The following is a 56,117-nucleotide window of genomic DNA, read 5'->3' as shown; positions in this document are numbered from 1 at the left end:
AGAAGGCGCCGCACACGCTTTATGTGCTCGATGAACCGACGGTGGGACTTCATATGGCCGACGTCGCACGGCTTATCCGCGTGCTGCATCGGCTGACCGACGGCGGCCACAGCGTGGTCGTGATCGAGCACGATCTCGACGTGATCGCCGAAGCGGACTGGATTCTCGATCTCGGTCCCGAAGGCGGCGCGCAGGGGGGGACGATCGTCGGTGCGGCCGATCCGGAGGCGTTGGCGCGGGTCCCGGCCAGCCATACCGGCGCGGCGCTGGTGCCGGTGCTGGCGCGCACAGCACCGGATGCGGTGCGCGCGGCGGGCTGATCAGCGCGTCGCGGGCGGCTTCGTCTTGCGCGGCGGCCTTGGGCCTGCCAGGGCCGCCGCGCAGAAATCCACCAGTTCTTCAATGGGCGGATCGAGTCGCGCGCGCTTGCCGCGCTCGCGCACCCAATGCGCCATCGAGTACACCACGGTGTCCATGAACCAGATCATGCGCAGCTTCATGACATCGCGCGGCACATCGGGCAACAAGGTGTAAATATGCGCGCGCACACGGTACAGCGCGCTCATCGCGGTCTTGTCGACCAGCCCTGTGTTCAACAGCCCGGGGCTGAAGGTGGTCTGCGCCAGCACCTGCAAATAATTGACGCCCCAATCTGTGTGCAGCACGACGTCGACCAGCGGAAATATCGTGGCGTACACCACGCTGTGAATGTCGATCGGCTTGTCGCTTGCTTCGAGTTCATCGAGGCAGCGGTTGCGGATCCGGTTGACCTGGTGCAGCCGCCTGTTCAGCAAATGACTGACCAGCGCTTCGCGCGAACCAAAGTGGTAGTGCAGGGCAGAGCGATTACGCTGCCCGCTTTCCACCACGATCTGGCGTAGCGGCACCTGCTCCACACCCTGTTCGGCGAACAGGCGTTCAGCAATCTCCAGAATCCTCCGCGCCGTGTCGGTCAGCTCGCCGTCCGCCTCCGGGTCGTCGTCCCGGGTGCTGCCGCGGGTTTTGCCCATGGCGTTTGCTGACGGTTCGGCGGCAATCATGGCGCGCGCTTGCTTGAGCTTCATGGCGTGTCTTTGCCGGGCCTTGGGGGCTGTCGTTATCAGAATGAAAGCCTCGCAAGGATACGGAAAAATCCGATGTCCTACATCTGGTGTGCATCGGATTTCCTTCAGATTTTGCCGGTACCTCGGGAAAGTCCTAGGTAACTGAACGCGCGGATGTCGTTAGCCTGCGTCCATGCCGATTTAATACGAGAGATTAATTTGGCATGCATCGCGCGGTCGATGGAGGAAAGATCGCACTGCGGGCGCTGGTGGGAGACAACCGGCGCCATGGCCACCACACCAGAAGACGGAACCATCCAACATGAAGAAGACGCTGTTCGCCGCAATGGCTGGCGCGCTGCTGGCACCAGCCGCCTGGGCACAATCGTCCGTGACGCTCTACGGGGTAGTTACCACGAGCATCCAGTACGTCAACCACGTACAGAACACCAACAACGGAGTGCTGACGCCGGGCAGCGGCTCGGCGGTGTTCATGAACTCCTCGGGCATCGCACAGTCTCGGTTCGGCTTGCGCGGCGTGGAAGACCTCGGCGGCGGCCTCAAGAGCATCTTCGTGCTGGAAAACCAGTTCAATACCGATGATGGCAAGCTTGGCAACGGCGGTCTGCTGTTTGGACGCCAGGCCTTTGTCGGCCTGCAGAACGATTGGGGCAAGCTGACGTTCGGCCGTCAGTACACGTCGTCGTTCCTGACCATCGGCAGCTTCACACCGGTGGCCTATGCACCGGAATTCGAGCCCGTGGTGGGCATCGCCGGACCGAATTTCCGCGAAAACAACGTGGTGCAGTACCAGGGCACGTTCGGCCCGCTCACCGCCATCGCGCACTGGTCGTTCGGCGAGCGTTCCGGCACGTTCGCGGCCGGATCCGCCTACGGCGCCGGCGTCGCCTATGCGACAGGCCCGTTCGGGCTGGCTGCAGCCTATGACGAAGTCAAGACGCTCAACGCCGCGCAGGCGACCGGCGCATCGGGATCCAACGACTATGGCCGCGACATGCGCGCCACCGTTGCCGGCAGCTATCGCCTCGGGCCGGTCAAGATGGTGGCGGGCTTCCGCTGGGGCAACTCGGTGGCGCCGGCCACCGGCACGCCCACACTGCTGCCGCATCGCGACAACATGTACTGGGCCGGGGTGAACTGGGACGCTACGGCGGCGCTGCGCCTGACGCTGGCCTATTACTACGACGACATCAAGTCGGCGACGATCGGTGGCGTGCAGACCAATCCGAAGAATCCGCAGCAATACCTGGCAGTTGCGGATTACCAGTTCTCCAAGCGCACCGACGTGTTCTTTGCCGTGAACTATGCGCGCAACGCGTCGCTGAACTGGGACAACATCGCGTATCTGCCCAATGGGCAGTCGGTCGGCTATCTGCCGTCGACTTCGCAGGTTTACTACAAGACGCCCGATGCCAGCGGCCAGCTTGGCGTGTCGCTGGGCCTGCGTCACGTGTTCTGATTTCTGATCGAAGCGGGGTACCTGGTCCGAGAAACCGGAAGACAAGCGAGGCGCCGGCGCGGCACTCCACAACGCGCGCAGGCATTCTGGCGTCGCGGCCATCGCAGGCCGCGGCGCCTTTTCTTTTTCCGGTCTTTGTCTGTCTCTGGTCGATTGCTTGCCGCAAAACCCGCAAGCCGTTACCAGCCACCGCCCAACGCGCGGAACGTGGCCACAGCGGCGCGCGCGTTGTCGGCTACTACGCGCGCCTGCTGGTCGCGCGCGGTAAGCAGTTGGCGATCCTCGTCCAGCACTTCATAAAGACTGACTGCGCCGCCCTTGTAGGCGTCCTCGGACGCATCGCGCGCGCGCCGGTGGGCGTCGACTTCGACGCGCAATTCGTCCGATTGCTGTTCCAGTTCGGTGAGCGTGACGATGGCGTTTTCGACGTCTTCGGTCGCGCGCAACATTGACAGGCGATATTGCGCCAACGCCTCGGCATTGGCGCCGCGCGCCTGCTGGATTTCGGCGTCGACCCGGCCGAAGTCGAACAGGCGCCAGCGTAGACCGGCGGCGGCCGTCGGCTGGAACGCGCGTGCGGTGAACAGCTTGCCCGCGGACAGGCTTTCGAATCCAAGTAGCCCCGACAGCGACAGCTTTGGGTAGTACTCGGCCGTGGCAACCCCGATTCGCGCGTTACTGGCTGCGACACGGCGCTCGGCGGCCAGCACGTCGGGCCGGCGACGCAGCAGGTCGGCGGGGCCTTGCGCGGCCGAAATCGCCGGGACGATCTGCGTGGCCGGCCATTGCGCCAGTTCATTGGCATAGGTGCCGGGTTGGGCGCCCATCAGCACATCGAGTCGATTGAGCTGCGTCTGCAATTCGATCCGCAACGGCGGCACCGTGGTGCGGGCCTGCGCCACCAGCGCCTCGGCCTGTGCCACTTCGCGGCGGGCGGCAAGTCCGTCCTGCTGTCGCGTCCGCACCAGGTCCAGCAGCCGGATGTTGGTGCGGATCTGGTCCTCGGCGATGGCGATGCGCCGTTGCGCACCGCGCACGCGGAAGTAGGCGTCGGCAGCCTCGGCGGCAATCGTCACGCGCACGCCCAGATGGTCGGCCTCGGCTGCCTGCGCCTCCGCGCTGGCGGCTTCGGCGCCACGCCGCAAACCACCAGCCAGATCGATTTCCCAGCTTGCGCCGACGCCGACGTCATAGACGGTGCGATTGCGGTCGTAGCCGGGAAATGCGCTTCCCAACTTGCCGAGCGGGCTTTCCACCGATTGGCGCTGCCGGGTGACGCTGCCGCCGACGTTGCCTTCGGGATACAACGCCGCGCCGGCCTCCTGCGCGGCCGCACGCGCCTGGGCAACGCGCGCCAGCGACGCCGCCAGATCGAGGTTCTGGTCCAGCGCGCGCTGCACGATGCGCGTCAGTTGCGGATCGTCGAATCCGGTCCACCACTGATCCAGCGCCGGTGCGGGAGCGTCGGTCTGGCGCGCGTGCAAGGTTTCGGCGTGCGGATAGGCGTCGGGCGTGGCAACCGTGGGTCGCTGGTAGTCGGGGCCGACCGCCGAGCAAGCGGCCAGCGCCACAGTGGCGAACAAGACGGAAAGGGGGCGTAGAACGGGGTGAAACGGCAGGGCGGGCATCGTCGATCAGGTTACTTGCATAACAATAGTTACACAACTATACTCACTTGCATTATGAAAGCAAGTCGAATCGACGCGGCCTCGCGGCATGTGAGGCTGGCTTGGCTCTGATTCGCGCCCTGTCTCTCCCGTCGCCCCACAAGGAACAGCCGTCATGTCCAGCAGCAGCACCGTCGCCGAGCGCGTCCCATCGGAATCTTCCCCCGCCACGCGTCCCGGCCTGGGCCGCAAACGTCTGGCATCTCTGATCGCCCTGGCGATAGTTGGCGGTGGCCTGATCACCTACGCGACGTCCTGGTGGAACAACGGACGCTATTTGCAGGAGACCGACGACGCCTACGTGGGCGGCGACGTCACCGTGATCGGGTCGAAAGTGTCCGGCTATATCACTGAAGTGCTGGTGACCGACAACCAGGCCGTACGCGCCGGCGACGTGCTGGCGCGCATCGACGACCGCGACTACCGCGCGGTGCTGGCCAAGGCCGAAGGGGCGATTGCCGCGCAGCAGGCGTTGCTGGCCAACCTGGAGGCCACCCAGCGCCTGCAGGAAGCCGTGATCGGACAGGCGCGCGCCAGTGTGGCTGCCACCGATGCGGAAACCCGGCGCGCGCACGACGACCAGGTGCGCTACGCAAGCCTGGTCGCCAAGGAAGCGGTGTCGGTGCAGAGTTCGCAGAAGGCCGATGCCGACTACAAGCAGTCGCGCGCCAATGGCGACAAGGCGCAGGCCGCGCTGATCGCGGCGCAGCGGCAGATCGACGTGATCGCCACACAGAAGCAACAGGCGCAGGCCGCGCTTGCGCAGGCCACCGCGGAGCGCGATCTGGCGCGGCTGAACGTTGGCTATACGGAATTGCGTGCGCCCGTGGACGGCACCATCGGTAACCGGCGCGCCCGCGTGGGCGCCTATGCGTCCAGTGGCGCGGCGTTGATGTCGATCGTGCCGGCCAGCGGCTTGTGGGTCGATGCCAATTTCAAGGAAAGCCAGCTCGCGCGCATGAATCCGGGCATGCGCGCCACGATCGTCGCCGATGTGATGCCGGGTCGCGAATTCCATGGTCGGGTCGAAAGCCTGGCGCCGGCCACCGGTGCGCAGTTCAGCGTTCTGCCGCCCGAGAATGCCACCGGCAACTTCACGAAGATCGTGCAGCGCGTGCCGGTGCGGATCGTGCTCGACGAAAAGGATGCGCGGCTCGGGCTGCTGCGGCCCGGCCTGTCGGTGACCGCTGAAGTCGACGGGCGCCCCGGCGCGGCAGCGCAGACCGCAACGGCGGCCAGTGGCGCAGGATCGGCGAATTCGTCGACATTGTCGACGTTGTCGACGTTGCCCACTTCGGCGACATCCGCGACTCCGGCGATCTCCGCCACACCGGCCAATAGCCGGCAGGCCGTCGCGCAGGTGACCAAATGAGCGCCGCGGGTACGGCCGCAGCCGCCGTGACGCCGGCCGCGCCGATTGCGCCGGTAGGCCAGGGCGGATTGCTGACGCCGCCCGGCGAGCTGTCCACCGGCGCAAAGATTTTCGCCTTCGCCACAATGTGCGTGGGCATGTTCATCGCGCTGCTCGACATCCAGATCGTCTCGGCGTCGCTAAACGATATCGGCGGCGGGTTGTCGGCCGGGGCCGACGAGACGACGTGGGTGCAGACCGCGTATCTGATCGCTGAAATCGTCGTGATTCCACTGTCCGGCTGGCTGGCGCGCGTGATGTCCACGCGCTGGCTGTTCGCCGCGTCGGCCGCCGGGTTCACGATCACCAGCATGCTGTGCGGGCTGGCGTGGAATATCCAGAGCATGATCGCGTTCCGCGCCGCACAGGGCTTTCTGGGTGGATCGATGATCCCGATGGTGTTCACCACGGCGTTCGTGTTTTTTGCCGGGCCGCAGCGCGTGATTGCCGCGGCGACGGTCGGCGGCCTGTCGTCGCTGGCGCCAACGCTGGGCCCGACGGTGGGCGGCTGGATCACCGACAATTATTCGTGGCACTGGCTGTTCTTCATCAATCTTGTGCCGGGCCTGTTCGTCACGATTGCCGTGCCGCTGCTGGTCAAGATCGACAAGCCCAATCTGTCGCTGCTGCGTGGCGCCGACTATGTCGGCATGGTGTTGATGGCCGCGTTTCTCGGTTGCCTGGAATACACGCTGGAGGAAGGCCCGCGCTGGGACTGGTTCGGCGATCCGGTGATCCTGACCACCGCGTGGATTGCCGGGCTGTCCGGCGTGGCGTTCATCTGGCGCAGCCTCACGTACGCGCAGCCGGTGGTCGATCTGCGCGCCCTCACGCAGCGCAATTTTGCGCTGGGCTGCCTGTTCTCGTTTATCACCGGCATCGGGATTTTTGCCACCGTTTACCTGACGCCGCTGTTTCTCGGTCGCGTGCGTGGCTTCAGCGCCTGGGAAATCGGACTCGCGGTGTTATCGACCGGCCTGTTCCAGATCGCCTCGATTCCGATCTATGCCTACCTGGGCAATCGCGTTGACCTGCGCTGGCTCCTGATGTTCGGTCTGGCGTTGTTCGCGTTGTCGATGTGGCACTTCTCGCCGATCACGCACGATTGGGGTTGGAAGGAATTGCTGCTGCCGCAGGCCTTGCGCGGCGCGGGGCAGCAGTTTGCGGTGGCGCCCGTGGTCACGCTGACGCTGGGCAGCCTCGCGCCAGAGCGCCTCAAGCAGGCGTCCGGCCTGTTCAACCTGATGCGCAACCTGGGCGGTGCGATCGGCATCGCTGCTTGCGCCACGATCCTCAACGATCGGACCAACCAGCATTTTCTGCATCTGGCGGAACATCTGAATGCCGGCAACGAGGCGATGGGCGCACTGATCGACAACGTGACGCAGCAGTTCCTGGCGGCCGGCTACAGTGCCGTGGAGGCTCACGCGGCCGCGCTCAAGCGGTTGTCGCTGCTGGCACTGCGCGAGGCACAGACGCAGACCTTCAGCGATGCCTTCCTGGTCATCATGGTCTGCTTTCTCGCGGCGCTGGTGCTGGTGCCGCTGATGAAAAAGGTCGCGCCGCCCAAGGCGCCGTCGGCCGATGCGCATTGAAAGATGGGTATCATCGACGCTGAATTGAAAAGGGTCTGACGACATGCAACGCAAGACTTTCCGAAACCTGCAATGCCCCATCGCCCGCAGCCTCGAGCGCGTGGGCGAGTGGTGGAGCATTCTGATTCTGCGCGATGCGTTCTATGGCACGAAACGCTTCGACGAATTCCAGCGCAATCTCGATATTGCGCCGAATATGCTGACGCGCCGGCTCAACGGCCTGGTCCAGGAAGGGCTGCTGGAAAAACGGCAGTATTCGGAACGTCCGCCGCGCTACGAGTACGTGCTGACCGAATGCGGCCGCGATTTTCGTCCGGTGCTGCTGGCGCTGCTGGCATGGGGCAATCGCAATTTCGCGCCGGAAGGGCCCAGCGTGCAGATCGTCGACCGTGAAACCGGTGAGGTCGTCGAACCGCTGCTGGTCGACGCGCATAGCCGCGAGCCGCTGCAGATGGGCAAGCGCCACGTGATGCGCGCCGGGCCCGCCGCTGACGACAACACGCGCGCGCGGCTGTCGTCGGCGGCGTCGCATATGACCAATCCGAAGCCGACCGCGCAGACGGCCTGATCGCTTCGCGGCGCGGCTTGCTATTGGCTTGCCGCGCATCCTACTCTGGCTTCTTTGGGCCCATTCCCGCGTCGCCCATCCCAAGGAGCCTGCCATGCCCGATTTCCGCTTGCCGCTGTCCGGCGACGTGAGCCAGTCGATCAATCCGTGGACATGGTTCGTACACGCCGTCGGCAACCAGTTTGGCGTGGTCAATATCAACCTTGGACGCAGCACCAATCCCGACATGGAGGCCCGCATCCTCGATGAAGTGGGGTCCTATGGCAACCAGTTGGGCAAGATCGGCGACGCGCTGGGTGTGCTGCTCGCGCATGTCGATCGCAGCAAGCTGAGCGAATCCGAATCCTGCAAGATCAGTGAATTCGAGGCGCAACTGGCGGAAATCGCGCGCGTCAAGGCGAAGCGGGCGGCCATCGCCACCCGGCCCTGATCGCGCACATTCGCATCCTGTCCCACATCGCGCGACGCGCCGTCAGGTTGCTCTGAAAGCATTTCTGACATAGAGTCCATGCGATTGCACCCCGTCTTCCGGCGGTTTTCCGCCGACTCCGGATACGACCCGATGCCACGTTTTTCCTTGCTGTACTCCGCCGCCGCAGCCGTGCTGGCTGCCGCGCTTGCCGGTTGCGCCAGCACGCCGCTGCCCCCTGCGCCGCCCCCGCAGCGCCTGCCGCCGGCCCCCGTCACCACGATCTCGCCGCCTGCCGCCGGCATCAGCCGCGCCCAGCTCGAAGCCGCCGGCAATGCTTGCGAGAAGGTGGTCGCCAATGCGGTCAAGACTCGCTATCCGGAACCGGGAAGCGTGATGCTGATGCCCGACCGCGAACGCATTCTTCAGCACACCGCATCTCAAACGGCCGTTAGTGGCGAGGGCACTTTCGAACCCGATGCCAGCGCCTCGGCGATGTCCTTCCAATTCACCTGCGTGTACAACTTCCGCACCCAGCGTGTGGATGACGTGCAGATGAAGTACGGCGCCTACTAAACCACGCAGCACGCCTGCGGCCAAGCTGCCGATACGTTCCCTAGCCGCCGTGCGGGGGGCACTTTCCCCGATGTTCGGCCCCGATCGCGTTCAGATCGATGGCGGAAGCGCGTGATTGCCACGATATCCGCCACGACAGCCCGCCGTTGTGGGCAAACGGCTGCCAGCGCGCGTCCGCGTTTTGTCGTATTGTCTCGATCTGGCGATGATTGACGTTGCAACGAATGACGCCGCAACGATCGCGCCGCAGCCCCTCCGTTCCAGTCCGCCCCCGGATCGACATCGTGCAGAACAACGCCAGCCAGCCGCAACCGGCCAGTGGCCCGACCCCGTCGGCCACGCCATCGAGCATGCCCGACTCCCCGATGACCTCGCGCGAAAAGCGCGGCATGGCCGCCATCATGATTGCGGTGTCGCTGGCCACGCTCGATACCGCGATTGCCAATACGGCGCTGCCGAATATCGCCGCCGACCTGCACAGCACCCCGGCGGCCTCGGTTTGGATCATCAATGCCTATCAGCTGGCGATGGTGGCCACCTTGCTGCCTTTCGCGGCGCTGGGCGGCATCGTCGGGCACCGGCGCATCTATCTCGGCGGCGTGATGGTCTTCATCGTGTCGTCCGTGATCTGCGCGATGGCCTGGTCGCTGCCCTCGCTGGCGGCGGCGCGCGTGCTACAGGGCATCGGCGCGGCGGCGATCATGAGTGTCAATACCGCGTTGATCAGCGCGATCTTTCCGATACATCGGTTGGGACGCGGGCTCGGCTTCAACGCGCTGGTGGTAGGCGTGTCGTTTGCCGTGGGGCCCACCGTGGCGTCGATCATTCTGTCGTTCGGGACCTGGCCGTGGCTGTTTGCGGTGAATCTGCCGATCGGCCTGTTGGCGCTGTCCATCGGCTGGCATTCGCTGCCGCAGACCAAGCGCAGCGAACACGGTTTCGATCCGGTCGCGGCCATCCTGAATGTGATCACGTTTGCGGCGCTGATCTTCGCGCTCGGCGAAGGCGTGCAGCGCGAACCCGCGCAATACGTGGTGGCGGCCGTGGTGGTGTTCGCAATCGCGTTTGCATTGCTGCTGCGCCGCGAGCGCGGGCATCCGGCGCCGATGCTGCCGGTGGATTTGTTCAGGCGCCCGATGTTTGCGTTGTCGACCGTGACGGCAATCTGTTCGTTCGCCGCGCAGGGGCTGGCGTTTGTGTCGCTGCCGTTCTATTTCGAACATGTGCTGGGCCGCAATCCGGTCGAGACCGGTTTTCTGCTGACGCCGTGGTCGGCCGTGGTGGCGTTGATGGCGCCTATCGCCGGGCGGCTTTCGGACCGCTATCCGCCTGGGCTGCTGGGCGGTATCGGCCTTGCTGTGATGGCCGCCGGCATGGCGTCGTTGGCGATCATGCCGGCCGACGCCAGCGTGCTCAATATCGGCATCCGCATGGCCGTGTGCGGCGCGGGCTTCGGGTTCTTCCAGTCGCCCAACCTGAAGGCACTGATGGCCAGCGCACCGCGCGAACGCGCTGGCGGCGCCAGCGGGGTGGTGGCGACGGCGCGGCTGCTGGGCCAGGCCACCGGAGCCGCACTCGTGGCGCTGTCGTTCGGCATTGCCGGCGCACATGGACCGACGTTGGCGCTGGCGCTGGGCGCGGGCTTTGCCGCCGCCGCGGCGGTGGCCAGCTGGCTGCGGCTGATTACGCCGCACAGCGCCGACAGTGCGGCGATGCAGGCCATCGGCAAATAACCGTGGCGCGCAAGAGCTGCGCGCAGGGTTTGTAGAATCTGCACGAAGCGCGTGGCGGCCAGGCCATATTCTCCCGCGTCGCCGTCCGGTACGAAACTTGCCCCGATATGCGTATCGGGGCCGCTGCGCCCCATCTCCACGGAGGCAAGGCAATGAAGCGATCAGACGACTATGGCCGTCGCCGTTGGCCCGATCAGCAGTACGGAGGCACGGAAGAAGGCTATGGCTATGTGCCTGGCGGCGACCGGGACTGGCGGCGACGCGACCTTTCTGCAGGCCGCTATGGCAACGGTCGCGAACGCGCGCCATACGATGCCCAGGACTTTTCCGACTCGCGCGGCTGGAACGGTCCGCGCCGCGACGACAGCGCATGGCGAGGCAATCCACGCCGAGGCGGACAGCGGCCGCGCGGGGCGCCGGTCTATTACCCGGGCCGCACCACGTATGACGACGACGCGCGCGACGAAAGCTCTCCACATAGCCACGGCTATGTCAGCGCATACAGCAGCGGCTACGAAGACGGCTATCAGGCCGGCACGCGCACTTCGCGTGAACCGATGCCGGGGCGCAATGATGTGCGCAGCCGCTGGCCTGGCACGGGTGCGAGCGATGCAGCCAGCGGTGCGCGCCGCCACGACCCCGCGTACGACAGCCGTTGGGGCGCCGAAGACGATTCACGCTACGGCCGCACCGGGTACGAAGACTATGGCGTGGAAGCGGGCCGCAATTTCCGCCAGCGCCCGCACATGAGCCGCTATGCGGCCACGGCAAGTTCAGCGGCCTATGGACGTGAGCGCCCGGCCGGACCGAAGAACTACACGCGCTCCGACGAGCGCGTGCGCGAAGAGGTGTGCGAGCGGCTGGCCCATGCGCCTGGCATCGATGTGAGCGACGTCACAGTCGCGGTTGCGGCCGGGGTGGTGACGCTGACCGGCAGCGTCGATAACCGTCGCATCAAATACGAGGTCGAAGATATCGTCGACGATACCTATGGTGTGTCGGATGTGGTCAATCAGATCCATGTGCGTCCGTATGGCGTGCTGGCGTCCGAATAGCCCGCCCGCAACGGCATGCGCCAAGGGCGCGTGCTGACGAGCGCGCAAAGCGCCAGACCCCGGCCAAGGCCGGGGTTTTTCATGCATAGCCGGCGCGGCGGCAGCCCTAGAGGTCCTTGCCGCTTGGCGGATTCTCCATGCGCTTGTCGGTCTGGTCGGCGCGGTCCACCGGGGTGTCGGCGGGCAGTCCTTCGGCCGCGCGAATGACTTCGTCCGAAATTTCTTCCTCTGGAATTTCATCCTCGGGCGGTTGATGGCTTTCACGCTCCACGTTGCCCAGTTCGCGTTCGATGTCCGCGGCGTCGGGATCGAGGTTCGGGTCGAGCGTGCTGGGGATGCTCTCGGGATCGCTGGCGCCCGTATCGTCCACCGGGGATGGCGTCGGACGCCCTATGGTCTTGCTCATCATGACTCCTTGAAGTGAGGGATACCGAAACAGAAAGCGGCAAATTGCGTGCCAATCGCCGCCAGCGCGCGCCGTTGTCGCTGTGCTTCTCCTATCTGAGTTCGCGCGCGCCTATATTGGTCAGAAGGGGACCATCGGGAATTCCGCAAAAAGCGCCGACGTGACCGCCCGCCAGCCTGGCCTCCATGGGCCGGACGGGTCTGGAACGCCAATTGCTGCCACATCACGGGCTTCGACGCCGACGTCGAGGGCCGTGCATCGTGCGAGGGAGATGGCGATGAATCTATCCGGCCTGCTGGTCACGCTGAGTCTGGCTGCATCCTCCGTAGCCGTATCGTCAACGCCCGTGGAAAAGCAGCTTCTTGGCATCAGTCCGCGCGATTTTGCTCAGCAGTTCAACGCGGTGGCGAACGAAGTAGGCGCCAAGCTTGCGCTTCCCGATTTTCACGCCAAGCCGGGCTGGCATCGCGGCAATACCAGCAAGGGCGTTTCCGTGCTGGTTCGTGGCGCACCGACCGGTTATGCGCTCAATGAGGTGATCGTCGTCTGCCGCACCGCCGAGCAATGCATGATGACCATCTGCACCGCGGCGCGCGCCATCGACGCGACGGTCGATTCCGACCTGCTGCAGTACTTCGTGGCGGCGCGCATGGCTGCGCAGATTGGCGAAGTGGCGCTGGTGATGTCTGGTCTCGTGTATGTGGTGGTATCGGGGCCGCATGATGACTACGTCGCGCTGGTGATCCGGCCCTATCTCCCGCAGGAAGAACTCACCGCGCGCACGCAGGCGTCAGTGCCGTCGCGGTCATCGTTGCTGCGCGGCGGCGTGGATATCGCACATGCCATGCGTGCCGCGGATCGCCTCATCGATAGCGCGATGCGCCCCAGCGATTCCGTATAGCTCGGCGCAGGTGGTTGCAGCGATCGATCGACAACGACCGCAGTCAGTGCACGGGCGGCGCGCTGCGTCGTGCGCCGGTGGCCGCGCTCCGTGCGGGGTTGAATTCCATGGCACGCTGTTCGAGCAGGCGTTGGAGTTCGGTCGCGCCGCGATAGTAGTGGGCCAGCAGCAAACGGATGTCGGGGTCTTCCAGCGGCTCTCGCAGAAGTGCACCATACGCGGCAGCGGCACGGGACGCCTGTTGTGCGGCGTGACGCAGCAGGGACAACTCGTTGCTATCGGCGGGCGGCGCTGCGTGGACCGTGCGACGCTGGGCAATCGGTGTATCGGATTGGTTGATGGCGCCGGCACGCGCTGCCAGTTCGGTCGCGGCACATCGCTGGACATTGGCGCGATGCGCCAGCACTGCGCGAAACTGCGGATCCGATGCCGCGGCGCCTACCGCGGATAACGATTCCGCACATTGCATGGCAAGCCGGCTCAAGTGGGCCAGCGAGGCGTTCAACGCATCCATGTACGTCTCCTGTGTATGGCTTTACTGTAGGTGACGCACGCAGCAAGACTAAAACACCGATTTCGCGCGCGTGGTTACTTCGTTCAAGAAGCTCTGCGCATCCTTGGGATGCCGCAGGTTCGCATTCGCGCGCACCACCATATCGTTGCGGATTGCGGACGGCTTCAGCCAGTCCAACCCCTAAGCAAAAATCGCGCCGCACGTCTGCCCTAATGGCAAGCCGTGCGGCGCGGGCCGCCGGTCTCAAGGCGCGATCGCGAGAACCTCGCCAGGGGAAAGGCGGATCGGCGGCAGTACCAGTCCCGGCTTTATTGCTTAGGCGCCGGGTCCGGCGAGTCGCCCTTCGGACCCGAAGGTGCGTCAGGCGTGGAGTAGGCCGGGGCGTTTTGTTCGCGGGGCTTCTTGGCGCGCGCGCCGGTGTTCTTGTGCTTCGTGGTCGTGTCCTTGTGCATGGTGCTGTCGCTGCTCATCGAAGAACTGCTGCCAGACATGCTGCTACCGGACATGCTGTTGCCGCGCGCGGTCGATGGACCCTCCGGCGCCGGCGGCGCACTCGGATTCGGCGCGTTTGGCGAAACTGGCGCCTGTTGAGCCATGACGGGTGCGCAAATCATGGTGCTCAGCGCAAGTGCGGTGGTAGCGAGAATTCGTTTCATCGTATATCTCCCAGAAGGTTGTGGCGGTGCTTTCACGATATGTGCCGCGTATGCGCGCCTCAGCGGGGCGATGCCTGAAAGGCATGTAGGACGTTGACTACAGCGGTGCCGTCGCTCGCTTGCAGCCTGCGCGGACGTGTGCGGCGCTTGGCAGGATTTCGTTGGCAGATTTATATGGCGATGTAATTCGGGTGGTTGCACGCGGGCGTGGTTAAGGGCGCACGACTGCCATGACGGGCCTGATGCGCGCTGTGGGCCACGTGGATGCCGTTGTCTCGAAGCGGTACGGAATTTGCGTTCTCTGGTGTCCGTATGTGCTAACTGGAGACGCTCATGAATCAGGGAAACAGCAGGCCGGGCGATGAACGCTATGGCGCGTTCGGCGGCGACCGCGACGATCAGCGCGAAGGCCGGGATAGCCGCCGCACCGAACAGCAATCGGATCAATCATGGCAACGCCAGCAACAGGCCGACAGCGGCGGTTGGCTCGGGCATCGACAGCAGGGCGGCGGCAGCGACTGGCAGGGCCAGGGCAATATGCAGCAAGGCGGGTCCGGCGCCGATTGGCGCGGCGCTCGTCAGCAGGGGGGCAGCGCGTCCCAGTCGTCTTCGTCGGTGTCGGACAACGGCGGCGGTTATGGCGGATATGAAGGCCGCGCGCGCCGCTATGACGAAGGGTATGGCGAAGGCCGCTACGGCGAATACGGCGAAGGCCGTGGCGGTTCACGCGGCGACGCTGGGTCGCAGCGCCGGTCCGATCGCGAACGCTGGGGCGCATGGCATCAGGAAAACGGCGGCCGCGGCAGCGAGTGGACCAGCCAGCAAGGCAGTCAGCGCGACGAATGGGCGCAGGGTCGGCCGTCCTGGGACTCGCCCGCCAATCGCCCCGGTGGCAGCATGCAGGGCCGGCGCGGCGGGTGGGAGCGCGGCTCGCAGCAGCACAACCCCTGGGCCGAGGGTTCGCAGTCATCTTCGCAGGGCGCGCCCGACATGCGCACGCACTATCGCTCCGGCTACGGGGTGTCCGATTACGAACAGCCTGGTGGCGAAAGCTATCGGTCGCAACGCTCTGCGGCCGGCGACTGGCTGGACGAGCGCGAGCGTCGCGATCTTTGGGGCGGCGGCCGTCAGGGCATGGACGAACGCGCCTATGACCAGTTCACCGGCGCCAACGAGCGCAGCAGCCTGAATCGCGGATACGGCGGCGCTGGCGGATCGGCGGCGGCGCGGCGGGCTCGCGCAGTGGGCCCGAAGGGATACCAGCGATCCGATGAACGGATTCGCGAAGACCTCTGCGAACGGCTGGCGCTTAGTAGCCGGCTGGACGTGCGCGATGTCGAGGTCAACGTCAGTGGAGGCGTCGTGACCCTGAGCGGCACGGTGCGAGACCGCCAACAGAAATATCGCATCGAGGACATGGCCGATGAGGTGTTTGGCGTGAAGGACGTTCACAACCAGATCCGCGTAGCCCGGGACGATAGTGATAGTGCCGGCCGCCAACGTTACGGCAGCCAGGACTTCGGCGGGCAGTCCGGAGCGTCGGGCGGTGCGGCCGCGAGCGGCACGAGTCGGGGCAGCACATCGGGCAGCAGCGCTGGTAGCACATTGGGCAGCACTTCGGGCAGCGCATCTTCCGCTGCGGGGAGCAGCGGCAGCGCCGGCGGCGGATTAGGCAGCGCAGGCTTCGGCAAGTCCGACCAGTAGCCCGCAACGCCATTGATCGGTGGCGTCACAGCCTGATCTACGGCTGCGGCGCCACCGAAGGCAACGTTGGAAGTCCGTTCATTCATACGAATAACAAGGAGATGTCCATGCCCTTTGCCTATGCCGGAACCCGCCGCCGACGCCAGCGAGATCGTCGTCGGGCGCACGATGAGTTGGACAAGAATGGATCGCAAGGTAGTGCCGAGACGGCAGGCAACGAAGGCTCGCGGGCCGACGCGGGCGCTCAGCCCGCAGCGGCGGCGCAGCGCGAGTCACGCGATGACGCGCGGGCTTCGCAAGGCGGCAAGGCAGCGAGCGTCGCAGGCGATTCGCCCGAGACCGATGATCTAGAACGATCGTAGCGGCAAGCAGGCCTTACAAACCGGCGATCAAGCAGCCCCTTTCAGGAGACGCACGATGCGAATGACATGGCAACACACGATGGCCGCGATGGCGGCGCTGGCGCTGGGCTCGGTGGCATGGGCGCAGATGCCTTCGCAGACACCCAAGGTGGACAATCGCGCGCCCGGCACGGCCGCCTCCGATGTGTCACCCGGCGCGCCGAGTACTGGCGTGCGCAAGGACGGCAGCCGTGTCCACGGCAGCGGCCCTGCGGTCAACCAGGGCGCGTCGGCGGCGCAGACTTACGACTATCCGGCGTCCGCGCCAAAGACGGCGCCCTCCAAACGTCCTTGAACCGATCGTGCCGTGCGCTATTCCGGCAGCACGGCAATCGCTTCGATTTCAAACAGCATCCCGTCCAGCGCCAGACGCGGCACGGGAATCAGCGTGCACGCCGGCGTAGGCCAGTCGCCCAGCAGCGCTTGCCATGCGCGGCTGAAAATCGCCAGACGCTCCATTGAATGATCGACCACTAGCACGGTGACTTTGGCGATGTCAGGGATATCGGCGCCTGCCGCTTGCAGCGCAATGCGCAGGTTGGCAAGCGCCTGATTGACCTGCGCGACAAAGTCCGCGCGCAATCCGCCCGCCATGTCTTCGCCGCCCTGGCCCGCGGCAAACACGATGCGGACCGGCCGATGGGCCACCGCCACATGCGAATAGCCGTTCAGGCGCGGGTCGTAAAGATCGGGCGGATTGATGAATTCAAGATACGGCGCGCGGGGCGATTGCAGTTGCATGGCAAAGATCCTCGGTAAGAAGAGGCGCAGTATCAAACCTCAAGTGCACTTGAGGTCAATCATTCCTGCGCTACCATGCGGGGCATTACCAGACACAGTGGGAAGCCTCGATGACAAGCAAGCGCGCCGCGCCGGTCAACCACGCTCGCAATCCGGCCGAAAACAACCAGGCGTCCACCGCGGACCACAGAAACGCCGCGCCCGCGCGCATCCTGCGGCCGCGCGATCCGCTAAGCATTGGCGAAGTAGTCGAGCGCAGCGGCGTGGCAGCGTCGGCGCTCCACTTCTATGAATCGAAAGGATTGATTTCCAGTTCACGCAGTGCCGGCAACCAGCGGCGCTATCCGCGCGCCATGCTGCGCCGGCTGGCCGTGATCCGCGTGGCGCAGCGCATGGGGTTGCCACTGGCGGTGATTGCCGATGCGTTTGCGCGGCTGCCCGCTGGGAAGGCCCCGACGGTGGCCGATTGGCGCCGTCTGTCCGCGGCATGGCGCGAGGACCTCGACGCCCGCATCCGCATGCTGACGATGCTGCGTGACCAGCTCGACGGCTGCATTGGCTGCGGATGCCTCTCGCTGAAAGCGTGTCCATTGCGCAATCCGCAGGACATGCTGGCGGGAGAAGGGCCGGGCGCCCATCTGGACGAAGGAGCGTCCCGGCCGAAGAAAGGCGGGACGGCGTAGCGGCGAGGCTGCACCCGCCGCTACGTCAGATCGCTCAGTGGCCCGCGCTCAGTTGCCTGCAATAACGCGCGTGCGGATGAACGCATCGTCCTGCATCAGCGCCTCGGCCCAGCCTGCGGGCGGCACCAGGCTGATGTCGGTGATCGCATAGCCGATGTCGCCTTCGGTCTGAAGTTGCTGGGCGACGATATTGGCGCCGATTTCGGCCAGCGCCTGATTGAAGTGCGACAGCGTTCCGGGCCGGTTGTAATGGATATTGAGCACGCGCGCCGGCGCGGCCAGCGGCGCGGGCTGGATCTGCGGCAGGTTCACGGCGCCGATGGTCGCGCCGGTCTCCAGGAAGTTGGCCAGCTTGGTGGCCACTTCCACGCCGATGTTCTCCTGCGCCTCTTCGGTGCTGCCACCGACATGCGGCGTCAGGATGACGTTGGGCTTGCCCTGCAGCGGCGAGACGAACGGATCCGCATTGCTGCGCGGCTCTTCGGGAAACACGTCGATTGCGGCGCCGGCGAGGTGGCCGCTGTCCAGCAGCGCTGCCAGCGCGTCGATGTCCACCACGGTGCCGCGCGACGCATTGATCAGGATGCCGCCGCGCCGCATCGCGCCCAGCGCTTTCGCATCGAGCAGATTGCGCGTCTGGGGCGTGGCCGGCACGTGCAGTGTCACCACGTCGGCCTGCGCCAGCGCGTCCTCCAGCGCGTGCACCGGCACCGCGCCGCCGATCGACAGGCGCGGCCGGATGTCGTAGAACACCACGCGCATGCCCATCGACTCGGCCAGGATGCCAACCTGCGCGCCGATATTGCCGTAGCCGATCACGGCCATGGTCTTGCCGCGAATTTCGAACGAACCCTTGGCCGTCTTCAGCCACTGCCCCTGATGTGCGGCGCGGCTCTTTTCAGGAATCCGCCGCATCAGCATGATGGCCTGGCCAATCACCAGTTCTGCCACGGAGCGCGTGTTCGAAAACGGCGCGTTGAACACCGGGATGCCGGCATGGGCCGCCGCGCCGAGATCTACCTGCGAAGTTCCGATGCAGAAGCAGCCGACGCTCAGCAGGCGCTGTGCGTTGGCGAAGGCTTGCGCGGTCAGGTGCGTGGCGGAGCGGATGCCGAGCAATTCGTGGTCGCGCACCGCGCCGAGCAGCGCGTCGCCGGCCAGGGCCTTGCCCTGCGTGGCGATATCGATATGGTGGCGATTCAGCAGTTGTTGCGCGCTGGCGTGGATGTTTTCGAGAAGGAGAGCGCTGGCCATGAGGGAGGAAAACGGCTGTCAGGAGGGTTGAGAAGGCAGATCAGGCGTCCTGTCCCGGACGCGCACGGTCACACCATATCACCGACGCTTAACCGTGCTGGCGACGTGGGCAAACCGCGGGCCGGCCGGCATATGGCGACAACGCGCGGCGGCATCGGCCGAAGCATCCGACGCGGCATTCATCGAGGCCGCAGTTTTACCGATTGCAGAGGCTGTTTTTCGACCACGGCTCGCGCGCCGATGCCGCTAAATGATTCAACTCGCTTTTCCAGAAAACTAAATTCCATTCGGCGCGGAATCTGCGACGATGCTGGCTTCGCATCGCCCACGGGCGATCCAGCCCCCATGCTCCAACCCCCTGTTTTCGGGAGATATCGATGAAACGCGCCAGTACCGCCACCCTGACTGCGCTCGCTGCGGGAGCGCTGTTGGCGCCGATCGCCGGGCACGCCACCGAAGGTGCGCTCGGTCGCCCGGTAGCCGGTACCAGCGTGACTGCGAACGCCGGCGTGGTGCCCGACCAGCCGGTCTGGATCGCCAACTTTCAGGAGATCTACCTGGACGGATCGATCGGCGGCAGCCGGCCGGTGCCGGTCGGGGGCCGCACGACCGCGGGTATCGACGGCAAGCTCTCGCTGACGCTGGCCACGATGATGAAAGTCTGGGATACCGGCCCGGGCGCGTGGAACTTTGCCTCGGCGTTTACGCTGCCATACATCTGGACCACCGCAAGGACCAATCTGGTGGTCACGGGCCCTGCCGGTGGCACTTTCTCACGCGGCAATTCGGACCGATCGTCCAACCTTTACGACCTGTATTTCAGCCCGATCATTGCCGGCTACCATTTTTCGAAGACCAGCCATATGTCGCTGAGCTTCAATATCTGGGCGCCGACCGGGCAATACGACAAGAATTCGCTTTCCAATCCGGGGCTGAACGTCTGGACTTTCGTGCCTCAGGTTGCGTTCACGCATCTGATGCCGGCGTACGGGCTCGAATTCAATGCAGTGGGCGCGTTGCAGTTCTACACGCGCAATAACGACACCAACTACCACAATGCGCCGCTGTTCACGCTCGACGTCATGGGCGTGAAGAAGTTTGGCCACCTGGGCGCCGGGATCGTCATGGGCACGGTGCAGCAGTTGGGCGACGACAGCGGGCCTACCGCCGATCGTCTCAACGGCTTCCGCGGCCGCGACTTCAGCATCGGTCCGATCGTCACCTACGACACCAAGCTGGGACACCATCCGCTGTCGATGAGCCTCCGCTGGGTGCCGACCGTCGCCAGCAAGAACCGGCTGGACAGCACGGCAACCGTACAGGCCACCGCCACGCTCGTGTTCTGATCGCACCGGCCGGGCATATCGGCCCGCGCCGTTTTTCCCCCATCACACGACCCACGCCACCGGCGCCACACAGGCCCGGTGGCGTTTCTCATTGGTCTCCGGAAATCGCGTCTGAATGCTGGTTTGTCTTCCCGCGCGGGGGGAGAAAATCGCTGAGACGACGGCCGATTTCTGTCATTGATGAAACAACCAAAGTCACCAAGAAGTCACAAAAATCTCATTTCCTTGAAACGCGCATCCCGCATGATCGCGCCCTCAAATTGCCTTGCCAGTGTGGCTGGACCGGGGGGCAGCGCCGAGACGTCGACGCTGACCCAAGGCCGAAGCTGCGCGCTGAAGGGTCAATAAAAATCAGAAGGTTATCGGGGAAGTCTCATGCGTTACATCAAGTCCGCACTTGGCGGTGCAGCAGCCATGACGGTTGCACTCGCTTTCTACGGCTGCAACGGCAGCGACGACAATAGCAGCAACAGTGGAACAACCGCGCCACCGGCGAACCAGCCATCCACGCCAGCCACACCGGCCGCCGAAATCACTGGCAAATGGACCACCGGCGATCTGCACGTCCATACGATCGAGTCCGACGACGCCCAGGGCAAGCTCGTCGATGTACTGGACCAGGCGCTGGTCAAGAACAACCTTGACTGGACCGCGATCTCCAATCACCTGCGGCCTTCCACGCGCGACCAGAACGGCACGAACATCGTGGGCGGCCCGCTGCCGTTCTCGCAGGCGATGGCCCAGTATGAAATCCCGGCGGTGCGCCAGTTGCAGGTCAACGGCAGCTATACCAGCAAGCTGATCTTCTCGGCCTTCGAATGGGATATGCCGACGCACGACCATATGAACGTCGGCATTTTCACGGGCTCGCCGCTGGCCACCGCGACTAAGGCGTCCAACCAGTTCGAGTACTACTTCACCAGCCGACCCGACACCCAGTTCGATCCGGTCGACGTTGCCAACTGGAATGCCACCGGTACGCGCGCCTCCAGCACGCATGCGGATGCCGTGAAGGCCGTGGCGTGGCTGCGCGACAACTATCCGGACACCAGCTACGCACTGATCAATCACCCGTCGCGCAACAACGGCAAATACACTGCGGCCGACTATCGCGAATTCAACGACACCGCACCGAACATCGTGTTTGGCGTGGAAGGCATGGTCGGCAACCAGATGGAACCCGATCGCGGCGGCTACGCCACGAGCTACATCGATGCCAACCTGAAGAACCGCGTGTATGGCGGGGTGGACTACGTGGTCGCGCAAGTTGGCGGCATCTGGGACGCACTGCTCGGCGACGGCCGCCGCTTCTGGAACGTGGGCGATTCCGACCATCACTTCAAGACCATCGGCGCCAACAGCAGCGGGTACTTCCCGGGTGAGTACGCCAAGACCTACGTCTGGATCGACAACAAGTACACCGGCATCAAGGGTGTGCTCGAAGGCGTGCGCTCGGGCAAGATGTTCTCGGTGTTTGGTGACCTGATCAACGCGCTCGATTTCAATCTCGCCAGCGGCAACGGCAAGGGCGAAATGGGCGGAGAACTGAAGGCGAAATCGGGCGATACGGTTACCGTGACGATCCGCTTCAAGAGTCCCGACCGCAACAACTACGAGTACCCGATCAATGGCGGCGTCAATGTCAACAAGCGTCCCGTGGTGGACCACATCGACCTGATCGCGGGCGATGTCACGCCGCGCGCGGCGGCGGGGACGCCGGGCTACAGCAAGGAAACCAACGATTCCACCAAGGTGATCGCCACGTTTACCGCGGCTGACTGGAAGCAGGACAAGGACGGCTACAACACCGTGACCTACACGTACAAGGCAACGAAGAACCAGTATTTCCGCCTGCGCGGCACCAATCTGGGCATGAATGTGCCCGGCGAAACGTCCAACGGCAATCCGCTGCCAGACCTGAGGACCACGGTGACGGAAGACCAGGCACGTTTCGACGCGATCAACGCGCGCAACTACAACGACCTCTGGTTCTATTCGAATCCGGTGTTTGTGACGGTCGGCTCCTAAGCTCCGCCGCCGCGCTGCGTCACTGTCCCAACGTCTGATACCAGAACGGCAGCGCGGCGCCGGCCATCGCCAGCGCCAGCGGCGCCAGAGGTGCGAGCGCGGCGCAGAGGCGGCGCAGCCGGCTGGTGCGGGGCGATCGGGACGTCGCCGGGCGGACAGGCGGGCCAAGCGCTGGGCGAAGGGCTTGGCTTGAAGCTTGGCGAAGGGCGGGGCGGCTGGCGGGTGGTGGCATGGCGAGGTACGTTGTTTTGCATCCGTTTCAGGATTCTTGATGGCATGATGCGTACACCCACCTGAATGAGGCCTGAGCAATCCGTTCAGCCGCGGTTCAGGTTGCCGTGCGCACAATGCTGCCGATGACTTTTCCGCTCCTTCCTTTTACTGCCCGGACTACTGCCCGGACGCGCGGCGCGCTGCGCGCGCTGGTCCTGCTGGCGGCGTTGTGCGCAGTCGGCGCCGCTGGCGTGTCGCATGCCGACACCGATGCCGACCGCGCCCGCGCCGCGCTGCGTTCCGGCGAAATCCTGCCGCTTTCGCGCATTCTCGATGCCGTTTCGCGCCAGTACGCCGGTGATGTCATCGACGTCAAGCTTGATCGCGACGACGGCATCTGGACTTACGAGGTCAAGCTGCTGCTGCCCACCAGCACCATCGCCAAGCTCGAATACGACGCGCGCGACGGCCGGCTGATCAAGGCCAAGGGCCACGACCTCGAACGCGCGCGCAAGCCCTGACGCCCATGCGGATCCTGCTAGTCGAGGACGAAGCCACGCTAGCGCAGCAGCTTGCCGTTGCGCTGCGCCAGGCGGGCTATGCGGTCGATCACGCGGCCGATGGCGTAGAGGCCGCACATCTGGGCGCCGAACATCCCTATGACACTGTCGTGCTCGACCTTGGCCTGCCGCGCCTGGACGGGCTGAGCGTGCTCAAGCGCTGGCGGCAGGCCGGCAACGACGTGCCGGTGCTGATCCTGACCGCGCGCGACGGCTGGGTCGAAAAGGTCGAGGGCATCGACGCCGGGGCCGACGATTACCTGACCAAGCCGTTCCGCACCGAGGAACTGCTGGCCCGCATCCGCGCGCTGATCCGGCGCTCGGCCGGCCGCACCTCGCCCACGCTGTCATGTGGCCCGGTGCTGCTGGCGCCCGGCACGGGACAGGTCAGCGTGCACGGCGCGCCCATCACGCTCACCGCGCATGAATTCAAGGTGCTCGATTACCTGATGCATCACCAGGGCGCGATCATTAGCAAGACCACCCTGACCGAGCACATCTACGCGCAGGATTTCGACCGCGACAGCAATACGATCGAAGTGTTCGTCGGCCGTTTGCGCAGGAAGCTCGGCGTCGATGTCATCGAAACCGTGCGCGGCCTCGGCTATCGCATGCGGCCGCCCGCCGAACCGGCCGCGCCCGCATGAAGCGCACGTCGATTGCCCGCCGCCTGCTGCTGATCGCCACGCTGTGGAGTGTCGGTACGTTATGCACGACCGGCTGGCTGCTCGAAACACTGTTCGCGCGCCATGTCGACCGCACCTATGTCGCCGAGCTGGACCGCGAGCTGAACAGCATTGCCGCCGCGCTCGAATGGCGCAACGACGGCCAGCTCGAACTGACGCGCCAGCCAGCCGATCCGCGCTTCGATCTCCCGTATTCGGGCGCGTACTGGCAGGCGTCGTCGGGCGCCCAGACGCTGCGCTCGCGATCGTTGTGGGATGTCGACATTCCGGTGGCCATCGAGCGCCGTGTGCCGGAGGGCGGCGCGGACATTCGCATCGGCCCCAAGGCGCAATCGCTGCTGGTGAAGACGCGCCGCCTGCAACTGGCCGGCGCGGACGCTTTCGTCGATATCGCCGTGGCTTTAGACCGCACCGAGCTGCGGCAGGCCAAGCGTTCGTTCCGTCATTTGCTGTGGCTGTCGCTTGCCGTGCTGGGCGTGGGCATTCTCGGCGCGGTGTGGGCGCAGATTCGTTTCGGACTGTCGCCGCTGGGCCGCCTGCGCACCGCCGTGGCCGGTTTTCATGCCGGCCGTGCGGCGACGCTGTCTGGCGCGTGGCCGGTGGAGGTGCAGCCGCTGGTCGACGAGATCAACGCGCTGCTGCAGCGCAATCAGGAAGCGATCGACAGGTCGCGCCGGCAGGCGGCCGATCTGGCGCATGCGGTCAAGACGCCGCTGGCGATTCTGGCCAACAGCGCGCAGTCGTTGCCGGCCCCCGCAGCCCACGGCGTAATGCAGCAGGTCGATGCGATGCGCCGGCAGGTGGATCGGCATCTGGCGCGTGCACGCGCGGCGGGCGCGGGTGGAGCGGGGCGCGGCAGTGTGCCGGTGCGGCCCGTGGTGGACGAACTGGTGCGCGCGCTTAAACGTCTGCACGCTGCGCATCCGATCGACGTCCGCATCGACGGCGACGCCCATTTCGCGGGAGATCGCCAGGATCTTGTCGAAATGCTCGGCAATTTGCTCGACAACGCGTGGCAATGGGCGCGCGGCGCGATTGGCGTGACACTGGCGGAACGCGACGGGCAGATTGAAATCCGCATCGAAGACGACGGGCCGGGCATGCCGGCGGCCGTCATGGCGCAAGCGGTGCAGCCGTTCGCGCGTCTCGACGAAGCGGCGCAGGGCAGCGGCCTGGGCCTGGCCATCGTGCGCGATGTCAGCGCGCTGTATGGCGGCGCGCTCGATCTCGCGCAGTCGCCGATGGGCGGGCTAATGGTCAACCTGCGCTTTCCGGCCGCATCCCGATAGCTGGCACGCGGGCGATGCACTGACCCATGGCGGCGCGCGGAGTGGCAAGCGTTCCGCGTTCAACGTCCTACCGCCCGCATCATCGCTATACGTACTTGCCGGTGAGTCCGCCGTCGACTACCAGTTCCGTGCCGGTGACATAGGCCGCCGCATCGGAGGCCAGAAACGCGCACGCATGCGCTACGTCCCACGCCGTGCCCATGCGTTGCAGCGGCACTTGCCGGCTGCGCGCGGCGCGCGCTTCATCGAGGCTGTCCGGGGAAAATTGCTTGGCCACGGTATGCGCAATGCGCGGCGTATCGATCAGGCCGGGCACCACGCAATTGGCGCGGATGCCTTGCGCCGCGTACTGCTGCGCGATCATCCGCGTGAAGTGGATCACCGCTGCCTTGGTCACACAGTAGGACAGATGGGGGTATCCGAGATAGCGCAGCCCGGCCACCGACGAGATCGTGACGATCGCACCGCGTCCACGCTCGCACATCGCCGGCAGCACCTGGCGTGACGTGAGCAGCAGGCTGCGCACGTTGACGTCATGCGCGGCGTCGAAGTCCTTGATGTCGGTGTCAAGCGGGCCGCCTGTCTTGCCGATGCCGACGTTGTGGTGCAGCACGTCGATGTCGCCGAAATGCTCGCGCGCCTGGGCGAACATGCGCTCGACATCGGCTTCGATCGCCACGTCGCCGACGAACGTTTGCGCGATACCGTTCTCGGCGCGTATCAGTGCGGTGGTCTGCGCGGCAGACGCCTCGTCGCGGTCGGCCACGCAGACGCGTGCGCCCAGCCGCGCATAGGTGACGCTCGCCGCGCGCCCGATGCTCCAGCCCGGCCCAGCCGATCCGCCGCCCGCCACAAACACGGTGCGGCCCGCCAGGCTCAATGGCAGCGCATTCACGATGCGTCCCCGTGCGGCGCGTGGCCGCCGCCACCCTGGCCCACATACGGAATCGCGTCTTCGACCACATCCCAGATATAGCGTCCCGACGGGCTTTGCTGCTCCTCGACGATGTGTGCGACCAGGCCGGCCGCGCGCGAAATCACGGCAAATCCGCGCATAACCGCGGTTGGCACGCCGATTTCGCCGAGCAGCGCGGCCACCGCACCGGTGGCATTGATCGTGATGGCGCGGCCAGCCACCTCGTCGACAGCGGCCGACAAGCGCTTCAGCGCGCCGATATGCGCGCCCGCCAATTCGGCCTCCGCTTCGCCCAGTTCCAGCAGCTTGTAGGCGCGTGGATCGACCGGCTTGTGCAGATGGTGGCCGAAGCCGGGCACTGCGCTTTTTCGTTCCTTGAAGTGACGTGCGATGGCCAGCGCCTCGGCGTCGGGGTCCGGCGCGGCCAGGATGCGGTCCAGCAGCGTCGAGCAGTTTTCCATCGTGCCGACGAACGAACTGCCCACCGCCAGCAGACCCGCCGACACCGCGCCCTGCAGGTTTTCCGGCGCGCTCATGTAGATCAGCCGCGTGGCAATGGCGCTCGGCGTCAGGCCGTGTTCCATCAGCACGATCAGCACTACATCGGTGATGCGCATGTCCACGGCGCGCGGCGTGCGGCCCAGGATCTGCATCAGCATCACCTCGGTAAACGTCTTCTTGCCCATCAGCTCCTGCACGAGGTCGGCGTCGCGATAGTGCAGGCTGGTCAGCGTATGCGTGCAGAGCCGGGTCACCGGCTTGTGGGTTTGGCTCATGAGGGTTCTCCCGACTTCAGTGCGGCCAGCGCGTGGTCACGCACGGTGTTTTTGAGTACTTTGCCGACCGTGGATCGCGGCAGGCTGTGGTGGAAATGAATCTGCTTGGGGGTTTGTACCGGGCCAAGCCTTTCGCGCACGAACGCGATCAGTTCGGCGGCACTGGCCTGGCTGCCCTCGAGCAGTTGCACGGCGGCGTGGACCGCTTCGCCCCACTTGTCGTCGGGCACGCCAAACACCGCGCATTCGTGCACCGCGGGATGCTGGCCCAGTGCGTTCTCGACGTCGATCGGATAGACGTTGAAGCCCCCGGTGATGACCACTTCGCGCAGGCGATCCTTCAGGTAAAGGTAGCCGCGCGCGTCGATCAGGCCCCGATCGCCGGTGTGCAGCCATCCATCGACGATGGTGGTCGCGGTCAGGTCAGGGCGCTGCCAGTAACCGGTCATGACCAGGTCTCCGCGCGCCACCACTTCGCCGACTTCGCCGGCCGGCAGGCGCCGTCCATCGGGCGCCATGATCGCGACTTCGCTAAACCAGGTGGTGCGACCCACCGAGGCGAGATTGCGCTCGTCCTCGAAATCCTCGGGTGCAATTACCGTCAGCAACTGCGGCGCTTCGGTCTGGCCGTAAGTGGTGGCCACCACGGGACCGAAGAAGGCGCGCGCCTGGCGGATCTTTTCCGGCGGCATCGGCGCGCCGCCGTAGATCAGCCGGCGCAGCGCGGGGTAGTCCGCGCGCGATGTGCCGGGCAGCGCCATCAGCATGTAGATCAGCGTCGGCGGCATGAAGCACACCGTACCGGCGCGATCGCGGAAGGTAGCGCGCACGGCCTCGGCGCCGGACCCTTCCATGATCACGTGACAGCCGCCTTGCGCGAGGATCGGCATCACGTAGGTGGACGTGCCGTGCGTGATCGGCGCGGCCATCACGTAGCGATCGGCCGCCGTGAAGCCCCATGCGTGGATCTGGTTGACGATGTTCGCCATCCACGCGCGATAGGGTTGCATCACCCCTTTTGGCGCGCCGGTAGTGCCGCCGGTGAACTTGATGGCCTGTGTGTCGTCGCGGCCCAGATCGAGCGCGGGGCGCGCCGCCTCGGGGTGTGCAGCAATGGCTGCCGCCAGCGAATCGGCGCGCGTGGCTGGCGCATCCGTATACAGCCACGCACCTGTGGCGCCTTCGAGCAACGGCGCGCAGCCGGAGTCGAGCACCACGATGCTCGGTTCGGTGGCATCGACGATGCGGCGCAATTCGGGCTGCGTGCTCTTCGGATTGAGCGGCACCCAGATCTTGCCGCTGGCCAGCACCGCCAGCAGCGCGACGATATGCTGCGCCGAATTGCCAGCGCAGATGCCGACGCGGCTCTGCGGCGCAGGGTCCAGCGCCAGAAAGTGCGCGGCCAGCGACGCTACCTGCGACGCCAGATCGCGATAGCGCAGTCTGCCGTCGGGCGCATCGATGGCAATGTTGTCGGGCCAGCGATCGGCGGCCCGCCAGAACAGATCGATCGGAAACATGAGACTCCTCGTTCGACGCCGGAGCGACGTTGAATGGACTTAGTTGACGCGCGCGCCCGACTGCTTCACCACGTCGTGCCAGCGCTTGAGTTCGGCAGCGATGAAAGCGCGCAACTGCTCGGGCGTGCCGGGTTCGGGCGTGGCCGCCAGATCGCGCATGCGCTCGCGCACGTCAGGCGCATTGAGCGCCTTGTTCAGCGCGGCATTGAGCTTGTCGACCACCGGCCGCGGCGTGCCCGCCGGCGCGGCAATGGCAAACCACGACTGCACGTCGAAGCCGGGAAATCCCGACTCGGCCACGGTCGGCACGTCGGGCAGCAACGGCATGCGCTGAGCGCTGGTCACGGCAATCGCACGCAGGCGGCCCGCCTTGATATGCGGCAGCGCCGATGGCGCGTTGTCGAACATCGATTGCACCTGGCCGCCCAGCAGATCGGTCACGGCGGGCGCGCTGCCCTTGTACGGCACGTGCAGCATGTTGGCGCTGCTGCGGCTGCGGAAGATCTCGCCGGACAGATGGATCGAAGAGCCGCTGCCCGACGATGCGAACGTCACGCCATTCCCAGATTCCTTGGCAAAGCGCACGTAATCGGCCACGGTCTTGACCGGCAGCTTGGGGTTGACCACCAGCACGTTGGGAATCCGCGCGATCATGCCGACCGGTTCGAAATCTTTGGCGGGGTCGTAGCCCAGCTTGTCGTACAGCGTGGCGTTGATGGTGTTGGCGATGGTGTAGACGTAGAGCGTATAGCCGTCCGGCACGGCCTTGGCGACGACTTCCGCGCCGACGTTGCTGTTGGCGCCCGCGCGGTTTTCCACCACCATCGGCTGCCCGAGCCCTTCGCCCATCCTGACGGCCACCAGCCGCGCCAGTACATCCGTGGCGCCGCCGGCCGCATAGCCCACCACGAGCCTCACCGGGCGCGAGGGATATGCGTCGGCGGCCAAAGCGGGCCGCATGCCGGCCGCCAGCACGCTGGCAACCACCAGCGGAAGCGCCAGGGGCAGGGCAAGGGGGCCGACGATGGCACGGCTGAGCAGGCGCCGGCGCGCCGCATTCCATATGTTCATGATGGTTGTCTCCTGTTTTTGACGTGGCCGGATGCGTCCCGTCTTGTGGTCCTCCGCGCGGCAGTTTGCCGCCGTAGATCGTGCCGCTGCGGATCTGCGGCATACTGCGGACTGCGTTTCCGGCCTGAAAAATTCTTCCTCATGAGCGCTCGTGCTGCGAATCGAAACGTCCGCCTGGCGGACGATTCAAAACCCACCGCCGAAGACGGCACGCGCGCATTGCGGCGCGGACTGGACTTGCTCGACGCGATCCTGGCGGCTGGCCGCGATGGTCTGCGTGTCGTGGATCTATGCCGTGTGGCCGGTCTGGAGCGCCCGACCGTGTATCGGCTGCTGACCACGCTGATCGATTGCGGCTACGTGGCACGGCGCGGGCGGTTCCACTACACGGTGGGCGGCCGGCTCGCGGCATTGCCGCAGCGCGGTGAATCGACCGCACTGGCCGAACGGCTCAAGCCCGTGCTGGCGCGCGTGAGCCACGCATGCGGCGACGCGGCCTTCGGCGTGGTGCGCGATGGCGCGTTGTCGCGCTGCATCGCCCGCCAGGTGGGCACGCATCCGGTGCAGGTGCTGGTGATCCAGGTCGGCACGCGGCAGCCGCTCGGCGTAGGCGCCGCTGGGCTTGCGTTGCTGGCCGCGCTGCCAGATCCCACCGTGGCGGAAGTCATCGCCGCCAATGCCGATGTGCTGGGCCAGTACGGCGGCATGACGCCGGACCGCATGCGCATCCTGATCCGCGCCACGCGGGAACGCGGCTATTCGGTGATCGGCAACCATGCCACGCGCGGCGCGCTGGCCGTTGGCATGGCCGTGCACGATCGCGATGGCGAACCGGTGGCCGGCATCAGTGTGGCCACCACGCTGGCGCGCATGCCGCGCGAACGCCAGCAATTGCTGGCGCGGGTGATGCGCGAGGCAGTGCAGACGCTGCTGCCCAAAGGACTCTAGACGCTAGTCGGCCCGTGCAGCGCTGGTGCAGCAATCGCAAATCGCCGGATCTGACGTGACCAAATCCCTGAAGAGACATTCTCAAAACTCTTAATTCGGATTCGCATTGCAACGCGCTACTCTGCGCGCATGCCGGCTGGCCGGCGCTGCGGGGAGTCGTAGGGTGACCGAATTGGCCGATATCGTCACACCGTTGCCGCCATCCTGGTGGCCGCAAACGACTGCCTGGCTGGTGCTGGGCCTGTGCCTGCTGGCCATCCTGTGCGGCGTCGGCTGGCGTGCCTGGCGACGTTGGCGCGCCAATCGCTATCGCCGTCTGGCGCAGGCCGAACTGGCCCGCCTGCGCGCGGCCATGCAGGCGGACGCCGCGTCGCGCGCCGCCGCGTTGCTGTCGATGGCCGCGCTGCTCAAGCGCACCGTGCTGGCGGTCTGGCCGCGCGAAGCGGTGGCGGGCCTGTCGGGCCCGGCGTGGCGCGCGTTTCTCCTCGCGCACGCGGGAAGCGCCGCCGATGCGGTGCCGCCGTTGGCCACGCTGATCGAAGCCGAGTATCGCTGCGCACCTGCCGATGCGGCGGCGCTGGCGGGCTGGTCCGCGCAACAGGCCGACGCCGCGATGCAAGCCTGCCGGCGCTGGATCGCCGGGCACCGTATCGTTGTTCCGGACGCAGGCCGCGCATGATCGCCTTTGCCTATCCCTGGCTATTCGTGCTCCTGCCGTTTCCGCTGGCGGTCTGGCGCTGGCTGCCAACGTATCGCGAAACCAGCGCATCGGTACGCCTGCCGTTCTTTGGCGAAGTGGCCGATGCGGCGGGCCTGAAGCCGGCGGCCGGCGCGCATGTGCCGCATCGCAACATCGTGCAGCATCTTTTGGCACCGTTGGCCTGGACGCTGGTGGTGGTGGCGCTGGCGCGCCCGCAATTCCTCGAGCCGCCGATCTACAAGAACGAGCCCGTGCGCGACCTGTTGCTGGCGCTCGATCTGTCGCAATCGATGGATACGCGCGACTTCAAGGATCCGGCCGGCGTGCTCGAAGCGCGCGTGCAGGCGGTGCGACAGGTCGTCGGCGATTTCGTGGCGCATCGGCCCGGCGATCGCATCGGATTGATCGTGTTTGGCGACGCGCCGTATCCACTGGCGCCGTTCACGCTGGACCACGCGCTGGTGCGCACGCTGATCGCTGACATGGTGCCGGGCATGGCCGGCGCCAGCACGTCGCTGGGCGATGCCATCGGGCTGGGCATCAAGCTGTTCGACAACAGCCATGCGCAGGAGAAGGTGCTGATCGTGCTGACCGACGGCAACGATACCGCCAGCCGCATGCCGCCCGCACAGGCCGCGGAAATCGCGCGATCGCGCGGCGTGGTGGTTCATACCGTCGGCATTGGCGACCCGTCCGCTACCGGCGAGCAGAAGGTCGATCTGGGCATGCTGCAGCGCATCGCCAGCACCACGCAAGGACGCTATTTCTTCGGCGCGGACCAGGCCGCGCTGTCATCGATCTATGCAACGCTCGACCGCGTGACGCCGCACCGCGAGAAGACCCTGAGCTGGCGCCCGCGCCGCGAACTGTTCATGTGGCCGCTGGGTGCGGCCGTGCTGTTGTTGCTGGCGTATCAGTTTGCGATGGCCGGCTATGCGCGCTGGAGCGCAGCGTCGTCGCTGCCCGCGCCGCGCCGGGATCCCGCGCCATGAGTCATTTGTTCGATGCCATCGCCCAGTTTCACTTCTTGCGGCCGTGGTGGCTGCTGGTGCTGATTGCCGCGGCATGGCTGCCTTGGGCCGTGCAGCGGCATGGCGATGTGCGGCGGCGCTGGCGCGGCACGATTGCGCCCCATCTGCTCGACGCGCTGGTGGTCGGCGAGCGCCGCCATCGCGCGGTGCGCCCCGTGCATTTGACCGCGCTGGCGCTGGCGCTCGCGGCGGTGGCGCTGGCCGGGCCGACATGGGAGCGCGAACGGCCGCCGTTTCTTGCCGACAAGGCGCCGCTGGCGATTGCGGTGGATTTGTCGCCGACCATGAACGCGATCGACGTCACGCCCACGCGGCTCGAGCGCGCCAAGCTCAAGATCAAGGCATTGCTGGCGCAGCGCGAGGGCGGCAAGACCGCGCTGTATGCCTATGCGGGCTCGGTGCACATGGTGTTGCCGCTGACCGACGACGCGGCGTTGCTGCAAACCTTTGTCGACGCGCTGCAGACGCGCATCATGCCGGTGCCGGGCAAGGACACCGCGCTGGCCGTGCAACGCATCGCCGAAGCGCTCGACCGCGAGCCCGTGCCGGGCACCATCCTGCTGATGACCGATGGCGTGGAGACCAGCGCGATCCAGGCGCTGCGCGGCAAACGCCAACGAACGCAGCTGGTGGTGCTAGCCATCGGCACGGCGAAAGGCGGACCGCTGCAGGGCGGCGATGGTTCGGCGCCAGGACTCGACGTCGCCGCGTTGCATGGCTTGCGCGACGCCGGCGTGCCCGTCGCCGAGATCACCGCGGCCAGCGACGACGACATCTCCTGGGTGCAGCGCCACGTGCAGTCGCACGTCGAAGCGGCGAGCTCGCCCGATACGCTGCGCTGGCACGATGCCGGCTGGCCGCTGACGATTCCGATCGCATTTCTGGCAGTGCTGTGGTTCCGCAAGGGCTGGACCATCCGCTGGGTGGCGGGCGTGGCGCTGGCGCTGTGTGTCGGCTGGGCGCCGGTCGAGACGCGCGCGCAAGCCGCGTCCGCCGATGCGCCTTCAGGTGCCGCCGCGCCTGCGCGGCAGTTCCGCGATCTGTGGCTGACGCGCGACCAGCAGGGGCGGCGCGCCTTTGAAAACGGCGACTACGCCGGTGCCGCCGCATTGTTCCAGGATCCGATGTGGCGCGGCGTGGCGCTCTATCGCGCGGGACAGTTCGCGCAGGCGGCGCGGACCTTCGAGGCCATCGATTCGCCCGACGCGCAGTTCAATCTGGGCAACGCACTGGCGCAGCAGCAAAAGTACAAGGAGGCCGTGGCGCGCTACCAGCGCGTATTGCAGCTGCGTCCCGGCTGGCAGCCGGCAATGCGCAACCTTGCCGCCGTGCAGCAGCGACTGAAGCAGCAGGAGGCGCAGAAGAAGAACCAGCAAGGCGAGGAAGAGCCGCCGGATCTCAAGCCGGACCAGATCGAATACGACGCCAGCAAGCCGCCTGCGCCGCCCGGCGACGACAAGCCGCGCATGGGGCTGGTGCAACAGAACGCCGAGATGTGGATGCGCGCGATACAGACCTCCCCTACCGATATGCTGGCGCGCAAGTTTGCGCTGCAACAGGGTAAGCCATGACGATGCGCTCGATTCTGCCGCTGGCGCTGTGTATGAGCACCTGCGCCGCACAGGCAGTGCAGGCCGCAGCGCCCGCAAGCGCACCGCAAGCCGCGGCGCCCGCAAGCGCGCCCCAAGCCGCGGCGCCCGCGATTCGCGTCCACGTGGCAGGCCAACAGCCTGTGGTGGCGGGCCAGGCGGTGCAGGTACAGGTGACGATCCTCGCGCCGAATTTCTTTCTGTCGGCACCGGTATTTCCGACGCTGCAGGTGCCCGGCGCGGTGATCACGATGCCCGACGAGCGCGGCGCCAATGCCACCGAAACTATTGGCGGCGTCAGCTACGCCGGTATCACCAAGACCTATGTGCTGACGCCGCAAACGGGTGGCGAGTTTGCGCTGCCGACGCCGACGATTCGCTTCACCTATGCCGGCGACGACGGCAAGCCGCGCGAGGGCAGCGTGGTGCTGCCGGCAACAACCGTGCGCGCGGCGGGGCAGACCGCTGCGGCGTCAGCGCCTGCCGCGGCAAGATCGACCTTGCCGGCGGTCCGCCTGTTCGTCCAGCAGCAGTTCGACCGGCCGGTCACCGGCAAGGATGCGACGCTGCATGCGGGCGATGCCGTGGTGCGTACCGTCACGATCTTTGCGCCGGGGGCGCAGGCCATGATGATCGAGCCGCCGCCCGTCTCGGCGCCGCGCGGCGTGCGGGTGTTCCGGGCCGAGCCGGTGCTTTCGGACGCGGCATCTGGCACAGGCGATGCGCCGGCCGGCAGCACAGGCGGGCGGCGCGTGGAAAACATCACTTACGTGTTTGAACGCAGCGGTCGTTACACGCTTCCGGCGATCTCGGTGCCCTGGTACGACGCGTCCACCGGCAGCCAACTGCATGCCGATGCGCCCGCCGTGACCGTGGAGGTGGGCCGCGCTGCATCGGGGCTCGGGCTTGCGCCGGCGGGCGGCGCGCCGCTGCGCTGGCCGGACTGGATCGACGGGCGCTTGGCGCTTGGCTGCCTTGGCGTCCTTGCGGTGCTGGCGCTGGCCGCATGGGCCTGGACGCGGCGCACAGGAAGGGTGGGGCGGCCGTTGCGCCCAGCCCGCCGCAGCCGTCCGCACGATGGGTCCTGGCTGCCGCCGCTGAATCCCTGAAAGCCGCACCGTATTTGATCAAGGCTAAACCACTAACATCAAATACCCAAAAGATTGCATTCCGTTTAACGCTGATCACTACCAATACTCTAGCGGACTGTCAGGCACATCAGGCAAGGAGCGTGGATGGGACAAGCGCGGCAACGCAGGACGGAAGCCTTGGCAACGCCCACACGGCCACGCCGCGCCTGGCTGGCCGCGTGGGTGCTCGGCATGGCTGCCGCAGGCGCGGGCGGCACGTGGTGGTACGCAACCCATGGCGGCGACGCGAGCCCCGGCGCCGCCGAAATCAAGCCCGGTGATGGCGTCAACGCGCCGCTGGGCATGGTCCACGTACCGGGCGGCGATTTCCTGATGGGCAGCGACCACAAGCTTGCGCAGGCCAATGAACGGCCCGCGCACAAGGTGCATGTGAATGGTTTCTGGATGGATCAGCACCACGTGACCAATGCCCAGTTCCGCAAGTTCGTGGCGGCCACCGGCTACGTCACCACCGCCGAGCGCGCGCCCGACTGGGAAACCATGAAGGTCCAACTGCCGCCGGGCACGCCGCGTCCACCAGACAGCGCGATGGTGGCCGGCGCGATGGTGTTCGTCGGCACCAACAGCCCCGTGCCGCTGCGCGAATACTGGCGTTGGTGGCGCTTTGTTCCCGGTGCGGACTGGAAGCATCCGAACGGCCCCGGCAGCTCGATCGACGGCAAGGACAACCATCCAGTGGTGCAGGTCTCGTACGAAGACGCCGAGGCTTACGCCAAGTGGGCCGGCAAACGCCTGCCCACCGAGGCGGAATGGGAGTTCGCGGCGCGCGGCGGCCTGGAACAGGCCACCTACACCTGGGGCGACAAGTTTGCCCCGGACGGCCGCCAGATGGCCAACGTGTGGCAGGGTCAGCAGGTGCAGCCGTTCCCCGTGGTCAGCGCCAAGGCTGGCGGCGCGGTGAGCACCAGCCCGGTCGGCACGTTTCCGGTCAACGGCTACGGGCTTGCCGATATGACGGGCAACGCGTGGCAGTGGGTGGCCGACTGGTATCGCGCCGACCAGTTTCGCCGTGAGGCCGTCTCCACGGCGGTGCTGCAAAACCCGGCGGGACCGCGCGATTCATGGGACCCGAGCGAACCGGGCGTCCCGGTGACGGCGCCCAAGCGCGTCACGCGGGGCGGCTCGTTCCTGTGCAACGAGGATTTCTGCCTGAGCTACCGCCCGAGCGCACGGCGTGGCACCGATCCCTATACCAGCATGTCGCACCTGGGCTTCCGCCTGGTGATGGACGACGCCCGCTGGGCCGACATGCGCAGGCAGGCCCCGCTGGCGATGCAAGCCGCTGGCGCGCGGCAGATCGAAAAATAAAACCATCAATAAAACCATTCCGATCCAGTCAGGAGGCGTACGCATGCCAGTTGCCGTGGCAGGAGGCTTGAAACGTTTTCACCGGGCGATCTCCGCCGCGGTATTGGCCGCGGCGGTGCTTGCCGCGCTGGGCGGGTGCGCCGCACCGAACGCCACGGCGCCAACGGCCGCGTCGACATCGACAGCATCGACCGGCAACGCGACCGCCGCCTTGTCTTCGTGGCGGGACGGCCCGTCGCGCCAGACTATCTTGAAGTTTGTCGATGCCGTGACGCGCGAGGGCTCTCCCGATTTCGTGCCGCCGGCCGAGCGCATTGCCGTGTTCGACAACGACGGCACGCTGTGGAGCGAACAGCCGCTGTACTTCCAGTTCTTCTTCCTGCTCGATCAGGTCCGCCAGGCCGCGCCGAAACATCCGGAATGGAACAACAATCCCGCATTCAAGGCGCTGATGGCCAACGACATGAATGCGCTGATGCGCGAGGAAAAACACCTGCTCCCGTTGATTGCGGCCGGCAACAGCGGCATGACGGTGGACGAATACGACCGCACGATTCGCGCGTGGCTGGAAAGCGCGCGTCACCCGAAATTCAATCGCCCCTATACCGAGCTGGTCTACCAGCCCCAGCTGGAACTGCTCAAGTACCTGCGCGCCAACGGATTCAAGACCTACATCGTGTCCGGCGGCACCATCGAGTTCATGCGGCCGTGGGCCGAGCGCGTCTACGGCATTCCGCCCGAGCAGGTGATCGGCTCCACGCAGACCGTCACCTATGAGCTACGCAATGGCCAGCCGGCGCTGGTGCGCGGCCCCAAGCTCGAATTCATCGACGATGGCCCCGGCAAGCCCGTGGGGATCTATCGCCAGATCGGCAGGCGCCCGATTCTGGCCGTCGGCAACTCCGACGGCGACCTGCAGATGCTGCAGTACACGGTGGCCGGCCCCGGCCAGCGGCTGGCAGTGCTGGTGCATCACGACGACGCCGAGCGCGAATTCGCCTACGACCGCCAGTCCAGGATCGGCAAGCTCGATCGCGCGCTCGATGAAGCGCTGGCGCGTGGCTGGACCGTGATCAGCATGAAGCAGGACTGGTTGCAGATCTATCCGTTCGCAAAACCTTGAGTGCACGACACTCTTCTCAACGGGAGGACAACATGACCGCCGTAAAGCGAACGCCCTCGACATTCGGGACGCGTATGACCAGGCTGGCTGCGACCACGGCGATCATTGCGATCGTGGCCGTGGCCGGCTGCAAGAAGGCTGACGAAAACAAGCCGGCGCAGACACCCGCCGCCCAGGCACCCGTCGCGCCGCCGCCCGTGGCCAGCGCCCCGCCGGTGACGCCCGCACCAGTGGCGTCTGCACCCGTGGCGTCCGCCCCCGATGCCAGCGCGGGCGCGTCGCCGGTTGCCGCGGCGCCGGCGCAGGGCGCGCCTGGCGGCAAGCCAAACATCCTGGTGATCTTCGGCGATGACGTCGGGCTGGGCAATGTCAGCGCGTTCAGCAATGGCGTGGTCGGTTACCGCACGCCGAATATCGACCGGATTGCCCGCGAGGGCATGATGATGACCGATTACTACGCCGAAAACAGCTGCACGGCGGGACGTTCCACCTTCATCACCGGGCAGTCGGTATTCCGCACGGGCCTGTCGAAGGTGGGCCTGCCGGGCGCACCGGTTGGCCTGCAGGATCGCGATGTCACGATCGCGCAGGCGCTGAAGCCGCTGGGCTACGCCACCGCGCAGTTCGGCAAGAACCACCTGGGCGATCAGGATCGCTTCCTGCCGACCAAGCACGGCTTCGACGAATTCTTCGGCAACCTCTATCACCTGAACGCCGAGGAAGAGCCCGAGCGGCCGTACTGGCCGAAGGACAACCCCGACTTCCTCAAGTTCTATAACCCGCGCGGCGTGATTCACAGCACCGCCGACGGCAAGATCGAGGACACCGGTCCGCTCAATCGCAAGCGCATGGAAACGATCGACGACGAAACCACGGGCGCCGCGATCAACTACATCCAGAAGCAGGCGCAGGGCAAGCAGCCGTTCTTCGTGTGGATGAACTTCACGCGCATGCACCTGTTCACGCACGTGCGTCCCGAATATCGCGGCAAGGCGGGGCTGGGCCTGGGCCATGAATATGCGGACGGCATGTGGGAAATGGACCAGAACGTTGGCAAGCTGCTGAAGGCGCTGGACGATGCCGGTATCACCAACAACACGCTGGTGGTCTTCACGACCGACAACGGCCCCAACTTCTTCACGTGGCCGGATGCAGCCAACACGCCGTTCCGCAGCGAGAAGGATTCGAATTGGGAAGGCGCCTTCCGTGTGCCCGCGATGGTGCGATGGCCGGGCAAAATCCAGCCGGGGACGGTAACCAACGGACTGATGTCGGGGCTCGACTGGTTCCCGACGCTGCTGGCGGCCGCGGGCGATGGCGATATCAAGGACCGGCTGCTCAAGGGCACGTCGCTGGGCGGCAAATCGGCCAAGCTGCATCTGGATGGCTACAACCAGCTGCCGCTGCTGACCGGGCAGACACAGCAGAGCGCACGCAACGAGTTCTACTACTTCAACGACGATGCGGAACTGGTGGCGATGCGCTATGACGTGCTGACACAGGGCGCCACGACACCGACCGCGTGGAAGATCGTGTTCTGCGAACAGCGACAGAATGGATCGTTCATGGTCTGGAAGGAACCGTTCACCTGTCTGCGCGCGCCGAAATACTTCAACCTGCGCATGGACCCGTATGAGCGCGCCGATACCGGGCCGACTAACCGCTACTTCGATCTTGAAACGCAGAACCCGTATCTGTTCATCGAAGGCAACCGCCGGGCGATCAACTTCCTGCAGACCTTCGTCGACTACCCGCCAAGCCAGTTGCCGGCCAGCTTCACGATCGACCAGGCCAGCGAAAAGATCAAGAAGCAGGTGGCAGACCAGATGCAGCGCGTGCAATCGCAAACGCAACAGAAGAAGTGACGTCGGCCAACCGCAAGCTGGGATCGGACGTGACAGACCACCGTGCCCGGCGCGTCCGTCCCGCGGCGGACCTGACGGCTAGCACAAGCCGCGGCCTCTGGCAGGCCGCGGTGTTGTTGTGCGCATCGGGCGCGGCCGGGCTGGTCTATCAGGTGCTGTGGATCAAGCAGTTGTCGCTGGTGGTCGGTGTCGATGTGCATGCGGTGTCGATCGGTGTCAGCGCTTTCTTCGCCGGCTTGGCCTTCGGCGGCTGGATGGTGGGGCGCCTTGCCGATCGCGTGTCGTCAGCGTGGCGTCTCTACCTTTGGCTCGAATGCGCCATCGCGGCGCTGGCGATCGGCGCGACGCTGGCCTTGGCGCATAGCGCCGCACCGTTTGCATGGCTGGAAGCGCGCGCCGGTGTGGCCGCATGGATCCTGCCGATCCTGCTGGTGGGCGTGCCCGCGATGGAGATGGGCGGCACGTTGCCCGCGTTGATGCGCGCGATTCGCACCGATGGCGTGCAACTGGGAAAACACGGCGGTCAACTTTACGCGGCCAACACGGCAGGCGCCATCGCCGGCACGCTGGCCGCTGCTTTCGTACTGATTCCGTGGCTAGGCGTGACGGGCAGCGCCCTGGCGGCTGCCGCACTGAACGGTCTGGCCGCGCTTGGCGCTTGGCGCTTCGGCCGTCATGCCCCCGTCAACGTCGCCGCTGCGACAGCAGCCGCATCATCGCTCGCGCGGCCTGCTACGCAACGGACGCTCGCGCTGTCGCTCTACGCGCTGGCCGGCGGCATCGCGCTTGGCTACGAGGTGGTGTGGTCGCAGGCGATCGTGCAGTTTCTGAGCACGCGCGCTTTTGCGTTCGCTGTGGTGTTGGCCACCTATCTGGCGGGCCTGATGATCGGCAGCCTGTGCGTGGCCCGGCGTGTCGATAGCGCACGCGATCCCTGGGCGATGTTCGCGTGGCTCGTAGCCGGTGCGGGCTGTGTGGCGCTGATCGAATTCGCGTGGCTCGGAGAATGGCTGCCCGCCGCGCAGGCGCTGGTGTCGCAACGGGTGCTTGGCGCCACGGGCAGCCTGCTGGTCGCTACGTGCACCAGTTTTGCCGTGGCGGCGCTCTGCATCGTGCTGGTGCCGACGATATTACTGGGCGCGGCGTTCCCGTATGTCGTGAGGCTGTCGGTCGACGCCGCGCGCGTGGGTTCGGGAGTCGGCGCGGTGATCGCGTTGAACACGCTCGGCGGCATTGCGGGGTCGGTCGTGGCGGGATTCGTGCTCGTGCCGTCGATTGGTGTGGTGCACACGCTTGGCGTGCTGGCAGCGGCCAGCGGGCTGGTGGCGTTGCTGGCCATCGCGTTTGGCGATGGCGTGCGGCGTCGCGCGCGCTTTGCCATTCCATTGCTGGTGGTCGTCACGGTGATCGTCGCGGTGGCCACGCCCGCGGATCGTCTTGCCGCGTTGCTGGCCAAGACGCGCGGCGGATCGCTGGTGTTCTACGAGGAAAGCCGTGGTGCCACGGTGGCCGTGGTGCAGCAGGGCAAGGCGTCGCAACCGTTCCGGCGGTTGTATATCCAGGGCGTTTCGAATTCGGGCGACACCATGACGTCGCTGCGCTATATGCGGTTGCAGGCGCTGCTGCCGATGATCGTGCATGACGCGACGCCGCGCTCGGCGCTGGTGATCGGGCTCGGCACCGGCATTACGGCCGGCGCGCTGCTGCAGTATCCGGGCATGGAGCAGCGGGTGGTGGCCGAGCTGTTGCCGGCCGTGGTGCGCGCCGCGCCGAGCTTCCAGGGCAACTATGACGTCAGCCGCGACGCGCGCGTCGATATCCGGTTGCGCGACGGCCGGCGCGAGCTGCTGCAGAGCGCGCAGCGCTACGACCTGATCACGCTTGAGCCGCCGCCGCCGTCGGCCAGCGGCGTTGTCAATCTCTACTCGCGCGAGTTCTATCAACTGGCGGCGGCGCGGCTGCGGCAGCACGGCATCGTGGCCCAATGGCTGCCGTTGCCGACGCAGAATCGTGACGACACGCGCTCGCTGGTGCGCAGTTTTCTCGACGTGTTTCCGCATGCCTCGCTCTGGACCACCGAGCTGCATGAAATGCTGCTGGTCGGCTCGATGCAGCCGCTGACGCTCGACGCGCCACGCATTGCATCGAGATTTGCCGACGCGAAGGTATCGGCGGCGCTGCAGGCGGTAGGCATTGCCTCGCCTGCCGCCTTGCTGGCCACGTACGTCACAGACCGCGCCGGGCTGGACTGGTTTGCCGGCGATGCCGCCGCCGTTACCGACGATCGCCCGCGCATCGAGTACACGGGCTGGGTGCGCCGACAGGAATTTCCGCAGGTATTGCAGGAACTGCTCGACATGTCGTCGGACCCGCCGTTGTCCGGCGCTGATGACGCGCTATATCGGCAGATACGCGCCGAGCGCGCCACGCTGTACAGGTTCTACGCGGCGGGGCTCGACGCCTATCGCGGCGACCGCGAGCAATGGCTGCGCGACATCACCGCCGTGATGCAGGCCGCGCCAGACAATCCTTATTACAACTGGTTTACCGGGGGCCGACCGGCTCATTGACTAGGAGGCACGCCATGAGCGCGCGCGACGACATCCTGGCGCTGCAGGCGCGTATGGGCGAGTCGATCGTCGGGCAGGAACGGATGATCGAGCGGCTATTGCTCGGGCTGCTGGCGAACGGCCATCTGCTGGTGGAGGGGCTGCCCGGCCTGGCAAAGACGCGCGCCATCAAGAGCCTGGCGCGGCATCTGGATGCGCGCCTGTCGCGCGTGCAGTTCACGCCGGACCTTTTGCCTGCCGATATCACCGGCTCCGACATCTACGTGACGGACAACGGCAAGGGCGAATTCCGCTTTCAGCCGGGGCCGCTGTTTGCCAACCTGGTGCTGGCCGACGAAGTGAACCGATCGCCAGCCAAGGTGCAGGCCGCGCTGCTCGAAGCGATGGAAGAACGCCAGATCACGGTAGGCGGCAACACGCACCGGCTTGAGCCGCTGTTTCTGGTTATGGCCACGCAGAATCCAATCGAGCAGGAAGGCACCTATCCGTTGCCAGAAGCGCAGATGGATCGCTTCCTGATGCATGTCAGCGTCGGATATCCGCAAGGCGACGCAGAAGCGCAGATCATCCGCCTGGCACGGCAGGAAGAAGCGTCCGCGTCGGCCTCGGCCGATGCATCGGGCGAACCGGGCAGGCTGTCGCCGGCGGCGATCTTCGCCGCGCGCGACGCGATTCACGGCATCGCGGTCAGCGCGCCGGTCGAGCGCTATATCGTCACGCTGGTCCAGGCCACGCGCGATGCGGGCCGCTTCGACGACGACCTGAAACGGTGGATCGAGGTGGGCGTCAGTCCGCGTGGTTCGATCGGGCTGGACAAGGTGGCGCGCGCGCTTGCGTGGCTGCGCGGCCGCGATCATGTCACGCCGGACGACGTGCAGGCCGTGGTGCACGACGTATTCCGGCATCGCCTGATCCTGTCTTACGAGGCGCACGCCGCGGCGGTTTCCGCCGATGCCGTGATTGACCGGCTGTTGCAGCGCGTGGCGGTGGCCTGACGGCCGCGCGTCGATCCCATGGCAAAGGACGCCGCCGCCCGCACACGCGCGCCGCTGGGCAGCGCCGCGCCGGCCTCTCAGGCCACGCCGGGCGTCAACGTTGACATGGCCGCGCTGGCGGCGCTGGAAGCCAGCGTGCGCGATTTCCACTTCCGCGCGCGCCAGCCGGTGCATAGCCTGCTGTCCGGGCGGCATGGATCGCGTGTGCATGGTCGGGGCCTGGCGTTCGAGGAACTGCGGCTATATCTGCCTGGCGACGATGTGCGCACCATGGACTGGCGTGTCACCGCGCGCACCGGCAAGCCTCACGTACGGATCTATGCCGAGGAGAAGGAACGTCCCGTCCTGCTGGTGGTGGATCAGCGCATGAACATGTTCTTCGGCAGCCGTCGTGCGATGAAATCGGTGACGGCGGCCGAAGCCGCGGCGCTGGCGGCATGGCGCGTGCTGTCCGACGGCGACCGCGTCGGCGGCGTGGTGTTTGGCGATGCGGCGCAGACCAGCGTGGCGCCGCAGCGCAGCCGCCACGGCGTGCTGCATCTGCTCGGTGAACTGGTCCGCTATAACCAGCAATTGCGGGCCGACGCGCCGGCACAGCGCGGCGCGGTGCAACTGAACACGGCGCTCCAACATGCGTTGCGTGTGGCGCATCACGACCACCTGGTCATCGTGATTAGCGATTTCGATGGTAGCGACGCACAGACGCGGCGTCTGATGCTGGCGCTGCGCCAGCGCAACGACGTGCTGTCGGTGCTGGTCTACGACCCGTTCCTGCTGGAATTGCCCGCGTCCGGCCATCTCGTCGTCAGCGATGGCGAATTGCAGGTCGAGCTTGGGTTCGGGCAGGAAGCACTGCGACGCAATATCCGCGGCTTTGCCGACGCTCACAGCGCCGCATTAATGGACTGGCACAAGGGCATCGGCGTGCCGCTGCTACCGCTGTCGGCCGCCGAAGATACCGCGGCGCAATTGCGTCGACTGCTGGGGCGCACCGCGTAGGTGCGGCGAGCGGCGCGGTGGGGGGCAAACGCTAGCGCGCGCCCCGGTCATCCGCGCCATCGCATCAGTCGGCAGTGATGTTGCCGGTTTGGATCACCTTTTTCCAGCGCGCAAACTCCGACGCCTGGAACGCCGTGAACTGCTCGGGCGTATTGGCCACCACCTCGAAGCCGACTTCGAGCAGCTTGGGCTTGACGCCCGGGTCGTTCATCGCCGCGACCACCGCCTGATGCAGCTTGGCCTTGATATCGGCGGGCAGCCCCTTCGGCGCGGCAAGCGCCTGCCACGAATAGACCGTCACGCCTTTGTAGCCCAGTTCTTCCATGGTCGGCACATCGGGCAGAATCGGCGAACGCTTGCTGCTGGTAATGGCCAGCGCGCGCAGTTTGCCGGCCTTGATATGCGGCACCGCGGTGTTGATGTTCATGAAGGTGGCGTCGACCTGGCTGCCGAGCAAGTCGTTCAATGCCGGCGCGCCGCCCTTGTACGGCACATGCAGGCCAGTGGTGTTGGTCTGCTGCCAGAACAGCTCGGCCGTGAGATGGTCGCTGGTGCCGTTGCCCGCCGACGCGAACGTCATCTTGTTCGGATTGGCTTTCTCGTACGCGATCACGTCCTGCAGCGACTTGTGCGGCGAGGCGGCCGGGACGGCCAGTACGTTCGGGGCCTGCACGGCTACGCTGATGTAGTCGAAATCCTTGGTCGGATCGTAGCCGGGGTTCTTGGTCAGATGCGGACCGATCACGAACGGGCCCAGCGACGACACGAACAGCGTATAGCCATCGGCCGGCGCGCGCTTGACGGCCGCCGCGCCAATCATGCCGGCCGCGCCGGGGCGATTGTCCACCACGAAGCTGCCGCCGAAGGTCGACTGGAACTTCGCGCTGAGGATGCGCGCGACGTTATCGGTCGATCCGCCCGCCGGGAACGGCACCACCATCGTCACCGGTTTTTCCGGCCAGGCCGCATGGGCCACTGCGAGGCTGCCGCCAAGCAGCAGCGATACCAGAGCTTTCTTCATCATGGTTGTCTCCTGTTATTGGGAATGTGATGCGGTGCCGCGCCGATCACGCTGATCACGCCGATCAAGGCGCGGCAAAATCGGCTGTTTCGCGCGTCCACGCGCGCGCCTGGTCGCTGATGCTGAGCCCCAGGCCCGGCCGCGTGGGCACCTTGATGCGTCCGTTGCCGATCTCGAGCCGCTCGTTGAACAGCGGCTCGAGCCAGTCGAAATGCTCGACCCACGGCTCGCGCGGATACGCGGCAGCCAGATGCACATGCAATTCCATCGCGAAGTGGGGCGCAATCATCAGCCCGGCGTGATCGGCCAGCGCGCACACCTTCAGGAACGGCGTGATGCCGCCCACGCGCGGCGCGTCGGGCATCAGGTAGTCCGCAGCGCGATGCCGGATCAGGTCCCAGTGCTCGGCGGCGCTGGTCAGCATTTCGCCGGTGGCGATCGGCGTATCGAACTGCTGCGCCAGCGCGGCGTGGCCTTCGTGATCGTAGGCGTCGAGCGGTTCTTCGATCCACACCAGGTTGAACGACTCGAAGGTGCGGCACATCCGCTGCGCGGTAGGCCGATCCCATTGCTGATTGGCGTCGACCATGATCGGCACGGCATCGCCGAGCTTTTCACGCACGGCCGAGACGCGCTCGATGTCGATCCGGCCATCCGGCTGGCCCACCTTGAGCTTGATGCCGCCAATGCCGCGTTCCACTGACGCGGCGGCATTCACCAGCAATTGATCGAGCGGCGTATGCAGAAACCCGCCAGAGGTGTTGTAGCAGCGCACCGTATCGCGATGCGCGCCCAGCAGCTTGGCCAGCGACAGCCCGGCACGCCGGGCCTTGAGGTCCCACAGCGCGACATCGAATGCGCCGATCGCCTGCGTCGACAACCCGCTGCGGCCCACCGAGGCGCCGGCCCAGCACAACTTGTCCCACAGCTTGGCGATATCGCTGGGGTCCTCGCCCAGCAGCGCCGGCGCGATCTCCCGGGCGTGGGCAAACTGGCCCGGGCCGCCGGCGCGCTTCGAATAACTGAATCCAAGACCCTCGTGCCCGTTGGCGGTACGGATCTCGGCGAACAGGATGGCGACCTCGGTCATCGGCTTCTGACGGCCGGTCAACACCTTTGCGTCGCTGATCGGCGTGGCCAGCGGCAGGTAACAGGAAGAAAGCCGGATCGAAGTTATGGCGTCGGCAGCGGGCGAGGCGGTCATGGAAAGCGCTTCCAGTAGAGTAGGTCCAAGACTTCAGACATCGTATGACATCGTTGTCAAAAAAAGGCCGAAAAACGGCCTGTCGGCATTGCTATAATGCGCCCCTTCATCCTTGGCGAGGCGCTACAACGCGCGTACCAAGGTGAAAGTGGGGTCCCGCGGCAATGATTGTGTGTCAGCGAGACATCCGATGAGCCGAATGCTAACGTTGTCATTTTGGCAGGTCAACCGGCAAAACGCCGCTTGCCGTCGTGGTTTACCCGCGCCTACACCGCATCCATTTTTTTCTTTCCGATCCGCATGGCCGATTCAACGGGCAACAAATCCGTCACGCTGCACGACGTGGCGCGCGAAGCAGGCGTTTCACCGATCACCGCGTCGCGCGCGTTGAGCAATCCGGGACTTGTCTCCGCCAAGACCATTGCACGCGTGCGCCAGGCGGTGGAGGCAACCGGCTACATCCCCAATCTGCTCGCGGGCGGCCTGAAATCGCGCCGCAGCCTGACTGTGGCGGCCTTGGTGCCCAACATCGCGGTGGCGCAGTTCCTTCCCACGGTCAAGGCATTGACCGATGCGCTGGACGCGGCCGGCTATCAGTTGATCCTCGGCCAGACCGGCTATGACCACGCGCGCGAGGAAGCGCTGCTGGCAACGATGATCAGCCGTCGGCCCGACGGCATTGTGGTCACCGGCCTCGTGCATGCGCAGGCCTCGCGCGACCGCCTGCGCCGTTCGGGCATTCCGGTGGTGGAGACGTGGGATCTCAGCGATCGTCCCGTCGACATGGCCGTCGGGTTTTCGCACCTCAAGGTCGGCAGCGCGGTGGCGGGCTATTTCCTCAGCAAGGGCTGGCGGCGATTTGGCATTGCCACGGGCGACGACCAGCGTGCCGCCGTTCGCCGCGAAGGTTTTATCTCGACGCTGGGCCACGACGTACCGACGGCATGCGTGCCCGCGCCCAGCAGTCTGGCATTGGGCCGTCAGGCCTTGCGCGATCTGCTGCGGCAGGACCCGCAGATCGAGGCGATTTTCTGCAGTTCGGACCAACTGGCGCAGGGCGTGATCGAGGAGGCCAGGGCGCGCGGCCTGCGCATGCCGCAAGACATCGCGGTCTGCGGTTTCGGCGACGCCGACTTCGCCGCGCATATGTCGCCATCGCTGACCACGGTGCAGGTCGATGGCGCGCACATCGGCAAGACCGCCGCGCGCCTGCTGCTGGCGCGCTGCCGCGGCGAGCCCGCCGCCGAGGCCGTGATCGACGTGGGATTCCGGATCGTCGAGCGGGAATCGACGACATAGTCTGTCCATTGCGTGTTGCGCGCGGACCGTGGCATCGGCCGCATGTGTATTGCTGACTCCGCTAACGGCGCGATCAACGCCCCGCCGTGCGCAGAATGGCGCCGAGCTTTGACGCTGCCGCATCGATGGCCTGATCGGAAAATCCCCCAAAGCCGAGAATCAAGCCGGCCGGGCCGTTTTCTTGCGCATACAGCGGCGACACCGCGCGCAAGGCTACACCGGCCGCCACGGCATCCTTCACCACCTGCCGGTCATCGATACCGGACGCCAGCCACAGCACCAGATGCATGCCCTGGTCGGACGGCTGCAGCCATGCCAGATGCGGCGGTACATGGCGCGCCACGGCATCGATCACGCAGGCGCGCCGCTCCGCATGCACACCGCGCACGCGGCGGATATGACGATCGAGGTGGCCTTCTTCGATATACGCCGCCAGCACGTGCTGGTCGGCTGCCGGTGGATGGCGGTCCATCAGGATGCGCGCGCCAATGTAGGCGTCCACCAGCGCGTCCGGCAATACGGCATAGCCGAGCCGCAACGACGGATAAAGGATCTTGCTGAACGTGCCCAGGTAGACCACGCGGTCCGGCGCCAGCCCTTGCAGCGACGGAAACGGATGGCCGGCGTAACGCAGCTCGCTGTCGTAGTCGTCTTCCACGACCCACGCGCGATGGCTTTCGGCCCATCCCAGCAGCGCCTTGCGGCGCGCCATGCCAAGCGGCATGCCGAGTGGATACTGGTGCGATGGCGTGACAAACGCCGCGCGTGCGTGCGGGGCCAGCGCGATGCCCGCATCGACGTCGATGCCTTCCTGGTCGACCGGAACGCGGACGATGCGCTCGCGCGGTCCGGTGCTTTCCAGGATGGCGGTAATGCCGCGATAGGCGGGATTTTCCACCCACACGGCATCGTCGCGACCGAGCAGCACCTGGCACGACAGGAACAGGCCCTGCTGCGTGCCGGTGGTGATCACGATCTGGCTGGCGTCGCATTGCACCGAGCGTGAGCGGCGCAGATAGTCGGCGATCGCCACGCGCAGCGGCAGCGCGCCTTGCGGGTCGCCATAGCCGGACGGCGCGGCGCTGCCGCTGGCGCGCAGCCGGTTGCCAAGCCTGCGCCAGGCGTCGTTGGGAGCCGCGGCGCCCGCCGGGACCGACACCGCGAACGGGGCCTGGGGCAGCGCGGAAAATTCGCTGGCAATGCGTGCGAAGGCGAGCGCTGCCGGAGCCAGCTCTGCCGCGTTGCGTTGGCGGCGCGGCGGTGTGGCGGCGGGCGCCAGCGTCGCGGCCACGCGCGTGCCCGCACCGGGTTGCGCCGCCAGCACGCCTTCGGCCACCAGTTGCTCGAACGCCTCGACCACCGTTCCGCGCGAGACACCAAGTGCATCGGCCAACGCGCGGGTAGACGGCAGCGGCTCACCCGCCTTCAGGGCGCCGCGTGCCACCGCGTCGCGTATCGCGCGTACCAGTTGCACGCCAAGCGGACCGGCATCGCGCTGCAGCGATCCGATAAACGGCATTTCAGGCACCTTGGCTGTTCTTGGCATGGCGGCGCGGATGGGGGCGATGAACGGGGCGATGGACGGGAGGGGTGGCCCGGATACTGGTCTGCTGGAATGCAGCCAAACTGGCCCTACACTCTACGCCACTTTATGTCGACAATGCACTGCATCCCCTTGAGAAACACGCCGGAGCAGTCATGTACGTCCCCGCCCATTTCGATGTTTCCCGCCCAGAGACCCTGCACGCGCTGATCTCGGCGCATCCGTTCGGCACGCTGTTCACGCACGGCGCAAGCGGCCTGGATGCCAACCATATTCCGTTCGAACTCGATACGACGCAAGGCGAACAGGGCATCCTCAAGGCGCACGTGGCGCGCGCCAACCCGGTGTGGCAGGACGTGGCCAATGGCGATGAGGTGTTGGTGGTGTTCCGCGCCGGCGATGCCTACATCTCGCCCACCTGGTACCCGAGCAAGCACGAGGCCCACAGACAGGTGCCGACCTGGAACTATCAGGTCGTGCACGCGCACGGCCGCATCACGATCCACGATGACGAGCGCTACGTGCGCGGCGTGGTGGCCCGCCTCACGCGCACGCACGAATCGACCCAGCCAGAGCCATGGAAAATGTCCGATGCGCCGGCCGATTTTATCGACCAGATGCTCAAGGCCATCGTCGGCATCGAGATCCGCATCACGCGCCTGCAAGGAAAGGCCAAGCTCGGGCAGAACAAGGAGGTGCGAGATATCCGCGGCGCCGCCACTGCACTGATGGGGCAGGGCAGCACCGAGATCGGACAGGCCATGCTGGACAGTGCGAACGCCAAGGCGGACGGCTGAGGCGTGCGATCCGGTGCGTGCGCGCGTGACGTGCCGCACATAGTCGAGCAGGGGCTGCGCCATGCGGGACGTGGGCGCTGTCGTCGACCAGGCAATATCGATAGTCAAAAGTCTTCGTTGTGTGAGGGTGCGGCGCTGGCAATACTGCGGGGCGAACTGCACTCATCACACAACAAGACACCATGGCCTCGACCGATCACAAGCCCTATCCGCCGCGTTTATCCCAAGCCAGCGGGCGCCGCGGCGCGCTCAAGCAACTGGCTTCGCTGGCAGTGGCCGGCAGCGTCGCGCCATTGCTGGCCGCGTGCTCGCGTAGCGCCGACGACAGCGCGCCGGTCGCGTCGAAAGGCGGCACGGGCGCGCCTGCGGTGATCGGCAAAGCGGGCGACAAGGTCAGCTTTCGCTATCCCGACAATCCGACTTTCGATCTCGTCTATCTGGCCGACCAGCTAGGCTACTTCGACGGGACGAACACGCGCCCCAACTACATCGGCAAGGTATCGGCGCCGCAGATCATTCCGCTGACCGGCACCGGGGAAATCGATTTCGGATCGCGCATGGTGCCGCTGGTGATCTCCGCCGTGGCGAGCGGTGCAGACATCAAGGTGGTGGCCGCCGGCAACAAGACGCTGCAGGACGCGCCGCACATGAAGTATTTCGTGCGCAAGGATGCGGGCATTCGGTCGCCAAAGGATCTGGAAGGCAAGACCATCGGCATTAACAGCTTTGGCGCCTGCGCGGAATTCGTCACCAAGACCTTCCTGCGCCAGAAGGGTGTGGACGTCAACAAGATCAATTTTGTCGTGATCCCCGATGACCAGGCCGAACAGACGCTGGTCACCGGCAATACAGACCTGGCGATCATCCATGCGCCATTTTCCGGGCGCGCAGACCATGCCGACAAACTGACTCGGCTATGGAGCGACTTCGATCTCGATGGTGGGCTGGGCGGCATGCAGCCGTACAGCGTGCACGGCAAGTTCATGCGCGAGCATCCCGAAGCGGTACGCGATGTGGTCAACGCGCTGGCCAGGGCTGCCAACTGGGTGAACGCCAATCCCGAGGAGGCGCGCAAGCTGGTGTCCAAGCGCATCAACCTGCAGCTCGAATATGTCGATCGCTATGCGTACGTGGACAACCTCGTGGTGACGGAGCCGCCGATCCAGTACTACATCGATGTGCTCGAGGCCGAAGGCAAGCTGCCGAAGGGCAAGGTGGCCGCGCGCGACATCTACACCAACGAGTTCAATCCGTTTGCCCAGGCCCCGGGCGTTGCGCGGGCCGCCAAAGCGTAGGGCGGCCGGGCATGAGCGACAAGATCGTGGCGCGCGGCGTGCGGATGGACTACGCGGTGCGCAATGAAGCGGGGCGCCCCGATTCGGTGGCGGTGCTGCGCGATTTCGACCTCGATATACGCGAGGGCGAATTCATTTCCATCCTGGGCCCTTCGGGCTGCGGAAAATCGACATTTCTGAGCATTCTGGCCGGCCTGACACAACGTACTGGCGGCGAGATTGCAATCGACGGCACACCGCTGCGCGGCATCAACCTGGCGCAGGGCGTGGTGTTCCAGGGTTATGCCTTGTTCCCGTGGCGCACGGTGTTGCAGAACATTGAGGTCGGCCTGGAGATTCGTGGTGTGTCGCGTGTCAAACGCCGCGCCGTCGCCGAAGAGTATCTCGATCTGGTCGGTCTGACTGGCTTCGGTCAGCGCTATCCGCACGAGATCTCCGGCGGCATGAAGCAGCGCGTGGCGATTGCGCGATCGCTCGCGTATCAGCCCGATGTGTTGCTGATGGACGAACCGTTTGCCGCGCTCGATGCGCAGACGCGCGAGATCCTGCAGGGCGAGCTCTTGCGCATCTGGGAGCAGCGGCGCAAGACCATCGTCTTCATCACGCACAGCCTCGACGAAGCCATTTTCCTGTCGGACCGCATTGCCGTGATGACCAAGCGGCCGGGCACCGTCAAGCAGATCATCGAGGTGCCGTTGCCACGCCCGCGCGCTGCAGAAGTCCGCAATTCGGAGGCGTTCGTGCGTCTGCGCCAGCAGGCGTGGGACATCCTCAAGGACGAAGTGCAGTTCGCGAACCCGGCCGCCGTGCCGCGCCCGCTCGGCGCCACGGCCAATCCCGGCGAACGTGTCCAGGCCGAACGGACAATCGCAAAGGTGGCGACATGAGTCGCGCATCGCTGTCTCGCCTTGGCGATCGCGCGCTCGGCCTGTTTGGCATCGCCGCGTTCCTGCTGCTGTGGGAACTGGTGCCGCGGTTTGGCATCGTCAGCGACGCCTATCTCAGTCCGCCATCGCAGATCATTGTCACGATCTGGGATCTGATCACCAGCGGTGCGCTATTCAAACACCTGCTGGCGAGCCTGCAGCGTTCGCTGTATGGCCTGCTGTCGGCCATCGCGTTGGGCGTGACGCTTGGCCTGCTGATGGGCTGGTTCTCGCGCTTCGAGGCCATCGTCGATCCGATCCTGCAGCTATTCCGGCAAACCTCGGCATTTGCGCTGTTTCCGGTATTCATCCTGTTTTTGGGCATTGGCGAGACGTCGAAGGTCGCCATCATTTTCTGGGCGTCGTTCTGGCCGGTGTTGCTGAGCACCATCAGCGGCGTCAAGCAGGTGGATCGGCTGCTGATCGATTCGGCGCGCTCGATGGGTGCCAACCGGTTGTTCGTGTTTCGCAAGGTGGTGCTGCCGGCGGCATCGCCATCGATCTTCACCGGCGTGCGTCTGGCCGGCACCTACTGCATCACGGCGCTGGTCGCGGCGGAGATGATCGGCGCGCATTCGGGGCTCGGTTTCCTCACGCTCAACTCGCAGGAGGTGTTCCAGATACCCACGATGTATGCGGGCATCCTGCTGCTGGCATTGCTGGGGCTGGCACTGAACTACGTGCTGGCGCTGGTGGAGGCGCGGCTCACGCGCTGGCGCAAGGGCCTGACGCTCAATGGCTGAGCGCGGACGTTTGCGATGGAGCGGCGCCGGCCTGGCGTCGATGGTAGTCGGCGCGGCAATCTTCGCGGCGGTCGCCGCCGCCTATGGCACTGCGCGGCCGATCGCGAAGGGGCGTCTGCTCGACGCGGTGGTGATGCGCGGCACGCTGGTGGTGGGCGTGCGCGAGTACGCACGTCCCGCCCCGCCCAAGGCGCCGACGTTGCCGGCGCCGGATCACTTCGATGTGGCGATGGCGCGCTTTATGGCGCAGCGGCTCGGCGTCGATCTGCGCGTGGTCGGACTGCCGGGTGAGCCCGGATCGCGCGCCTGGCAAGCAGCGCAGCGCGACGTCGACGTCGTCCTGGCGGGCGCCGCCGATGCGCACGACGGGATGGTGGCGGTGCCGTCGGCCTACGCGGTCGGCCCGGGAAGATTGCTGGTGCTGCGCGGCAGCGCTGTCCAGCGCGCCGAGGACCTACGCGCGCAAGCGGTTTGCGTCGCGCAGGGGAGTCCCTACGTCACGCATCTGGTGCGGACGCTCGGCGCCAAAGTGCGCGTCTATGGTTCGTCGATTCGCGCGGCCAGCGGATTTCTTGCCGGCGAATGTCAGGCGTTGGCCGATGACAGCGAGGTGCTTCAGCGTTTGCTGACGCTGCAGGAGTGGCGTTTCTATCGGCCGTTGCAGGACGTCGTGCCTGCCGACGAGCAGCGCGCCCAGATCGCGATGCGTATCGACGATGCGCAATCCGCAGCATGGCTGGCGCAGGCGGTGCGCGAGTGGCGACGCGACGGCGCGCTGGCACGTGCGCGCGAACAGCGCGCAGGCGACGTCGCCTTCGAGGCGAGCCAGTTGCAGGACGGCTTGGTCTGTCATTCGTGAAACCGGCGCTGAGATCGCCGCACGGCGCACCTAGCGCGGCGGATCCTGCTGCGCTTCGCTTGAAGTGGGCCGTGCGGCGGACTGGGTGACACCGTGTGTCGGTGCCGTCGTCGTAGCGCGCCGCCCGAATACGCGCTGCATGACCGTCGCCCACGCAAACGGGCGCGGATCGGCCAGCATGCTCATTGCTCGCGCATAGTCGAGCGTCAGCCCCGGTGTCCACGCCATGGTGGTCGCGCGCTTGCGCAGATGAGAGGCCACCCACAATTCCGGCGTCAACAGCAGGCGGCACAGCGGCCACCAGCCATCGAGACGCGCCCAGACGCGGCTGGCGGCACCTTCCAGCGCCGCATCGAGCGCGCGCGCCACGGTGCTTGAGCAATTGCGGTGCGTGAGGTTGTAGGTAGTGTCCTGGCGATAGCGTTCCCAGAACGCCTGCAGACGGCCAGGGTCGTAGTTGCGAATGCGCACGCGCACCGTCGACGGGCACCACGCCTTCGATTCGGTCGGATAGTCGGGCTGGAAGACGCCGGGCACGTCGTTCTCTTGCGTGGCGCGCAGCAGTCGCGTGAAGTCGTCGGGCGATCGATCGATCTCCACTGCCGGATAGAGGCTGATATAGATCCCTTCGGGCGATTCGAGCGCGGCGTGCCCCGTCGATATCACCCCATCGCGATCCACCGCGGCGATATAGCGATCGATGATCGGCTGGCGCCGTGCTTCCGATTTTGCCGAGCCAACCGGCGTCCAGACGTGAACGGTCAGCGCGCGTTCGTCGGCCGTGGGCGGCCCGTCCCATGTGATGGGTCCGCGCCGCGCACCTGAACGCGACGTTGGGGCCATCGCGCCATTCCCGGCGGACGCCTGCGCGGCGAGGACGCCCTCATGGGTTGCGCCGCGCATGGCATCGTCCGGATTGCGCGCCAGCCGCCGCACGCGCGATGCCAGCAAGAGCATGTTCCAGCCGCCGAAGATCAGCCCAAGCCCGACGCAATACGGCACCGTGCCCACATAGTGGGTGGGATAGGGCTGGATAAAGAAAATCGCCAGCAGGATTTCGACAAGGCCGCCCGCCATGGCAAGCCGCCAGGTGCGATAGCGCACCACGCGCGCCGACGCCACCTGCAGCAGGCCGTCGGCCAGAAAGAGCACGCCGAAGATCAGCGACAGGATCATGTGCCCGTGGTGGTGCCCCGCCAATACCAGCGAGGCCGACACGGTAAAGGCCAGGCCCTTTACATAGCGCAGCGTGCGCTGCCCGCCCATGCCCGTCGACGCCACGGTCAGCGTGGCGAGGCCTTCCAGCAACAACAGCCACGCAAATGGCTCGATCGGGAAATCGAGCCGGCCATCGAGCGCATCGACAAACAGCGCAACGCCGACCACGAGGCTGATCGTGCCGGCCCAGGCCAGCGTTTTCCAGCGCGAGCGCAGGTAGTCAACGCCCAGCAGCAACATCAGCAAGCGAACCATCGGCGGTCTCCGGCATGGTGCATGGGGTGCAGCAGCCGGATTCTACCGTCGTAACGCCTGCCGATGACATCACACCGCGGCCGGCGCGTCTTTCAAGTAGCGTGGCGCAGGCGTGTTGCGCGACAGCTCGCTGGCCATCGCCTGGCGTGCGGCCTCGTAGACGTTCCAGCGTTCCACCGCGTGCAGCGCGGGGATCGTGATCAGTTCGCCCTGATCAAAGCCCACCAACGCCGCATCGACCATGTCGTTGGCATCCATCACGATCGACTTGTCCAGGTGTTCGATAGGCAGGCCGGCCGTCTCCCAGAAGTCGGTTGCCGTTGCGCCCGGTAGCACGGCCTGCACGCGCACACCTTTGGCTCCAAGCTCGTGATGCAGCGACTGGCTGAAAGCCGTCACGAACGCTTTGCTGCCGCCATACACGCCATTCAGCACTTCCGGTGCGATACCGACGACCGAGGAAATGTTGATGACGGTGCCCCGACCGCGCGCGACGAAGCCCGGCACGGCCGCGTAGGTCAGGCGCGTCAGCGCGGTGACGTTCAGCTCGATCATTTGCGTCATGCGCTCCACATCGCTGTCCAGCAGCGGGGTATGCGTGCCGATACCGGCGTTGTTGACAAGCAGCGTGATGCTGGCATCGCTGCGCAATTTCTGCTCCACATCGAGCAGGGCGGCGCGATCATTCAGATCGGCGGGGAACACTTCGACCGCGCGGCCCGTGTCGTCCGAGATCCGGCGCGCCAGCGCTTCGAGCTTGTCGCGATTGCGCGCCACCAGCACAAGGTCGTAGCCGCGCCGCGCCAGGCGGTCGGCGTAGATCGCGCCGATGCCCGTTGATGCGCCCGTAATCAGCGCCGTGCCGCGTTCCGCCGCGATGGGATGTTGAGTCGTCATGATGGTTCTCCAGGTTCGGTTTTCGATGCCGAGGCCCGGCATCCGTGTGAAGCATGGTAGGCCGGCCCACCAATGACTGAAATGACGTATATAGTCACGTTTCAGGACATCGAAAAAATTGGAGCCGAAACATGCACCGCGTGGGATTTCTCTTGATGGATGGCTTCCAGGTGATGGCGCTGGCCGCGCAAAGCGTTTTCGAGTACGCCAATATGGTGGTCGGGCAGCCGTTTTACCGGATCGACAATTTCTCGATGGATGGCGGGCAAACGGGTTCGTCGCTGGGCATGCGCGTCGACACGCGCGCCGCCAGCCTGCGCAGCGCAGTCGATACCTGGGTCGTGGCGGGAGTTGCCGATCCGCTGGCGGACCCGACGCCCGAAGCGATGCTGCGCTTCATCCGCAAGGCCGCGCCGCGCGCGCGGCGTGTGGCGTCGATCTGCACGGGTGCGTTCGTGCTGGCGGAATCGCAATTGCTCGACGGCCGCCGCGCTACGACGCACTGGGCCTATGCCCGCGAAATGCAGCGCCGGCATCCCGATATCCATGTAGAGGACGACCGCATCTACATTGTCGACG

54 protein-coding genes (2 of these 54 running past the window's edge) are annotated in these 56,117 nt (G+C 66.0%); 38 read left to right on the top strand and 16 right to left on the bottom strand.

Annotated features, from left to right (window positions below; all coding sequences use genetic code 11):
• A protein-coding gene (uvrA, locus tag F7R19_RS14060; protein WP_150981026.1) for an excinuclease ABC subunit UvrA crosses the window boundary here: on the top strand, positions 1-320 show its end. The gene continues 5,533 nt to the left of window position 1, outside the view; 320 of the gene's 5,853 nt are visible here — the last part of the coding sequence; the start codon falls outside the window, past its left edge; its stop codon occupies positions 318-320.
• On the opposite strand, the gene F7R19_RS14055 is transcribed toward uvrA, so the two are convergent.
• Positions 321-1,040, bottom strand: a complete 720-nt coding sequence (locus F7R19_RS14055) for a TetR/AcrR family transcriptional regulator (RefSeq protein WP_223506109.1) — start codon at positions 1,038-1,040, stop codon at positions 321-323.
• Between the two features lie 325 nt (positions 1,041-1,365).
• On the opposite strand from F7R19_RS14055, the gene F7R19_RS14050 reads away from it, so the two are divergent.
• Positions 1,366-2,523, top strand: coding sequence for a porin (locus F7R19_RS14050; RefSeq protein ID WP_061959342.1), 1,158 nt, complete (start codon positions 1,366-1,368; stop codon positions 2,521-2,523).
• A gap of 179 nt (positions 2,524-2,702) precedes the next feature.
• Here the strand turns inward: F7R19_RS14050 and F7R19_RS14045 are convergent, their stop codons facing one another.
• Entirely contained in the window at positions 2,703-4,151 is a 1,449-nt protein-coding gene (locus F7R19_RS14045; RefSeq protein WP_150981025.1) for an efflux transporter outer membrane subunit, read from the bottom strand.
• A gap of 154 nt (positions 4,152-4,305) precedes the next feature.
• Here F7R19_RS14045 and F7R19_RS14040 point away from each other — a divergent pair, with 154 nt between their 5' ends.
• From F7R19_RS14040 to F7R19_RS14020, 5 genes are all read left to right on the top strand, one after another.
• Positions 4,306-5,562, top strand: coding sequence for an HlyD family secretion protein (locus F7R19_RS14040; RefSeq protein WP_150981024.1), 1,257 nt, complete (start codon positions 4,306-4,308; stop codon positions 5,560-5,562).
• Positions 5,559-7,196, top strand: a complete 1,638-nt coding sequence (locus tag F7R19_RS14035) for a DHA2 family efflux MFS transporter permease subunit (RefSeq protein WP_150981023.1) — start codon at positions 5,559-5,561, stop codon at positions 7,194-7,196. Before F7R19_RS14040 ends, F7R19_RS14035 begins: the two co-directional genes overlap by 4 nt.
• Before the next feature lie 43 nt (positions 7,197-7,239).
• Entirely contained in the window at positions 7,240-7,764 is a 525-nt protein-coding gene (locus F7R19_RS14030; RefSeq protein WP_150981022.1) for a winged helix-turn-helix transcriptional regulator, read from the top strand.
• Positions 7,765-7,858: 94 nt separating this feature from the next.
• Positions 7,859-8,194, top strand: coding sequence for a hypothetical protein (locus F7R19_RS14025; protein ID WP_061959339.1), 336 nt, complete (start codon positions 7,859-7,861; stop codon positions 8,192-8,194).
• Between the two features lie 132 nt (positions 8,195-8,326).
• Positions 8,327-8,749, top strand: coding sequence for a hypothetical protein (locus tag F7R19_RS14020; protein ID WP_061959338.1), 423 nt, complete (start codon positions 8,327-8,329; stop codon positions 8,747-8,749).
• A 40-nt stretch (positions 8,750-8,789) separates the two neighbouring features.
• Here F7R19_RS14020 and F7R19_RS14015 read toward each other — a convergent pair whose 3' ends face one another.
• Positions 8,790-9,140: a hypothetical protein gene (locus tag F7R19_RS14015; protein WP_211922733.1), complete on the bottom strand. Its 351-nt coding sequence runs from the start codon at positions 9,138-9,140 to the stop codon at positions 8,790-8,792.
• Between F7R19_RS14015 and F7R19_RS14010 the strand changes: the two genes are divergently transcribed.
• Entirely contained in the window at positions 9,115-10,482 is a 1,368-nt protein-coding gene (locus tag F7R19_RS14010; protein ID WP_150981049.1) for an MFS transporter, read from the top strand. The two genes, F7R19_RS14015 and F7R19_RS14010, sit on opposite strands and share 26 nt — an antisense overlap.
• Positions 10,483-10,634: 152 nt before the next feature.
• On the top strand, positions 10,635-11,537 hold the full coding sequence (locus F7R19_RS14005; RefSeq protein WP_223506111.1) for a BON domain-containing protein: 903 nt from the start codon (positions 10,635-10,637) through the stop codon (positions 11,535-11,537).
• Between the two features lie 106 nt (positions 11,538-11,643).
• Here the strand turns inward: F7R19_RS14005 and F7R19_RS14000 are convergent, their stop codons facing one another.
• Entirely contained in the window at positions 11,644-11,943 is a 300-nt protein-coding gene (locus F7R19_RS14000) for a hypothetical protein (protein WP_150981019.1), read from the bottom strand.
• A 277-nt stretch (positions 11,944-12,220) separates the two neighbouring features.
• On the opposite strand from F7R19_RS14000, the gene F7R19_RS13995 reads away from it, so the two are divergent.
• Positions 12,221-12,844, top strand: coding sequence for a malto-oligosyltrehalose synthase (locus tag F7R19_RS13995; protein ID WP_223506113.1), 624 nt, complete (start codon positions 12,221-12,223; stop codon positions 12,842-12,844).
• A 43-nt stretch (positions 12,845-12,887) separates the two neighbouring features.
• Here F7R19_RS13995 and F7R19_RS13990 read toward each other — a convergent pair whose 3' ends face one another.
• On the bottom strand, positions 12,888-13,358 hold the full coding sequence (locus F7R19_RS13990; protein WP_150981018.1) for a hypothetical protein: 471 nt from the start codon (positions 13,356-13,358) through the stop codon (positions 12,888-12,890).
• 432 nt (positions 13,359-13,790) lie between these two features.
• Here F7R19_RS13990 and F7R19_RS29750 point away from each other — a divergent pair, with 432 nt between their 5' ends.
• From F7R19_RS29750 to F7R19_RS13970, 4 genes are all read left to right on the top strand, one after another.
• Positions 13,791-13,949: a hypothetical protein gene (locus F7R19_RS29750; protein WP_170292593.1), complete on the top strand. Its 159-nt coding sequence runs from the start codon at positions 13,791-13,793 to the stop codon at positions 13,947-13,949.
• A 398-nt stretch (positions 13,950-14,347) separates the two neighbouring features.
• Positions 14,348-15,718, top strand: coding sequence for a BON domain-containing protein (locus tag F7R19_RS30180; protein ID WP_223506115.1), 1,371 nt, complete (start codon positions 14,348-14,350; stop codon positions 15,716-15,718).
• Between the two features lie 107 nt (positions 15,719-15,825).
• Positions 15,826-16,080 carry a hypothetical protein gene (locus F7R19_RS13975; RefSeq protein ID WP_150981017.1) on the top strand — a complete coding sequence of 85 codons (255 nt, stop codon included), beginning with the start codon at positions 15,826-15,828 and terminating at the stop codon, positions 16,078-16,080.
• Between the two features lie 61 nt (positions 16,081-16,141).
• Positions 16,142-16,414, top strand: a complete 273-nt coding sequence (locus tag F7R19_RS13970; protein ID WP_150981016.1) for a hypothetical protein — start codon at positions 16,142-16,144, stop codon at positions 16,412-16,414.
• Between the two features lie 17 nt (positions 16,415-16,431).
• On the opposite strand, the gene F7R19_RS13965 is transcribed toward F7R19_RS13970, so the two are convergent.
• Positions 16,432-16,860, bottom strand: coding sequence for a RidA family protein (locus F7R19_RS13965; RefSeq protein WP_150981015.1), 429 nt, complete (start codon positions 16,858-16,860; stop codon positions 16,432-16,434).
• Between the two features lie 110 nt (positions 16,861-16,970).
• On the opposite strand from F7R19_RS13965, the gene soxR reads away from it, so the two are divergent.
• Positions 16,971-17,543 (top strand): redox-sensitive transcriptional activator SoxR, encoded by a 573-nt coding sequence (soxR, locus tag F7R19_RS13960; RefSeq protein WP_150981014.1) that lies wholly within the window; start codon positions 16,971-16,973, stop codon positions 17,541-17,543.
• Positions 17,544-17,591: 48 nt separating this feature from the next.
• Here the strand turns inward: soxR and serA are convergent, their stop codons facing one another.
• A complete protein-coding gene (gene serA / locus F7R19_RS13955) occupies positions 17,592-18,797 on the bottom strand; it encodes a phosphoglycerate dehydrogenase (protein WP_150981013.1) in 1,206 nt (401 codons plus the stop codon).
• Between the two features lie 377 nt (positions 18,798-19,174).
• On the opposite strand from serA, the gene F7R19_RS13950 reads away from it, so the two are divergent.
• From F7R19_RS13950 to F7R19_RS13930, 5 genes are all read left to right on the top strand, one after another.
• Positions 19,175-20,143, top strand: a complete 969-nt coding sequence (locus F7R19_RS13950; RefSeq protein ID WP_150981012.1) for a SphA family protein — start codon at positions 19,175-19,177, stop codon at positions 20,141-20,143.
• A 375-nt stretch (positions 20,144-20,518) separates the two neighbouring features.
• Complete coding sequence (locus tag F7R19_RS13945; protein WP_150981011.1) at positions 20,519-22,171, top strand: S-layer protein; 1,653 nt, start codon at positions 20,519-20,521, stop codon at positions 22,169-22,171.
• Positions 22,172-22,527: 356 nt separating this feature from the next.
• Positions 22,528-22,905 carry a PepSY domain-containing protein gene (locus tag F7R19_RS13940; protein ID WP_150981010.1) on the top strand — a complete coding sequence of 126 codons (378 nt, stop codon included), beginning with the start codon at positions 22,528-22,530 and terminating at the stop codon, positions 22,903-22,905.
• A 5-nt stretch (positions 22,906-22,910) separates the two neighbouring features.
• Positions 22,911-23,591 (top strand): response regulator transcription factor, encoded by a 681-nt coding sequence (locus tag F7R19_RS13935; RefSeq protein WP_150981009.1) that lies wholly within the window; start codon positions 22,911-22,913, stop codon positions 23,589-23,591.
• Entirely contained in the window at positions 23,588-24,919 is a 1,332-nt protein-coding gene (locus F7R19_RS13930) for a sensor histidine kinase (protein WP_150981008.1), read from the top strand. Before F7R19_RS13935 ends, F7R19_RS13930 begins: the two co-directional genes overlap by 4 nt.
• An 85-nt stretch (positions 24,920-25,004) precedes the next feature.
• Here the strand turns inward: F7R19_RS13930 and F7R19_RS13925 are convergent, their stop codons facing one another.
• The 4 genes from F7R19_RS13925 to F7R19_RS13910 are packed head-to-tail and all read right to left on the bottom strand — an operon-like array spanning position 25,005 to position 29,202.
• The gene (locus tag F7R19_RS13925; protein WP_061959810.1) at positions 25,005-25,814 is read right to left on the bottom strand and encodes an SDR family NAD(P)-dependent oxidoreductase; all 810 of its coding nucleotides are present in this window, start codon (positions 25,812-25,814) and stop codon (positions 25,005-25,007) included.
• Entirely contained in the window at positions 25,811-26,611 is an 801-nt protein-coding gene (locus F7R19_RS13920; RefSeq protein ID WP_150981007.1) for a citryl-CoA lyase, read from the bottom strand. The genes F7R19_RS13925 and F7R19_RS13920 overlap by 4 nt, the downstream gene beginning before the upstream one ends.
• Positions 26,608-28,131 (bottom strand): class I adenylate-forming enzyme family protein, encoded by a 1,524-nt coding sequence (locus tag F7R19_RS13915; protein ID WP_150981006.1) that lies wholly within the window; start codon positions 28,129-28,131, stop codon positions 26,608-26,610. The genes F7R19_RS13920 and F7R19_RS13915 overlap by 4 nt, the downstream gene beginning before the upstream one ends.
• Positions 28,132-28,170: 39 nt before the next feature.
• Entirely contained in the window at positions 28,171-29,202 is a 1,032-nt protein-coding gene (locus F7R19_RS13910; RefSeq protein WP_150981005.1) for a tripartite tricarboxylate transporter substrate binding protein, read from the bottom strand.
• A 141-nt stretch (positions 29,203-29,343) separates the two neighbouring features.
• Between F7R19_RS13910 and F7R19_RS13905 the strand changes: the two genes are divergently transcribed.
• The 11 genes from F7R19_RS13905 (at position 29,344) to F7R19_RS13855 (ending at position 43,481) form a co-directional block, all read left to right on the top strand.
• Positions 29,344-30,150, top strand: coding sequence for an IclR family transcriptional regulator (locus F7R19_RS13905; protein WP_150981004.1), 807 nt, complete (start codon positions 29,344-29,346; stop codon positions 30,148-30,150).
• A gap of 163 nt (positions 30,151-30,313) precedes the next feature.
• Positions 30,314-30,829: a DUF4381 domain-containing protein gene (locus tag F7R19_RS13900; protein ID WP_150981003.1), complete on the top strand. Its 516-nt coding sequence runs from the start codon at positions 30,314-30,316 to the stop codon at positions 30,827-30,829.
• Positions 30,826-31,842: a vWA domain-containing protein gene (locus tag F7R19_RS13895; protein WP_150981002.1), complete on the top strand. Its 1,017-nt coding sequence runs from the start codon at positions 30,826-30,828 to the stop codon at positions 31,840-31,842. Before F7R19_RS13900 ends, F7R19_RS13895 begins: the two co-directional genes overlap by 4 nt.
• Positions 31,839-33,452 (top strand): VWA domain-containing protein, encoded by a 1,614-nt coding sequence (locus F7R19_RS13890; RefSeq protein ID WP_150981001.1) that lies wholly within the window; start codon positions 31,839-31,841, stop codon positions 33,450-33,452. Before F7R19_RS13895 ends, F7R19_RS13890 begins: the two co-directional genes overlap by 4 nt.
• Positions 33,449-34,579: a BatD family protein gene (locus F7R19_RS13885; protein WP_223506117.1), complete on the top strand. Its 1,131-nt coding sequence runs from the start codon at positions 33,449-33,451 to the stop codon at positions 34,577-34,579. Before F7R19_RS13890 ends, F7R19_RS13885 begins: the two co-directional genes overlap by 4 nt.
• Before the next feature lie 213 nt (positions 34,580-34,792).
• Entirely contained in the window at positions 34,793-35,929 is a 1,137-nt protein-coding gene (locus F7R19_RS13880; RefSeq protein ID WP_223506371.1) for a formylglycine-generating enzyme family protein, read from the top strand.
• Positions 35,930-35,972: 43 nt separating this feature from the next.
• A complete protein-coding gene (locus F7R19_RS13875) occupies positions 35,973-37,052 on the top strand; it encodes an HAD family hydrolase (protein ID WP_150980999.1) in 1,080 nt (359 codons plus the stop codon).
• Between the two features lie 74 nt (positions 37,053-37,126).
• On the top strand, positions 37,127-38,917 hold the full coding sequence (locus F7R19_RS13870) for an arylsulfatase (RefSeq protein WP_150980998.1): 1,791 nt from the start codon (positions 37,127-37,129) through the stop codon (positions 38,915-38,917).
• Entirely contained in the window at positions 38,914-41,487 is a 2,574-nt protein-coding gene (locus F7R19_RS13865) for a fused MFS/spermidine synthase (RefSeq protein ID WP_211922732.1), read from the top strand. Before F7R19_RS13870 ends, F7R19_RS13865 begins: the two co-directional genes overlap by 4 nt.
• A gap of 14 nt (positions 41,488-41,501) precedes the next feature.
• Positions 41,502-42,482 carry an AAA family ATPase gene (locus tag F7R19_RS13860; protein ID WP_150980997.1) on the top strand — a complete coding sequence of 327 codons (981 nt, stop codon included), beginning with the start codon at positions 41,502-41,504 and terminating at the stop codon, positions 42,480-42,482.
• Positions 42,483-42,500: 18 nt separating this feature from the next.
• On the top strand, positions 42,501-43,481 hold the full coding sequence (locus F7R19_RS13855) for a DUF58 domain-containing protein (RefSeq protein WP_150980996.1): 981 nt from the start codon (positions 42,501-42,503) through the stop codon (positions 43,479-43,481).
• A gap of 64 nt (positions 43,482-43,545) precedes the next feature.
• On the opposite strand, the gene F7R19_RS13850 is transcribed toward F7R19_RS13855, so the two are convergent.
• Positions 43,546-44,502, bottom strand: coding sequence for a Bug family tripartite tricarboxylate transporter substrate binding protein (locus F7R19_RS13850; protein ID WP_150981045.1), 957 nt, complete (start codon positions 44,500-44,502; stop codon positions 43,546-43,548).
• Between the two features lie 64 nt (positions 44,503-44,566).
• Complete coding sequence (locus F7R19_RS13845) at positions 44,567-45,706, bottom strand: L-talarate/galactarate dehydratase (RefSeq protein ID WP_150980995.1); 1,140 nt, start codon at positions 45,704-45,706, stop codon at positions 44,567-44,569.
• 300 nt (positions 45,707-46,006) lie between these two features.
• Here F7R19_RS13845 and F7R19_RS13840 point away from each other — a divergent pair, with 300 nt between their 5' ends.
• Positions 46,007-47,005: a LacI family DNA-binding transcriptional regulator gene (locus F7R19_RS13840; protein WP_150980994.1), complete on the top strand. Its 999-nt coding sequence runs from the start codon at positions 46,007-46,009 to the stop codon at positions 47,003-47,005.
• Positions 47,006-47,078: 73 nt separating this feature from the next.
• Here F7R19_RS13840 and pdxR read toward each other — a convergent pair whose 3' ends face one another.
• Positions 47,079-48,551, bottom strand: coding sequence for a MocR-like pyridoxine biosynthesis transcription factor PdxR (pdxR, locus tag F7R19_RS13835; RefSeq protein ID WP_150980993.1), 1,473 nt, complete (start codon positions 48,549-48,551; stop codon positions 47,079-47,081).
• Between the two features lie 152 nt (positions 48,552-48,703).
• Here pdxR and F7R19_RS13830 point away from each other — a divergent pair, with 152 nt between their 5' ends.
• The 5 genes from F7R19_RS13830 to F7R19_RS13810 all read left to right on the top strand — a co-directional run bounded on the left by F7R19_RS13830 (position 48,704) and on the right by F7R19_RS13810 (position 53,168).
• Positions 48,704-49,345, top strand: coding sequence for an FMN-binding negative transcriptional regulator (locus F7R19_RS13830; protein ID WP_150980992.1), 642 nt, complete (start codon positions 48,704-48,706; stop codon positions 49,343-49,345).
• A 182-nt stretch (positions 49,346-49,527) separates the two neighbouring features.
• Complete coding sequence (locus F7R19_RS13825) at positions 49,528-50,640, top strand: ABC transporter substrate-binding protein (RefSeq protein WP_061959286.1); 1,113 nt, start codon at positions 49,528-49,530, stop codon at positions 50,638-50,640.
• A gap of 11 nt (positions 50,641-50,651) precedes the next feature.
• The gene (locus F7R19_RS13820) at positions 50,652-51,527 is read left to right on the top strand and encodes an ABC transporter ATP-binding protein (protein WP_061959287.1); all 876 of its coding nucleotides are present in this window, start codon (positions 50,652-50,654) and stop codon (positions 51,525-51,527) included.
• On the top strand, positions 51,524-52,309 hold the full coding sequence (locus tag F7R19_RS13815; protein ID WP_150980991.1) for an ABC transporter permease: 786 nt from the start codon (positions 51,524-51,526) through the stop codon (positions 52,307-52,309). The genes F7R19_RS13820 and F7R19_RS13815 overlap by 4 nt, the downstream gene beginning before the upstream one ends.
• Positions 52,302-53,168 (top strand): type 2 periplasmic-binding domain-containing protein, encoded by an 867-nt coding sequence (locus F7R19_RS13810; RefSeq protein ID WP_150980990.1) that lies wholly within the window; start codon positions 52,302-52,304, stop codon positions 53,166-53,168. The genes F7R19_RS13815 and F7R19_RS13810 overlap by 8 nt, the downstream gene beginning before the upstream one ends.
• A 30-nt stretch (positions 53,169-53,198) precedes the next feature.
• Here the strand turns inward: F7R19_RS13810 and F7R19_RS13805 are convergent, their stop codons facing one another.
• Both F7R19_RS13805 and F7R19_RS13800 read right to left on the bottom strand, forming a co-directional pair.
• Positions 53,199-54,641, bottom strand: a complete 1,443-nt coding sequence (locus F7R19_RS13805; RefSeq protein ID WP_223506119.1) for an HdeD family acid-resistance protein — start codon at positions 54,639-54,641, stop codon at positions 53,199-53,201.
• A gap of 69 nt (positions 54,642-54,710) precedes the next feature.
• Positions 54,711-55,538, bottom strand: coding sequence for an SDR family NAD(P)-dependent oxidoreductase (locus F7R19_RS13800; protein ID WP_150980989.1), 828 nt, complete (start codon positions 55,536-55,538; stop codon positions 54,711-54,713).
• Positions 55,539-55,669: 131 nt separating this feature from the next.
• Between F7R19_RS13800 and F7R19_RS13795 the strand changes: the two genes are divergently transcribed.
• Positions 55,670-56,117, top strand: partial view of a GlxA family transcriptional regulator gene (locus tag F7R19_RS13795; RefSeq protein WP_150980988.1) — the start only. It continues 494 nt past the right edge of the window; 448 of the gene's 942 nt are visible here — the first part of the coding sequence; it begins with the start codon at positions 55,670-55,672; its stop codon lies off the right edge, out of view.

Origin of the sequence: Cupriavidus pauculus, assembly GCF_008801835.1 — a bacterium.
In the GTDB taxonomy this organism is placed as follows: domain Bacteria; phylum Pseudomonadota; class Gammaproteobacteria; order Burkholderiales; family Burkholderiaceae; genus Cupriavidus; species Cupriavidus pauculus.
Note: the sequence above shows the minus strand (reverse complement) of the source record. Positions and strands in the feature narration are given on the sequence as shown.

Excerpts from the sequence above, each read along its gene's own strand:
- F7R19_RS14015 (WP_211922733.1), bottom strand. The coding sequence starts at position 9,140 with ATGCCGCGCTTTTCGCGCGAGGTCATCGGGGAGTCGGGCATGCTCGAT.
- F7R19_RS13915 (WP_150981006.1), bottom strand. The coding sequence starts at position 28,131 with ATGTTTCCGATCGATCTGTTCTGGCGGGCCGCCGATCGCTGGCCCGAC.
- F7R19_RS13940 (WP_150981010.1), top strand. The coding sequence starts at position 22,528 with ATGACTTTTCCGCTCCTTCCTTTTACTGCCCGGACTACTGCCCGGACG.
- F7R19_RS13850 (WP_150981045.1), bottom strand. The coding sequence starts at position 44,502 with ATGAAGAAAGCTCTGGTATCGCTGCTGCTTGGCGGCAGCCTCGCAGTG.
- serA (WP_150981013.1), bottom strand. The coding sequence starts at position 18,797 with ATGGCCAGCGCTCTCCTTCTCGAAAACATCCACGCCAGCGCGCAACAA.
- F7R19_RS14005 (WP_223506111.1), top strand. The coding sequence starts at position 10,635 with ATGAAGCGATCAGACGACTATGGCCGTCGCCGTTGGCCCGATCAGCAG.
- F7R19_RS13910 (WP_150981005.1), bottom strand. The coding sequence starts at position 29,202 with ATGAACATATGGAATGCGGCGCGCCGGCGCCTGCTCAGCCGTGCCATC.
- F7R19_RS13895 (WP_150981002.1), top strand. The coding sequence starts at position 30,826 with ATGATCGCCTTTGCCTATCCCTGGCTATTCGTGCTCCTGCCGTTTCCG.
- F7R19_RS13810 (WP_150980990.1), top strand. The coding sequence starts at position 52,302 with ATGGCTGAGCGCGGACGTTTGCGATGGAGCGGCGCCGGCCTGGCGTCG.
- F7R19_RS13860 (WP_150980997.1), top strand. The coding sequence starts at position 41,502 with ATGAGCGCGCGCGACGACATCCTGGCGCTGCAGGCGCGTATGGGCGAG.
- F7R19_RS14000 (WP_150981019.1), bottom strand. The coding sequence starts at position 11,943 with ATGAGCAAGACCATAGGGCGTCCGACGCCATCCCCGGTGGACGATACG.
- F7R19_RS13805 (WP_223506119.1), bottom strand. The coding sequence starts at position 54,641 with ATGGTTCGCTTGCTGATGTTGCTGCTGGGCGTTGACTACCTGCGCTCG.
- F7R19_RS13930 (WP_150981008.1), top strand. The coding sequence starts at position 23,588 with ATGAAGCGCACGTCGATTGCCCGCCGCCTGCTGCTGATCGCCACGCTG.
- F7R19_RS13820 (WP_061959287.1), top strand. The coding sequence starts at position 50,652 with ATGAGCGACAAGATCGTGGCGCGCGGCGTGCGGATGGACTACGCGGTG.
- soxR (WP_150981014.1), top strand. The coding sequence starts at position 16,971 with ATGACAAGCAAGCGCGCCGCGCCGGTCAACCACGCTCGCAATCCGGCC.
- F7R19_RS13975 (WP_150981017.1), top strand. The coding sequence starts at position 15,826 with ATGCCCTTTGCCTATGCCGGAACCCGCCGCCGACGCCAGCGAGATCGT.
- F7R19_RS14025 (WP_061959339.1), top strand. The coding sequence starts at position 7,859 with ATGCCCGATTTCCGCTTGCCGCTGTCCGGCGACGTGAGCCAGTCGATC.
- F7R19_RS13890 (WP_150981001.1), top strand. The coding sequence starts at position 31,839 with ATGAGTCATTTGTTCGATGCCATCGCCCAGTTTCACTTCTTGCGGCCG.
- F7R19_RS14040 (WP_150981024.1), top strand. The coding sequence starts at position 4,306 with ATGTCCAGCAGCAGCACCGTCGCCGAGCGCGTCCCATCGGAATCTTCC.
- F7R19_RS13840 (WP_150980994.1), top strand. The coding sequence starts at position 46,007 with ATGGCCGATTCAACGGGCAACAAATCCGTCACGCTGCACGACGTGGCG.
- F7R19_RS13905 (WP_150981004.1), top strand. The coding sequence starts at position 29,344 with ATGAGCGCTCGTGCTGCGAATCGAAACGTCCGCCTGGCGGACGATTCA.
- F7R19_RS14045 (WP_150981025.1), bottom strand. The coding sequence starts at position 4,151 with ATGCCCGCCCTGCCGTTTCACCCCGTTCTACGCCCCCTTTCCGTCTTG.
- F7R19_RS13945 (WP_150981011.1), top strand. The coding sequence starts at position 20,519 with ATGCGTTACATCAAGTCCGCACTTGGCGGTGCAGCAGCCATGACGGTT.
- F7R19_RS13885 (WP_223506117.1), top strand. The coding sequence starts at position 33,449 with ATGACGATGCGCTCGATTCTGCCGCTGGCGCTGTGTATGAGCACCTGC.
- F7R19_RS14055 (WP_223506109.1), bottom strand. The coding sequence starts at position 1,040 with ATGATTGCCGCCGAACCGTCAGCAAACGCCATGGGCAAAACCCGCGGC.
- F7R19_RS13880 (WP_223506371.1), top strand. The coding sequence starts at position 34,793 with ATGGCTGCCGCAGGCGCGGGCGGCACGTGGTGGTACGCAACCCATGGC.
- F7R19_RS13920 (WP_150981007.1), bottom strand. The coding sequence starts at position 26,611 with ATGAGCCAAACCCACAAGCCGGTGACCCGGCTCTGCACGCATACGCTG.
- F7R19_RS13875 (WP_150980999.1), top strand. The coding sequence starts at position 35,973 with ATGCCAGTTGCCGTGGCAGGAGGCTTGAAACGTTTTCACCGGGCGATC.
- F7R19_RS13950 (WP_150981012.1), top strand. The coding sequence starts at position 19,175 with ATGAAACGCGCCAGTACCGCCACCCTGACTGCGCTCGCTGCGGGAGCG.
- F7R19_RS13870 (WP_150980998.1), top strand. The coding sequence starts at position 37,127 with ATGACCAGGCTGGCTGCGACCACGGCGATCATTGCGATCGTGGCCGTG.
- F7R19_RS13825 (WP_061959286.1), top strand. The coding sequence starts at position 49,528 with ATGGCCTCGACCGATCACAAGCCCTATCCGCCGCGTTTATCCCAAGCC.
- F7R19_RS13935 (WP_150981009.1), top strand. The coding sequence starts at position 22,911 with ATGCGGATCCTGCTAGTCGAGGACGAAGCCACGCTAGCGCAGCAGCTT.
- F7R19_RS14020 (WP_061959338.1), top strand. The coding sequence starts at position 8,327 with ATGCCACGTTTTTCCTTGCTGTACTCCGCCGCCGCAGCCGTGCTGGCT.
- F7R19_RS13830 (WP_150980992.1), top strand. The coding sequence starts at position 48,704 with ATGTACGTCCCCGCCCATTTCGATGTTTCCCGCCCAGAGACCCTGCAC.
- F7R19_RS14050 (WP_061959342.1), top strand. The coding sequence starts at position 1,366 with ATGAAGAAGACGCTGTTCGCCGCAATGGCTGGCGCGCTGCTGGCACCA.
- F7R19_RS14030 (WP_150981022.1), top strand. The coding sequence starts at position 7,240 with ATGCAACGCAAGACTTTCCGAAACCTGCAATGCCCCATCGCCCGCAGC.
- F7R19_RS14035 (WP_150981023.1), top strand. The coding sequence starts at position 5,559 with ATGAGCGCCGCGGGTACGGCCGCAGCCGCCGTGACGCCGGCCGCGCCG.
- F7R19_RS13965 (WP_150981015.1), bottom strand. The coding sequence starts at position 16,860 with ATGCAACTGCAATCGCCCCGCGCGCCGTATCTTGAATTCATCAATCCG.
- F7R19_RS14010 (WP_150981049.1), top strand. The coding sequence starts at position 9,115 with ATGACCTCGCGCGAAAAGCGCGGCATGGCCGCCATCATGATTGCGGTG.
- F7R19_RS13800 (WP_150980989.1), bottom strand. The coding sequence starts at position 55,538 with ATGACGACTCAACATCCCATCGCGGCGGAACGCGGCACGGCGCTGATT.
- F7R19_RS13845 (WP_150980995.1), bottom strand. The coding sequence starts at position 45,706 with ATGACCGCCTCGCCCGCTGCCGACGCCATAACTTCGATCCGGCTTTCT.
- pdxR (WP_150980993.1), bottom strand. The coding sequence starts at position 48,551 with ATGCCAAGAACAGCCAAGGTGCCTGAAATGCCGTTTATCGGATCGCTG.
- F7R19_RS13995 (WP_223506113.1), top strand. The coding sequence starts at position 12,221 with ATGAATCTATCCGGCCTGCTGGTCACGCTGAGTCTGGCTGCATCCTCC.
- F7R19_RS30180 (WP_223506115.1), top strand. The coding sequence starts at position 14,348 with ATGAATCAGGGAAACAGCAGGCCGGGCGATGAACGCTATGGCGCGTTC.
- F7R19_RS13855 (WP_150980996.1), top strand. The coding sequence starts at position 42,501 with ATGGCAAAGGACGCCGCCGCCCGCACACGCGCGCCGCTGGGCAGCGCC.
- F7R19_RS13815 (WP_150980991.1), top strand. The coding sequence starts at position 51,524 with ATGAGTCGCGCATCGCTGTCTCGCCTTGGCGATCGCGCGCTCGGCCTG.
- F7R19_RS13990 (WP_150981018.1), bottom strand. The coding sequence starts at position 13,358 with ATGGATGCGTTGAACGCCTCGCTGGCCCACTTGAGCCGGCTTGCCATG.
- F7R19_RS13970 (WP_150981016.1), top strand. The coding sequence starts at position 16,142 with ATGACATGGCAACACACGATGGCCGCGATGGCGGCGCTGGCGCTGGGC.